This window comes from Variovorax sp. E3 (assembly GCF_016082275.1).
Classification (GTDB): Bacteria; Pseudomonadota; Gammaproteobacteria; order Burkholderiales; family Burkholderiaceae_C; genus Variovorax.
This window is the reverse complement of sequence record NZ_MOWM01000019.1, coordinates 1-57671: the sequence shown is the minus strand read 5'-3', so window position 1 is coordinate 57671 and position 57671 is coordinate 1. Positions and strand designations below refer to the sequence as shown.

The window sequence follows — 57671 nt, the reverse complement described above, 5'->3', positions numbered from 1 at the left end:
CACGACATCTTGAACAGGCGGCAGCAGGGGACGACAGGTTGCTGCATCGATCCCGAAGCACAGCGGTTCCATTGTGTCGCTCGCGCTCATGATCACACCGGTAGCGCGGCTTGCCAAATCAGATGAGCTATCTCCGGCCCACCGATGTCATTGTGTGCACCAGATACACCATCGATCTTGGAGATGAACTGGCTTGCCTCGATGTTGTAGATGACTGCAGGCCGGAGGTTGTACATCTCGCTCACTGACCGCATGCTCAACCACTCGGCCTCGACCCCGCAGATACCGAAGGCACCGACTGCCCCAAACGAGGAGGTCCGTCGAAGGCGTACTGGTTCGCGACGCCGGCTGCCCACGGGTACAACCTGCCGACTGCATAGTCGTACCTTGATCGAGTCGCAACAATCGGACCACTCACCTTGGAATCCGAAAGAATCCGGTTGAAATAGCCAGCGGTGCCATCCCTGAACGGAATGTTGGACGCATAGGACCACACCGACATGGCGCCCTGCACCAGCACGCATGATGCAACAGGGCGCGGCAACGGTGACGCCGCACCCGGGCCACCCAAGGCTGAGCTCGCCACGATGCAGCCAAAGCTGTGTCCCATCAAGTGCACCCGCACTTGCGGCCCCTCCGACATCAAGCGAGCAATGAATCCATGCAGGAATCCTTCGCCCACCACATTCGCCCTTTTTTTCATGGTCCAGAACGTCAGCTGCCGCAGGGGACTCAGTAGCAAGCCTCCATCCGCGAATCCAAAGGAATCGTTCTCCTCTTTCGCGGCCTCGATGGCTTGATCCGGGTCGAACGGCTCCCTGTCGGCAGCACCATCACCAGGCACGCCGTCCGAACCAAGCGCCAATGCATCATTCAACGCGTGGTAAGCGGCGCGCGCCTCCGAGGTCAGATCCACTGACGCAAACTGGGTTCGCAACTCATCGAAGAGCCTCCTCAATGTCTCGCGCACCGCTGGCGTGTCACCCAGCAATGCCGCGTACTTATCAACGTGGGCATCGACGCCAGATGCGCCCAGCTTGGCGAAGCTGTCGCCAGTCAAAGGCGATTCGTCACTCCATGCCAGACTCGGCCAATGGAAACCCACGTGGAGCTCTTTGAATCCGGGTCGAACTTTCTCCATCAGTGATCGATCCTCCGGCAATTCCGAGAATGCGCCGATCCACAGGTCGTACTGCTGGTACGCAGCCGGAGGATCACCCTTCCAGCCGTGTTTCCATATGAAAACATCGGTCACGAGCTCTGCCTTTAGCACACGAATGATCTCGTCACTGGTACTTCGCTGCGTCAACTGCGGATCGGAAATCTCGTTGCCTTCCGCGTCTACGGAGAGCAAGTAGTACGTGGTTTGCATACTGGGAATAGTCCTTTTTGGCATGGCAGATCTCCTTGTTGGCTATCGCTTCCCGCTGTTGTCTTTCTTCCCACAGCTAGTCGGGCGTTCCGTCACTTCTTTGAAGAACTTCTGATGCTCTGCATCGATGAAGTCCTCGCGCTTCGCAAGCGCACAGCCGCGCCGCTTCCACGTCTCAAGACTGAGATCCCATACGACCGAGCCGTCCTTTCCGGAAGAAAGCAACCATCGCCCGTCGGGCGAGATGTCCAGTTGCTCGATCGCGGAGCCATGGAACTCCTGCGCCACCTGCAAAGGCAGGATTCGATCCGGCTCGATGACATAGAGCTTCCCGCTCTCATCGCCCACGGCAACTGCGCCGGCACGACTCACTGCCAACGCGGATGGCACGCTGACGGCGTCCGACTTCCAGGTTGTGAATCTCATCTCACCGATCGGGAAGCTGTAGATCAACCCTGCAAAATTCGCGCCCCAAAGCGCTGTTCCGTCGGGATTGAATGCCACCGCCCGGACGTCGCCGCGCGGAAGGTCCGGAGGGACCCGACCCTTGATCTTCTCAAGTTCAAGACACCCCTTGGAGGTGGACTTGGTCCGCCAAAACGAAATACCTATGCGCTCCTCGACAGTGATGAACTCCATTGACTTCGGTCGGAATGCCAGGTGACGCACGGTGCCGCCGGGAAAGTCCGACGGAAGATCCACCTCGCAGGCCACCGCGTCATTGCTATTCCATTGAATCCTCCACGCCCTCACCCTTCTCTTGATCGGTAACTGGGTCGTTCTCGTCAACGCGACCAGCAACGAAGCGTCGTCATCCACGATCACCGACTCGACTTCCTCAAGGTCAAACGCGACGCCATTGAGCCGCGCAAAGGAGCTCGCACCTTCTCGATGTACAAACACGGCCTTCTTCTGCGCGGCGAATAGCGTGCGGCGCGCCGACGCAAATGCCATCGCAACCGTGGAATTCAATGGAATGCGCGTATGAGCTGCCGCTGCTGCTTCACCATCGAGCTTTCCGGACAGCACCGCATCGGATGTCGCAGCGAAGTACCTTGCGGCGCCATCTGTGGACTGCAATGCCGAGGCTTTCGCATCCCGGATCAGATCACGAGCCAGAGGATGAGCATTCTCCAGCGAGACTCTCAACTGATCACCAAAGTCGGTGGTCACATGGGTGCTTTTCTCGTCCGGCGCAAGTGCCACACTGACCAACTGTCGTGACAATTCGAGAACCGGTACGAAGGACGGATCCGCACGTATATCCCGCGGCAGTGTCCAAAGGCGCAGCTTTCCATCCCAACCCGCGGACAGCAATCTGCCGTCCCGTAGGAAACGCAGTACTCCCACCGTGTCCGAATGCGCCTCGATGCGCCGCAAATGCTTGCCGCTCGAATCCCAGACATGGATCTTCCCCGCAGCATTGCCCGCAGCCACCAAACCCTGGTCAGGGCTCACAGCCACACTGTAGAAGGCTCCCTTCTCATCACCCTGCAGCGGCTGTGCTTGCAGTCTTGTCGCCGTCGGCTTTCTGCCAGGCGAGGCGGGTGGCTTGATGAGCACTACCTGCTCGCTGCCGGATATGTCAATTGACACCAGGCGCTCAGGACCAGTGAGTACACCCAGACCTGAAACGCGCGAAGGCTGCCTGTAGGTCCACAAAGGCCGGACGGGCGCCGCGCCTTCGACTGGGAGCTTCCACGCAGCCACAATGCCGTTTTCATTTCCCGAATAGAGAGTGTCTCCAGAGCGAGCCAGTGTCCGAATGGGACTTCGCATCAACGGGGAAAAACCGGTGTCATCGGCTGGCGGAACAAGAAGCCCCACACGCCTCTTGGTAACCAGATCCCACAGTGCGATGCTTCCTTCTTCTCCTCCCGTGACGAACCACTTGTCGAGCAGCAGGGCCGCCCGGACACCGTTGGGATGCGCCTGTTTTACCTGCTCCTCAGGAACATCCCACAAACTCTCCCCATTGCCGGCGTCCAGCACTTGGAGCATGTGGCGCCCCTCACCAAGCTCCGCGACCAGAAGACGTCCATCTGCAATCCAGGCGTAGATGGATTTTCCGGTTCCCACGGATTCGACCGTTTGAATGTTCCTCGTGCGATTCAGCCAATCACCCAGAATGCCGCGAGCATCAAAGGCGACCCGTCTGTGCTGACCGGCCTCCAGTTCAACGCCCGCTACAGCCGCAAGCATCGCCAAATCGAAAGGCGGATTGGTGCTAAGGATCGAGCGCAGTCCAAATTGCGTCGCGATCATCTCTTTCTCGTACTGAAGACTCAAGCGCGCTGCTCTCCCCTCTAGCCACTGATAGGAGAAAAGGAAGGCCAGCAACACAGCCAGACAACCAAGCAAGCCAACAACGCGCCGTGCGATCTTCTGGGAGCGATGGCCACGATAGGCCTCGAGAAAGCGCGCTTCGCGCTCGGAGCAATCTCCGTCCTTGTCAGGAATGCTTGCCCGGCTTTCCGGTGTCAAGCCCGAGAAGAATGATGGCCTTTCTCCGCTCAGGTGCCATGATCGCGCTAACTGCTGCCACACCGCGTAGTGTTCTGCGCGCCACGCCTCGATGCTCAGTCGAATTGGTGAAGCAAGGCTGTCGTGCGCCAGCTCGAACCATTCTCCGTCCTGCCTAGATTGGCGCCGCACCAGATGCGCCTCTTGCAGCCGTCTCAGCTCCTCCATCTGCGGCGCCTCAGGGTCGGAGGGATCGACTGTGGCCGCAGCGCGCAATCCGCTTGGCGTCAGAAGCTTTCGATCAATCCAGTCGCGCACGATACTTCCTTGCTTGCTGCTGGTGGCGCACCGTGCAAGCTGCTCGTGACAGTATTCTTGGAGCGCAGTGTCGAGCCGAAATTCCTGCAGATCCGCAGGGCTGATGACGGTCACGGGTCCTTTTTCTGAGAGCCGTCGCCACAAGTTCGCGCAAATGACTTGAAGCTGAACGGGTTCAACGGTTGCCCCCGGAACCAGTTCCACCTTCCCATCCGGGGTCCGTACCTTGGACTTGCTGAGTTCGAGAGCGATCAACTCGGGAGCGCCTTTGCCTGACGAGTCGAGCGTGAGCTCTACACCGCAAGTCTCCAGGGGGCCTCTGATTGCGCCGATCGCCTGATCCAGGCTCAGCAGGTTCAGCCGAAAAGTGTTCAACAGCCGTGTCGGCACCAAGTCCCGGAACTGATCCAGCCAAGAGTAGTATTCCTCGCGCATGCTGGCTATGAACCAGACAGGCGTGCCCTCACTTGCGAGCAGGTGACCCAGTTGGCGAAAAAAATCCTCCTGCACTGCCGACGACGCGCCAGTGGTGAACAGTTCTTCGAACTGATCGATCACCAACAGCAGTCGTTTCGGGAGGGCTGACGCAGGCATTGGAACACGCGTGCAATAGGCTGCGAGTGAGTCTCCGGATTGAATCGATCCAAATCCGGCTGCCTCCAATTGGCCAAGCAGGCGCATCGTCAGTGGCATCTCCGTGGATCCGGAAAAGCGCAGCACAGGCGACACATGAAAGCGCTCACGCAATTCGTTCAGCAACCCGTTCTCGGCAGCCAGCAATGATGTCTTTCCCGCCCCCGAGGGTGAGTACAAGACCATGATCCGATCAGCGACGACGCGCCAATGCAACTCCTCCACCTCTGCGTCACGGCCGAACAGGCGATTCTTGGTGCTCAGCGGAGCCGGGCCAACGAACGGCGCTTCCATCAGTTGCGCTTTGTTTGAGTTTTCAATTCCGCCACGAAAGTTGCGACATCACCCCAGTACAGTCGCAGCTTGGCCTTGGACTGGAGGTACTGCTCGATGTACCGACGCGCACTGACTGGATCCAGGATGCTGTTGGGATCAATCTGTACGGAGAAGTGCATGTAATCGTTGCGCAAGTGGCGGCCTTCAAGTTGCAGCAAGCTGCGAAAGAGAACTCGGAAGTCCCAGGCCTCGACCTGGAAGCCGACGAATATCAAACCACTATCACTGAGTTTGCTGCGCACCGCCGGCGGGACTGCGTCCTTGGCAGCCGAGGCCATCGTCAAGTAGTCGAAAAACTGATCCTCGGTCATCACCAGAGAGCGAGGCTCCGAGAGATCTCCGAACAACTTGACCACGACGGGGTACTCGCGCGTGGCTTTGCCGGCACCCCCGCGGGTGTGCTTTCAACATAGGACTGATCGCAGGCCGCCGCTTCCTCGTTCCATCGAAGAAGACGCACTCGCGGATACTTCACCCCCTCCTGCTCCCTGAGTGCATCGACCAAAAGATCGCTGGGATCCGTCGTCACATAGATCGGCAAGCGGTAGCTCGCCAGCACGGCGTGAGGATCGGCTCCAGACGCGTCCGCCGCCCGAAGCGACTTCCCCACCGCAGATACCACTTCGCTCAATCGCTCCTGTAGGTCTGCAGACGATAGGCCGGCCAACTCTGGCGGTACATGCGCAGCAAATCGCTCCATCAGGCGTCGGTACACATGCTTGTAAAACTCCTGCCTTGGAAACGCGGGCTGGCGCGTCACGGCAAGGTATTGAGCGACCTGAGGGAGATCCTCTGTATCTTCTCCACTCATGGGATAGCGGTACATCTCACCCCACTGCAGTGCCAGCTCGCGCCTCGTTCCAAAGTACGCATCGCACATTCCGGGACCAAGAATCGGTGTACAGGAAGTACTCTCCAAGTTTGCGGCGATCGCCTGCCAAGGGTCTATGACGTCATCCTGCTTTCCAAAGCCAGGGGGATACCAAATTCTTGCGCTATCCAGCCGAGTGAAAAGAACTGGTAGCCACCAATCGGCGCGACTCATCACCTTGAGCCGGGCTGTGGCCACAGCCCGGTCGACTTCGCCATGCACTGACAGTTCCTCGAAAAAGGACGCCATGAACAGCTGCGCAGTGGCTATGGAGAGATTTCCTTGCATTGCCAGCACAGCGGGCACGCCCTCGCGCGCGAGCATCGGACCAATCGCGCTCATGGGGTCGCCGAGAGGCCCCCGGACCCAGCACTTTGGCAAGAACAAAGCACGACCAAGCTCGGTGGCCGGTCCAAGCCAGCGATCTGAGCAACGAAGTCCGCCCCCATCACAGCGGTCGCCTTGCCGTCATCATCTTCCAGCCACAGAGCTGCCCCGCTTTCCCCAACCGCACCATGACACACGAGGTACAGAATGTCGGCGCCATCGCGCAGCCCCTGCATGATCTTCTCCAGGGTGGCGCCTCCCTTGCTCGCTAGCGTTTGCGCCTTGAGCCGCTGCAGAGATGTCTTCGCGATACCTTCCTGGGCTTCTGTGTCCACGGGGTCAAAAATGGAACTCAACCCGCTCGGATTGGCAATTGCAATGACAGCCTGGATCTCCTGCCTTGGACGCAGCTTTGGCAAGCGGAACTCGCGCGTGAACAAATACCGAGAGAAGACGCATTTCGCGTTCTTTAAGAGAGGTTCAGCGGGAACGTCCGGATCCCTCATGGTCTCCCATGGAATGCGATGCAGCAAAGCTGCGGAAGGATCCAAGCGCAGTCTCACCCGCAGGTGGAGGCCATTGCTGGCGGAGTATGTTTTCGCAGCGACGAAAGCATCGCGCAGTTCGGAGGGAGTGAAGATCGCCTTTGCCAGGATTGGCCCACTCTTGGCGGGGTCGCCAGCATAGAGGTCATCGTCGTTCGGATCGAAGGCCAACCGCACGAACGGAGTAATGTTGTCACCCGAGGCGACACGATGGCGTGCTGAAGCAACGTATTCCCCAGAAGATTCACGCTGGATGACTATTTCTAGTTCGGAGTAATCTCTCATTCCCCTCCCACGATGGCCGATGTTCAAACTTTTCCAATGCGCCGCTTTCCTTTGGCCTTGAAGGAAAATGATCGAGCATCAGCCTTTCACAGCTTCTGGTGCCTACGGCCCTTCATGGAAAGTGATCAAAAGTGCCGGGATTTCACATCCGACAAACTCGTTCCTTTTCGAGCATGCATGGTCGGTCAGTGGGTCCTCGAAATGCAGCTTCTCCCGCAATTTTGTCCACGTCAAGAATGGCGCTTAGCATGACGTCAACATACTCGCAGGCACGCTGTCCAGCATCACCCAAACGCAGTATTGACCTAGTGGCAAGCTTGAGGTGCTATTCGCGGAATTCAGAGGTGTTGATTGCGCGAGCAGATGTCCATTCGCGAGATCGCCAGGCGTACAGGCCTGTCTCGCAACACCGTAAAAGAAGTACCTGCGAGCGGGCGAAGAAATGCCGCGCTACGCCAAGCGGACGAGCTCAAGCAAGCTCGATCCCTATGCCGAGAAACTCGCGACCTGGCTCGCGATCGAGGCAACCAAATCGCGGAAACAGCGGCGCAATCTTCGCGCCCATCGTCACTGTCCCGTGGCCAATGACCAGCGTCAAAGTCGGCGCGCACACCTGGAGCGAAGCAAGTGCTGCTACTCGTGGCTGGCGGCGGACCCCGTGAGGAGAATGGCCGCCCAAAGATAGGGATGTGCGTGAGCGCCGCCCGCCTGCAGGATGCCCGAGAGCGCATCGCGGCAGGCCGCGCTTACGGGCATGCCGGCACGGTATGCACGGAACAGCCGCGCGCCGACATCTCGCGCGAGGCTGTCCCACAACGGCCACAATGCGCCCACGACGCTTGTGACGCCGCAGCCCAGAAGTCCCGTCGAGAGTCCCTGGAGCTCGCGCGCCTGCCAGTGCTCTTCGGATTCGAGTCGCGCGCCTGAACACGCCAGCATTACGAACAGGCCGCAGCGCGCCAAACGCTGTCGGGTTGCCTCGTCGCGCAGGGCCTGCGCGGTGAAAGCCTGGTCATGCAGCAGCAGCCCCGACTGCATCGGATTCTCGGGATCGAAGCTTCCGTGGCCCAGGTAGAAGACAGCGTCGCTTGCCGGCAGGGCCTCCAACACGCCCTGCAGCGTCGCATCGGCGCCCGCCAAGTGTAGTGGCTGCACGCCCGGCCAGCCGTCAGCGACGCTCGCCTGCATCCATTGTTGGGCACCGGCTAGGTCGAGCGACGGGTCGCTGATGCACAGCAGCGACGACTGCGCGATCGCCTTGCCAGCGCGCTCGGCGCCTGTCGCATAGGCGCTGGCGCTGGGCGCGACGATCGTCTCGATGCCCGCCTGCGGCGTACTGCCGACGAGGTAGTCGATGGCACCACCCCGGCGCACGCGCAAGGCTGCGAATGGAACGTCAACAAGGTAGGCCTCGGGCGAGAAGACGATCCGCGTGATCCCCTTGACCTGCAGCGCCTCCCACAGCGCACCGGGCAGCAGCAGCGAGCCCAGGCGTTCGAGCAGCTCGTCCGCGCGACTCGTGTCGCGCAGCAGGCTGTCGAAGCGAGCCGCGTCCAGCCGGCCGCGCGCATGGGCCTCGATCAGGGTCGCCTCCACGCGATTCATCTCCGACAAGAGTGCGTTGCGCGTCTCGTAGACCTCCTCAAGCCCTGCCCGGGCCACCAGGGGAACGGCGCCCGTCTCGCGCGTGACCGCATAGAGGGCCCAGCAGCCCTGGCAGGGGCCGTAGGTGGGCAGCAGCGCGTATTCGATCAGGGCCGTGCCCGGCGGCAGGCGCTGCGCGAGATCCTTCAGCGCCATGGGCCGAAGCCGCGGTGCCTGCCCCTCCTGCGCTTCGCGCTGCGTGCCGAGCATGTCTAGCAGCAGCCTCGAGCGGCTCGCCTCGTTGTGACGAAAAGCCTCGGCCGCCAGCGCATCGCGCTCGGGACCAGGCTCGCATTGCGCATGGAGCGCGAGCAGGTTGCGCGCGGCGCGTGCGTAGTCGTTCAGCGACGTGGCCTGCACGTGCAGCTTGTGGCCTGGCTCGGACAGGTGGCCACGCAAGCCTTCGAATGCGCCGATGGCAGCGCGGTAGGCCGCGGCGGCGTCCCGGTGCTGCCCCAACGCCTCCAGAGACACGGCCCGCTGTCCTTCGATCTCGGTCGTGCGGGCCAACTCCGAAGTGCCGCGCTGCTGCAGCTGTGCACAGCTGCGAAGGCTCGCTTGCCAGCACTCGTTCGCCTGCTCCACATGCCCCGATTCGTAGGCGCTGCGCGCGATGCTTTCCCACAGTCGCGCCAACACGCCCAGAGAGACCTCGGAGCTGCGCTGCCCGGTCTGCGCCTGACGCTGCAGGCCCAGCTCCAGGGCGCTGCGCGCGGCATGAGGCATGCGATAGCTGGTGAAGACGTTAGCCAGCCTGATCAACGCATCCACTTCCAGCGCGTGATGGCCAAGCTCTTGCGCGATGCGCCGGGCCTCGAGTAGGCTGCGCACGGCCTCGTCTCCGATCAGGACCTCCGAGGTCACGACCTTGCGCCCGTCGTCCATCGTCCGCGAGGACCTGAAGACTACGCGTCGCCGATCGAGATCCGCCGGCAGCCGGTTTCCGCCGAGCGCCATCTGCTCATCCTGCAGGAGCTCCAGCTGCGTGGTCGGATCCAGCGTGGAGGCGCCGAGGCCGAAAGGCGGCACGTGCGAGCCGGGCACGAAGCCCAGCTCCACGGTGGTGTCGGGTGCGCCGGCATCCATAGCCAGGACGCCGGCCACGGCCATCAGGCAGCGCACGGCCAGCGGGCTCTCGGGCGGCGCCTTGGACAACGCGCTTCGGTGCGCGGCTAATGCGTTCGGCACATCGCCCAGCATGGCGCAGGCGTCGCCCAGCGCCAGCAGGTTGCCGGCCGCTCCATCGAGGCGGCCGAGCTGCTCGAACATGTCGGTGGCAGACTGGAACGCGTTGCAGGCCGCGGGCAGGTTGCTCAGGGCCATGTGGGCCGATCCGATGCTCTCCAGCACGTGGGCGAGCAAGGTGGCCCGTTCGTAGTCGAGCTTGGTTTGCAGGCGCTGCCAGGCAGCCTGCAGGTACTGCAGCGCCTGCTGTGCGTCATGCAGGCGCGCGAGCGCGATGCCCGCCCGGGCCAGGCCTTCGGTGAGAGCGGCCTCGTCACCCACCGCCGTGGCAAGATCGACGGCACGCCGCGCCACGACCGCGGCATCGCGGTTCGTGCCCCGGTTGAGGAGGAGGCCGGAAGCCTTGCGCAAAGCGCCCAGGCGCTCATCGTTCGGCAGTTGCATGTCCGCGGCCGCGGCCAGCAGGGCATCGAATTCCGCATTGGTCTCCTCCGCGCCGTCGGGCGCCTTCGCTGCGTCGTCGGTCGGATCCGTGAGTTGCTGTGCCAGCTGGTGCAAGGGTTCGATGGACGCCGCGTCGTCTTTCTCGCGCTGTGCATTCATGCGCTCATGGATGCGGGCCAGCACGCGCCGGCGCCTGGACCCGTGCGGCAAGGGGTTCTTCGCGGCGAGCAGGCCTTCGATCTCGGCATCGATGGCGCGCTGTTCCTCGAGGTCCAGCAGCGAAGAGAAGAGCTCGAGCAATGGCGCCTCTTCCGTAGGGGAGTTAGCGGGCGGAACTGGCGCCGGCGTGTCGTCGTCGGCGCGGCGCGCCTGCCGGCTCAGGGTCGCATGGAGCTGCGTCAGGGCCTGGGCGCGGCGGGAGTCGTCGCCCGGTGCGAGCGCATGCACCGCCTGCTGCACGAGCTCGACGAACTCGGGCGACTGCTCGTAACCCTCCAGCACGAGGCCGCCTGCGGCCGCGGCGTCTTCCAGCAGGTGCTCGAGCCGCACCTTGGGTGGCAGTCCCTCGCGCAACCGGAATGCCTCCAGCGCCAGGCGCTCGAGCGCGGCTTCCTCTTCGGTGCGCCCGAGCAGCTCTGGAAGCTGGTGATGGTGCTCGGCGGTCTGCAAGCGATCGCGTATCAGCGCGGCCACTTCCGCGTCGACGTCGTGCAGGGCCTGTTGCAGCAGGCGCTGCAGTTCCTGCTCCGCTGCATCGTGGCGCCACGTCCCGCCGGTGATGAAGACGGCGCGTGCCTTCACGCGGTCCACGTACAGGAATGGCCGGGTGATCCAGCCTGCGAGGTGGCAGTGGGGGCAGACGATGCGATTGATGGTGCCGTCTTGCGCGCGCGCAACGAGGCCGGGCTCGTCGTCATCGCGCACCAGGGCATGGATGTACAAAGGCGCTTCGCTGAGCGGCAGCGTGCAGCGTCCGCAGGGGACGTTGCGCAGGATCGTGACGATCGAAGGGTCCGGCTCGCTCATGGCCTGTCACGCCTCATCGTCCATAGCGCATGACCGATGGCGCGCGCGTGGTCCGCCGTGATCCAGGCGGTGCGCTCGTCCAGCAAACCCAGCTGCCGCGCCAGGTCGATCAGCCGCCCCAACAGGGCATCGACCAGCGGCGCCTGCCCGCTGCCCAAGGCGTCGTGGACCAGCGCAGAGGCGAGATCGCCCCGGCCGTCGCGCGCCGCGCGCGCCGCGCGCAGCACGGTGAGGTCCGGGCCGCAGATGTCCCGTTGGATGAGCTTGGCGAGGATCGCGTGGAACAGCACGCGCGCTTCTTCGCCGCGCTCGAACAGCGCCGCGCAGGCAACGAGCGCGGAGATCGGCTCGAACCAGGCGCCGTGGGCCAGCTCCAGGACGTTTGGGTCGGCCAGCGGATCACGGCCGGAGGCGCGCGCGCGCTGAAAGGCTTCCGCCTGCACGAGCGAGCGTTGTATCTCTAGACGGTGATCTGGATCCTGCCGGATCGCATACTGCAGGATGACGACCGCGCCCGAGGGCATGCGGTCCAGCAGCACGAGCGTCACGTGCTGCGCGAAGACGCAAGTGGCCAGAGAGAAGCCGGCTTGCTGCGGCGCCGGTGGGTCATCGAGCTCGATCCAATGCCCGCCCTCGTCCGTGGACTGGCTGCTCGACCAGATCGGCACGCCCGGATGGCCGCGCCAAGTTGCTCGGGCCACGGCGTCGCCATCGGTGTCGCGCATGGCGCGCACGAGCACGGCCTGGCTCCCTGGGCCGGCTCCGGCCTGCGACCTGCCCTCGTCCACCAGTTGCACTTCGACGCCCACGGGCCCGGACCACCGACGGCCGATGTCGAGGCGGGAGAGTCCGTACTCGTAGTGCAGCACACCCTGCACGGTGGCCAATGCGGCGACCGTGGCGACCGTGGTTCCGGCGAGCGGGCCCAGGAGTTCGGAAGGCATCGCGAAGCCGCCGACGGGCGGCGGCTTGCCGGCCGCGAGGAGCGTTGGCGCCAGTGCGGGCGTGTCGGACGGCGGCAGCGTCAGCTCGGCGGTCACGGCCTCCCCCGCTTCGACGAGCACGGTCGTCTCGGCCCACGATCCGCCGGCGGTGTCGGCGCGCACGCGATACAGGCCCGGGCCCAGGGGCAGCGCATCCACCATCACGGGGTCGGCGACGAGCTCGCCGCTGTCGTGTCGCACGGCAATCCGAATGGGCGGCAGGATGCTGTTGAGAGGCAAGCCGTCGAGGCGGACGCTAAGCCGGCCCTGGGGCGCCGCAGCCGCCCCGCCGAAGGGACAGTTAAGCATCTCGGTCCACCGGGCCTCGAATCCATCCGACGGAGCCGGCGACAGCACGAGCACCTCGTCGACTCGCTCGGCATAGGCCAGCACAGCCTTCGTCTTTGGCCGCGACGACCATCCCTCGGCGCTCGCCGAGAGCATCCAGCCGGACTGCGGCACCGTGAACTCGATGCGGCCCGCGGCCAGCAGCTCGTCGCTCAGGTCCGGATCGCTGCTGTCGTTGCGCCGCAGGTGAACGCGCGTGCGCCACGGCGGCTGCGCAGGGTCCACCAAGTGCACGGCGATGGTCGCCAGGGGGAAGTGCTGGGCGCTGTACCCCGTCAGCACCGGGTCCTCGCTGGCCGGATGCTCGCCTTCCTCGTAGATCAGTTGCTCATGGCGCTGCGCGGCCCGGTGCTGCGCCACCTGCGCGAACACGTACTCGCCCAGCGATCGCCAGCGCACTGTGTAGCCGCCCTCACCGTCCTGCGCGGCGGAATCCCAGCGCTTGGCGGCGCCCGCGCCGTGGAGTCCATCGACTAGGTGGCGCGCGAACAAGCCCCGGCCATCGAGCTCTGCCGCCTTGCGTCCCGGACCTGTCGCGCGCAGCACGTAGTTGCGGCGCTGGCCCGGAGCGGGCCGGCGGCGCTGCGACAAGGCGCCGAACTGCGCCGTCTCCGACACGGCGTTGCGGCAGCCGTCGATGAAGATGAGCCGCTGCTCGGCAGGGATGGCATTGAGCGTGGCCAGCAGTGACGACAGCTCCAGCGCTTCGCGCCAGTCCTGGTCCGCGAAGCCGGCCATGCAGATCGCTTCCTCGCCATAGAACGAATTGCTGGAGGCCGCGCCGTGGCCGGAGAAGAAGAAGTACAGCCGCTTCACCTGCGGCAGCGGCGGCGCGAAGAACGCGTCCAGCGCCTTGTTCAGTTCGGCCAGGGACGTGCCGATGACGCGGCAGGGGGCGAGCGCCGCTGGCAGCGGCGGCGACTCGTCGCCGGGAAGCAGGCCCAGCCGCAGATTCTTCGTCTCGACCTCACCCGACGAGACGAGCCATTGCGCGAACGCCTGTGCATCGGCCACCGGCCCGTTCAGGCTGGAGAGGTCGGTGGCGTAGCGATCGATGCCGATGACGATCGCGTGGTTGGGCGTCATGGGCTCTCGAAGGCCGCGCTCAGAACTTCAGCGGCAGGCCCGCGATCGCCTTTCGGCCTTCCTTGCCCAGCCTTTCGCGCACGGCTTCGCGGAGGGTGGCGTAGTGCGTGCGGTTGAAGGCGGCTTTCACCGCGTCGCCCCACAAGGAGACGCCTTTCCTGTGCCACTTGAAGAAGAGGAACTTCTCCTGGCGCTCGCCCATCTCGATCTGGAACGCGCCCGTCACGATGGACAATGTGCCCACCTCGTCCTTCTGTACATCGCTCATCTGGAAGTTGCCGACGCGGCCTTGCGCACCGAAGTGCTCGAAAAGGGTGATGAAGCCATCGTCCTTGGCCATGCCCTGCATGGCCTTGATGGCCGCGAGCAGTACGACTGACTGCGGGCCAGTGACGGCGGCGGCCAGGATTTCCAGCGCCGCCTTGGCCACCTCGATCTCGGATTGATCGACCTTCTGCGCGTTGAGATTGAAGCCGGTCATCACCCAGCCAGTCATCTCAAGCACGCGCACGTATTCCTTGTACCAATCCTGCACGGCCGTATATCGGTCGGCCGCGGCACTCGCGGCGCGTTGCGCGAGCTGCAGGGAGTACAGCACATCCTCCTGCTCTTGCTCGCCGATGTCGGCTGAGAATCCGACGATGCTGCCGGCGTTGATGGCGGCTGAGGGCGCCCCTGCAACACTTTTGGTGCGCTCGATCTCCATGTCGGGCATGTCCAGCGCAGCAACTGCGAGGTGACGGATGGCTTCGATTGACTGGTGGACATACGGACGCAGGCTTAAAGATCGCCAACAAGCTTGCGCGGCGTCGGCGTGGCTAAAAGCTCACACAGGGTGAGGGCTAGTGGCGCACGCTACGCTCGTTACACGCGGAAATCAAGGCGCCGGCCAAGGAAGGAGGCTGGAACCACTTGAACAAGTGGGTCACTTCTGGATGGAAATCAACACACTGTGCAGACGCACGAGCGTATCGTTGGCGTCACCCTTAACATTCCGATTTTTGAGGGTTTCGGACGGACGTACAAGGTCGCCGGCGCTGACGCCCTGATTGAGCAGCGTTCGGCAGAATTGCAAGACATGAGTCATCGCGTTTCCATGGAAGTGGTGCAGGCATACTCAGATGCGCAGGCCGCGATCAAGAATCTCGATGCTTCAGAAGCACTGCTGGCGACCGCGCAGTCGTCTTTAGTTGGTTCTCAGCGAAAATACGAAAAGGGCGCGGCCGACGTGCTTGAGATTTTGAACACGCAGAAAGCTCTGGCGGATGCTCAACAGGAGCGAATCCGATGCATTACTGAGTGGCGATCGGCGAGCCTGCGAGCCATAGCCGCAGCTGGCCGGTTTGGAACATCCGGCCTCAAACACTGAGTGTCTGCGCCGAAGTGGAATGGAGTCAGGGGTATGACCGGTTTCCTCGAATACGTGATTTAGCTGAATATTTCTTTAGCCTTGCACGCTGTCGTGGAGCATCGCCCCGTGCCGCAATTTTTGCGATCGTGTCATGGCTGCAACCATAGTCAGCAGCAATTGAGTCGAAACTGCGGCCTTCGCTAAGAAGCGTAGAACATCGTCGCGATCGACGTTTGTACGCCGATGAAGATCATTCTCCGCTTCCACCCAAGCTCGCTCGCGCAAAAATCCCAGAGCTACCTGAGGCGCCACGAGCGACCCATTGCGTACGATTGGGTGTGACGGGTCTCGGCTCAAGCCGATCAGCTCGGGGAAGATTTCAGGAAACGGACGCCCTGACGCGCACCAAACTATCATGAAGCCCCGCAGGGTCAACAACTCTTTGGCGCCGTTTCTTCTTTTCAGACGCGCAGCCTCTTCGGCCACGTCCCGCCCGGGGGGGCGCTTGTAGGCTTCGATGGCCAGTCGTGCAATGGTCTCAAACGTCGCTGCCACTGCACTTTCGAGCGAATCTCCTAGGATCGGGCGCAAACGACGCAACTGAACAACAAGCGTAGAGACTGCTGCGGTTAGCTCAACGGGCACGCCGTAGACCTTTGCTTCCGGTAAAACCGTCATTCGGTCCTCAAGCTTCACTTCCAAACTCGACTTCAAGGCGCGCTTTGCCTCAGCGCCCCCCGCTAGAGCGGCGAAGCGCGCAACGTACCCTGGGTGAATCGCTGAACCCGCTCTTGCATCCGCGGTGATGAATGTCTTGACCGCATGTCTAGCACAGCGCTTTTTTTGTCGCGCGATGTCTATAGCAATATTCGCAGACCGGCGAGGCAGCTTCGAAGTCAAGCGCTCGGATCCACGCTCCCAGAACGCGCAGCGCATGTCTACATTGTGTCAGCTCGCGATCTGCCCGGGCGACTGCAGTCCTGAACTGTCGTGACACATCTGAGAACCTAGAGATGTGAAGGGCATGGCTTAAGCGTTCGTATCCCTGCGCCATGAGACCGCCATGCCGCGCATCGGCTTCTACTGGCACTGTTAGGGCGATCGGCGCATGGTCTATGTCTAAGAGGGGCCTGCCAATCCAAAAGCATGCTTCTTTGAGTCGATCAGGAACGAGGTTCTTCAGCTTCTCAATCGAACGGTTCGCTTTTCGTAGATCACGTTGAGCCGCTGCGCGAACAATTTGTTCGACTTGCTCAAACCTCAAGCGCGCCACTTGCGTTGCCTTGCCGACATGAAGCGATGGCGGATCGTAGGCCTCAACCCCTGGCCAAAGTCCACAACTGTCCATCGCATCAAGATGGGCGGAATTCTGGGTTCGCGATGCAGCTTCCGCGCGACTCTCAGCGAGATGAAGGTGCCATGCCGCTAGTTGTAAGTTCGGCGCCTCAGCTCGGAATTCGATGATCGCACGCAGTGCCTCATACGGGTCCACAGCGTTAAATCCCTCAAATGTCCCGCTGGTCAAAGCCATGCGATGGAGGTCGTCCTTTGGCTCAATCCATTTATAGGTCACGCGAGGATCCTGCAGCACCGCCGATGCATTCATGCAATTGCCAATACGTCACTCGTAGATCCATTTATGGCCCCGATCAATGAACGCACTTGCTCGGGCATCGGCCTCGGCGCCCGAGTGGAATGAGCCCCTGGTGAATCAAACGGGCGCGAGCGTGCTCCTCATCATCGGAAAACACGTCAAGCCAACCCTCGACTTCGAGTCTTGCCGACGTCGCAATGGAAGATGTGCTCATCAAATTTCAGCGTCGAACGCCGGACCACAGGCCCCAAACGTGGGGATGGCATCCTCTTTGAAGGAGGATGGTTGATGGAAGTGTAAGACTAATGAAAGTGCCTGTTGAGCGGTAGTAGGGCGGGTGATGGACCATGAGCTGCAGTTATGCGGGTATTTTGGCCCCAACTTCTGTTGACCTGTGCGAGATGTCGCACAGGCACGCACACTTCGATTCAGTCCACTTGATGCCAGCTCGGAAAAAACTTACCACCCCACAGTCTGAACAGATCGTATTCGTGCATGGCTCTCCTGCTTGGATCAAAGCCACGTACGAAGGTGACGCAGCGCGGTCCGTGCTTGGAAGAAGTCGCCCCACTCAACGCAATGTGTCGGTCGACAAGGAAACACTCGCGCAACAAGCGGTCGAGGGTCGATTGGAAAACACCTCGCTGCATCTCTTGGAGTGGCTTAGAAATATTGGCACAGTCAAACGGTTCAAGTCCCAGCCATTCACTTTAAAGAAAGAACTCCACGGAATTGATGCGACTCCTGACTTCATGTTTGAAGACTACAGAACTCTTCAATATGTAATGGAAGTCAAACCGCTCTCCCGGCTGACGCCCGCTGAGCAGAATCAGCAAGATCAAGTCGCACGCGTATCCGAGTTGGCTCAGATGAAATTTCTCATATGGACCGATCAATGGCCGCTTACGCGTACAGCATTTCTGAACCTTTGGCATATGCGACGTGCGCAAAAGCTCGGGTATTCCGCGAGCGACATTGCTGAGGTCGCGCAAGCAGTGGACTCAGGCCATAAGACGGTAAAGGACCTGTACGAAGGCGGATTAACTTTCGACGTCATCCACGCCGCTGCATACCGCGGGCGAGTGTTCCTCAACATCTTTCATCCAATCAATGAGCAGAGCTATGTCCACCGAGATACACCCCCTCGCATCATCGACGAACTACTTCAAGGCTGGTGTCGAGCTGATTTGGCTTGGGAACGTCTATCGAGTGCATGAAGTTCGTGACGATGGCGTCGTGCTAACTCGCGAGGATCGCGAAGAGTTGCGTATTGCGCGACAAGATGATTTGAATCTCGCTCTGCTCATTGGCAAGTTGGAGCTTCGAGTAGGACAGGGAGTTGGCCTATCCGATCAGGTCGTGCCGTTTTCAGAAACGGTGTTTAGTCTCAGCGACAAGGCGAAGAGGAGGCTGCTGAGTCTAGTCGACTGGATGCGCGAGCTAGATCAGAATGGTCTTGAGTATCTCAACCCCAAAAGCGAAATGCACCAATTGGCGGTCAAAAATGTCCGGGCCTTATCGGGTGAGAAGCTAGATGAGATGTCGATCTGGACGCTGTACCGCGCGCAGAAAAAAAGTCTTGGCGGCACGGGGCGATCTCCAAGTACTCGCCCCACAGTATCGGTTTCGCGGTCGAGCAACTCAACACGTGGTCTCCGCAGCAACGGGCGAGATCTTGAAAGTGTCCAGGCCACGCTTGGATCCGACGGTGGCAGAGCTGCTCATTGACTCAATTGCGGAGCAGGAAGCTGATGAGACTTCGAGGCTTGTCACCAGCGATATTGCCGGAAGTCTGTGCCAGAAGATCGCATCTGTGAATGTTGAGCGGTCTGCCAGAGATCAACTTGCGATGCCTGCGGACATCACAATCGCGCGCTGGATAAAGAAGACAGTGCCCGCTAGCGAACTGACTCAACGCCGAGTCGGCAAGGACCTCGCTAGGAAGCTTTTTCGAGCCAACGGAGCACGCGTATCTGCGAGACGAATTTTGCAGTTCGTTCAGTTTGATGACGTAGACGTAAGAGTTTTTGCTATTGATCCAGACACCGGCCTTCCCTGGGGAACACCGATGTTCACTTTTGGCGTTGATGAATATTCGCGGGCCGTCATGGGCGCCAATCCAGGGCCAGAGACGCGAACAACCGAAACAGCCGTGTCAACAATCCTTGGCGCAATGCGGAAGAAAAATATGGGGGAGCTGATGTTAAGCAAATGTCAGCGACAGTGGGTTCAGTGCGGACAGTTCGGCCTCGCGATTTTGGACAACGCCGTATACAACACCACCGAGCCGTTCAAATTGGCAATGTTGGACCTCGGTGTCGACTACGCGTATTCCAAGCCACACGAGCCCACGAACAAGTCAGTTGTGGAAGGATTTAATCGAACTTTCAAACATATATTCGCCGCCAGTAAGCCGGGCGCATGCGTGAAGAAAAACAACCGGGACGGACTCGATCCGGCGATGCGAGCAGCAAAGCTGACTCTAGAAGAGCTTGTGCAAGACGCGATGCGGTGGGTTGTGGATGAATATATGCATACGCGAGGTGAGGATGGCCGATCCGCGAGTGAACGTTGGGAAGAGCAGGTTGCTAGCGTAGATTTGAGAGCGCCTCGCATGGATTGCGCGGAGTTTGCTGAATTTATTTTGCCGGGGACGCTCGCGTTTCGCGCATCCGGCGGCCTCGAAAGAAAGCATTTGCGCTACCAAAATGATCGTCTAGAGGATTTACGACGATCGCTTGGGCATAGCCATCGAGTGAACTATCGAGTAAATCCCGAGAATCTGGAGCAGATTTTTGTCGCGGATCCGCTTGCAGAGGAATGGTTTCTTGTCCCCTGTGTAGAAGATCCGAATTATGTTCGCGGCCTCACGGAGCGGCAGCATCAGCTCACTAAGACGTTTGCGCGCGAAGCCAAAGGTCAGTCCCGCCTTGCGATGCAGCAGCTGTCTGCAGCGCGCGACGATATGAGGGATAGCGTCTCGAAACTCGAAACGTCGCGGTTGATCGCTTCACGCCGCCAAGCATTTCTTATCAAGTACGCGTTCCGTGGTCACCCTGCTGCTCGGGACGCCCGATCAGCGGCAGATCGAGTTCAGATAAAGGGAGAGCACCGCCCAGCACACAGCCTTGGCATGCCGGCATGCGAAGTCGCCGATGTACAAGAGATCGTGCAATCCAAGCCGAGCAGACTGAATTTACTTACAAAGGCCATGGATTCAGCAAGGCTGGATGACTCGCCGACGGTTAAAGGTGAATGTGCAAGAAAAAAGTTTTGAGTTAGACCACCGTGCAGATGTAAGTCGCGAGCGTTGGCGTGGTGTTGCGCTTGATCAGCGAATTCGCGCCTTTCAAGACACTTTCATCAAGCACTCAGATCTTGCTGATGCGGAGGCCATGATTGATGCCAAAACTTTCGAGATCGAGCACGCCTATCCGTTTGATGATAACGACTTCGAATATAAGGATACGATCACCTACGGTTCTGCAATTCTCATGATCGGCGAATCTGGGGCAGGCAAAACTACCTTTGCGCACCAATTAATGACGAAATATCCTCGCATTTTTACGCCTAATGTGACGTACTTATCGACGGTGTATATGCGAGTCCCCTCATCCCCGACGGAAAGAGCGATGGGCGTTGCACTCCTTAATGCGATGGGTCATCCCGATACAAAGGGAAATGCCGATGATTTATTAAGGCGCATAACAATACTTATGCGGAAATGCCGAGTTCGCCGGCTTCTCCTCGATGATTTTCAAGACATCCCAGCCACGCGGCGCAAAGGTATCCAGACGATCGGCGATTGGGTGAGAAAGCTAATTGATGCGACTCCCTGTCTTGTGATCGCCATGGGAACGCCTGACGCGCTCGTTGTAAGAGACTCGAACGATCAACTGCAACGCCGTATGCAAGCGACTGTCGAATTACTCCCGTTTGTAGTGACAACCACCGACCCGAAAGTTCGCGGTATTGCATTGAAGCGCTGGTCGAAAATCATGGAGTCCATTGACGAGAAGCTCCCACTCGCCGAAACATCTAATCTTTCTGATAGTGGACTCTCGGTGCGCCTATTATTGGGTTCGAATGCAAGGTTCGGTCACCTTAGCGCGCTTTTAAAGCACGGCATCAAGGTTGCGTTCGAGAGTGGTTCTGAGCAGATTACGGGCGCCCACCTGAGGATTGCATTCAAAAGAACATTTGGGTCTTCCGCTGATAACGGGAATCCGTTTGAAGAAAGCTATGACGGAGAACCATTGACGCAGCCAGGACAGGCGTTTGCCCAAGTAAAGGTTAAGTAGATGCAAGTCGTTTCGACAGAGCAGCTTTTGTTAAGACCGGCTCATCACCCTTGCGAGTCGTGGCCAGGGTATTTGGCACGCTTCGCGGCAGAGAATGAATTGGGAGGTCTAAGGGCGCTCGCTAAAGTCCTTGGTGCATCGCACAGAGCTCTATTGTGCGGAAGATTGCTGGCTAGTGACGGAGCACCTGCTTTTGAGATACCGGATGCCGATCCAAGAAATCTTCGACCGACCAGTGCTGGCCGTTCACAGATCGCCAGGGTGTGCCCAATTTGCTTTACGGAGAAACGGCCGATCTGCATGGCGGCATGGGATCGTCCACTAACTCTGCGATGCTCCTATCATGATTGCATGCTTCTAGACCGCTGCTCCGCATGTGATTCTCAACTGCGCCACGATCGAAGATCATTCGCCGAGTGCGATTGCGGGATGACTTTCGCTAGCATGCCGCGACAGTCTGTTCCGAGATGGGTCAAGGCAATGGAGGCGACATACGCTGAGGCGGTATGTGCTCAAGCGTCTATCAATGACTGCTCTACGGAGCTGGAACGAACTGCTGCTCGCGCACTTCGATTTTTGGCGCCCTTTTGCACGGAGGAAAATGGAAGAGGTGAGCGGGCTGTTTACGACGTGACTGCGATGGTCGTATCTAAGGATTTCCCGGCGATCGAGCGGGCTTTCGCTGAAAGTAGCGTCGGGCTACCAAAGAAATTTCAAGAATGGTTAGCTCAATCAGATCATGTGAAGGCGGGCGCGTTCGTGAGCGGGCGCCAGCTCCGAAAGTTCGTGGCACTGCAAGCCCCCTTGGGCCGACTGCGAGCGGGAAGGCCGACTTCGAACGAAGTTCAGTGGGCAGTTCCTGAGCGATATCAAGGCACGCACGTTCGACTATCGACGCTTGCGCCGATGCTCCGATTACATGGCTCGATCCTTAGTACGCATGGCCCCCAGCTCTTGAAAGACTACGTTACCACTACTTATTGCGAGAGGAAGGGCAAGGACGTGCATCTTGTAGCAACCTCTAAGCTAAAGGAAATTCAAATAGAGTGTACCGGCGCCCTTTCCCATCAAGGGGTAGCTGAGCGACTTGATGTTGCAGAGGAGGTAGTTCGTCGTCTCGTCGGGCGTCAGATGTTGGCAAAGCCGGAGAAGCCGTATCTGAGGAGATTCGTCACGATCAAGTCCTTAAAAAAACTCGAGAGTCAACTTTCCAAAAATGCAATTCTGGATAAAGATCTTCCGGTGGAAGTGCGTTTTTGCTTAAGCGAGTTGGTTAATCAAGTATCAGCTCCCCGGCGCAGGCGAGGAGCAGCAGAGTTCTTGCGTGACATTATGAAGAGCAGATTGCGCGTGTTCGCGGCTAGTGCCGATGCTCAATCATTCCGGGACTACTATGTCGACAGAGGTGATTTCGTTCGCTGGTGCAACGGCGAGCGACTCGCCGACTAAGAGGTCCGTGTGGCAACCATGCTCCTCTTGCGTGACATCCCTCTTGCGGGTGAGTCTCTTTCAAGTTTTAGGCAGCGTGTGTGGGCCCTCAACGCCTATCGCTTATTTCCGGTTTTTTCACCGGAATTGCGGCGCAGCGATCCGGACTTGCAGCGGTCGAGCGATGCTCTTGCGAAAGTTGCTACCAGGGTTGGTACTCCCCAAGCAGAGATTGAAGGCCTCACGCTTTGGGCACACCCGTTGCTGCACGGCTTCTCTGAACATAAGCAGCTGCACCCGCGCTGGATCATTCCACTGAGGTATGGACGCCATCCTTTGGGTACGGGATCAATGGCATGTCCCGAGTGCCTCCGCCAGGATGGCGATGTTTACTTTCGTGCGGTCTGGCGGCTGTCGGTCATGTTGACGTGTCCCCTGCATGGCGCTCGTTTGGTTGAGAGATGTCCCCAATGCGGATTTCCTTCTTGGCCTTATGCAGCTGCGAGCCAGGCGACGCTGTTTACTTCACAGCTCGATATGGATGAGTGTCCGCGATGTCGGTTGCGTCTTCGCGACGTCGTGAGCGACGAAGAGCATTGTCAAAGCTTGATCTCCTGTTCTAAGGACGTTTGGGCGATGGCATCAGTTTCAGGCGTTGAAGCTGAGCGGTCTGACTTCTTGCGCGACCGTCTCTGCGGACTCCGAGGCATTATCAATTTGGCCTTAAGCGCGCGGTCCAAGATGAAGCTCAGGCGAGTAGGAGCTTTCGAAGCGACCTTCGTCGCGCTTGATAAGGCGGGCGCGCATGGCTCAGCATTTGATCGGTTGGATGCCTCGACGCGGCGGTGTGTCGTCGCGGCCGCTTGGCCCCTCCTTGAAGAATGGCCAGAACGCTTTCTAGCGTTTGCGGACGACGCAGGCGTTTCGACAGTCGACTTTTCCGAGCATTGGTGCGAGCTGCCACCGTGGATGCGGTCCGTAGTGGCAACCAAACTCGGACAGCCGGGGCGCTTCGTGACGGATGCTGATGTATTGCGAACGATAGAGCTGCTTCAATCGCAGGGCGGCAAAGTCAACAGGGAAAGTGTCGGTCGCCTTGTCGGCTCACGGCACTCAAGACCTGTTCGTGCACGGCTTTCCAAAAGAAGTGCGGCGACCACGGAGGAATTGCAATCTCTGATTCATGGCTTGGAACGCTTCCTCGACTCGGCGCCTGGTCGACGTGTCACATCGAAGCAGGTTCGTGGCCGAGACGTCAGCGCGGTCTTGATAAGCTTGCTGAGTCAAAGACCACTGAGCGATCTGTCCCGGTGGGTCAAGTCCGACGTCGAACAAGCGGCGAGGACTGCGACGCGGAACGGTTCGAATGACGTTGCGTTTTGCGCGGTGCTCATTAATGCATTAGCACTTGCGACCGCGTTTTATGAGGCTCGGGGCAAGGTTGGTCACGGCGGGCCGTTTTTCCTTCCGTTCCGTGGAGCAGCCCTAGAGAGGGGCGCTCAAAAGGCCCTGAGGGCAGCCATGGTGGGAATCGATTCCCAACTCCTGAGACGTATTGAAGTGTTTTGGATAGAGGCCAAGAAGACTTGCCCTTGCGAGCGAATGTGAGCCCTGCGTGAGTTGTGGAAATCGCTTCCAGACGTTGCAAACATCGGCTCTCACGTTGCGGTGTTCAATGCACGTCGACCCGACATGTCATGTCGCCGGCATCCTGTCGGAAGCCGGCTCCGTGGCTCCCAAGGGCTGCGCCGGTCCAAGGAATGTGATGGAGTGGTATCTGCGCCAAACCCGGCCGATGCGGAGCGCAAATCCACGCGGTCGAGCGCCATCAACGCCAGGTTTGCTGATTTCATCCTGCTGGTCCGCAATATGGCGGCAACAGCTAGCCAAACTCTGGACGACGCCAGCACATCTAGTTACCAAACCCTCCCTCCGAGATCCCCTTCTGCAGGGCGCGGCGATAGGGCAGGCCAATGCATCAGCGGTATCAATCGAGTGTTGTTGACGTCTACGCCAACCATGCACTCAAACTCGCGCAGGACCTGTGGCCGGCTATCCAACTGCTACTTTGACTTCAACGGGCTCGTGATACCCACACGCTCCAGGCGCTCGCTCAACTCTGCGTCGAACGTGCCTATGTCCAAGTTCAATGCCGCCAACCAGCGCCGCAATTCGAAGTAGTCGACTTGCCGTCTACCGTTCTCCACCCTAGACACCTCGCTCTGGAGGAGTCCGGTTCGTTTGGCAAGCTCAACCTGAGTCATCCCGATGTTGGTGCGAAGCTCAAGAAGGATCGCAATGAGTAGCTGATTTTCACGGGCGTATTGCGATCTCTTCGTCATCAGGGCCACTTCGTTTAAGTGCCCTGAACCATCCGTGCTTGACACGAATATGGGAAAAGCTCATATTACTTGGCTTGAGACATCGCACTGTTCTCGTGAACTACGACGGCTCAAGTGGGGTTAGCTGAGGACGGAGAGGACTTTATGACGTAGTGGCCGAAACTCCTTGGTGGATGGGGGCGGCGGCCTCGAGCCCGGTCCTCCTGCAGGCGCTTGCCTTTTACGGAGCCGAGCGCCGTGATGACCGTTGCATTCGGTGACGAGCCTGCCGAATACTCACGATCGCGCTCCTGATCGGCGAGCCTTGAAAAACAGGCTTCGATAGTGAGCGCGTCAAGTCAAAGTCTTGAAAGGCCATCGAGATCATGTCGAAAGTAGAGGGCGAGAGACCCCGAATTCTGTTCGTCGGTGACCCACATGGGGCGTTCGACATCGCCATTGACGCGGTACGTCAACATGCGCCAGAGGCAATTGTGCTGCTCGGAGACGTGCAGCCACGCACGCCTTTGCAACTGGAACTGGCCCCGATTCTTGATCGCACCGACGTCTGGTTCATTCACGGAAATCACGACACTGATTCAGATCAAGACTTCGACAATCTCTTTCTCTCGGAGCTTGCACATCGCAATCTTCATGGCCGAGTCGAAACGATCGCGGGCTATCGGGTTGCTGGGCTAGGTGGCGTTTTCCGGCAGAAAATCTGGGATCCGGCAACGCCGCCTGATCTGGCGCCATTCAGGTCGCGACAAGACTTGCTCAGGCACGCGCAAAGAGGCCGTGCCGCTGCACAGGATGGCTGGAGAGGTGGCTACGCGCGCAAGCACCATTCGAGCATCTTCCCAGACGAAATCGATTCGCTATCTTTGCAGAGCGCGGACATCCTAGTCACGCACGAAGCGCCGGCTGCCCATCCTCGCGGATTCCAAGTGCTGGATGATTTGGCCATTGCGCTTGGCGCCAGACTCCTGGTCCACGGCCACCATCACAAGACCGTCGACTACATACGTGATGGCTTGATGGATGCGTCGGCGCCGTTTGCTGCATACGGTGTGGACATGGGATCGTTTCTGACTTGGCCGCGAATCGCCGACAAAGAGCAAGAGACGCGCTGATGAGACCGCCCCAATGCTTCAGCGATACCTGCTCCTATGCCCTCGACGGTGCTTGGGTCGACGGGGCTCCTTGACTGAGCACATCAACTCAAATGGCGCCGTTCCTTTGGAAAGCAACGGTGAAGGTAGAGGGCGCCTAACCACTCGAACGATAACCAAGCATTGGCACGTGAACAACAATCGCCAACTAGGTCTCCGCGCCACGAATGAGACGAAGGTAGTCCGTCAATATGGGGAATCGACGAGCTTCATGCTCTGCGCCTTCTCGCGCGAAAACCAACCCATTCGGTCAGGGGTACGCCGACCCGATTGGACGCTCTCTATGTCTTTGCGTTGCCATTCACGCTTGAATGCCCAGAGCTCTGCCTCGTCGACCACGCCAATCTCGACGCCGCTGTGCGCGGACCGCTTGGACCCACGTGAGGCAGATGTGTTCTGGGATGACATGGCAAACCTGTCTGTGCATCGTGACACTGCAAATGACACTTTGCAAGCAGGAGGCCGAAGAGTCAGGTCCAAGTCGCCACGGGTTCCGAGCGAGTCGCTTCGGTACGAACGTGTCATGAGGCGGGCCAGTCGGAAAAGGATGACGGTCGCTGTATGGTGCCCTGAGTGGTCTGCTGCGTCATGAGGTCAAGCAATGACTCCGGAGCAAGCGATTTGGAGATCTGGCTCGACAGCGACCTGGGTGCGCTGCAACAGGTGGGCATGCTTGCTCATGATCGCGGCCGCATCCGGTTCCATTACACCGGCTCGTGGCTCGCCGATGCGCATGCCTTTTCCCTCGGCCCTGACCTGCCGCTGAGCGAGCACCTGCTCTTTGCGCCGAGCGAGTCCGGAAACTTCGCCGTGTTCAGAGACATCTGCCCCGACCGTTGGGGGCAGACGCTCATGGCACAGTGGGAGCGGCTTCAATCGCGTGACGAGCGCCGCGGTTCGCGTGAGCTGCTGGCGTGGAACGTCATGTGTGAGGTGCAGGACCTGACGCGCCAAGGTGCGCTGCGGCTTCGCCCGGCGGGTGCAGCGCAGTTCATTGATGCCGGCGCCGTGCCAGCTCCGCCCGCCGCCGAACTGCACAACCTCGCGGCTGCCGCGCAGGAGCTCGATTTGCATCAACTCCTCAAGACTGAGGCATCTCGGCGTGCCCTGACGACCTTGCGCATTCCGGGAGCATCCTTGGGGGGCGCACGGCCGAAGGTCAGTTTCCTGGATGGGGACGACGGATCGCTGTGGATTGCCAAGTTCTCCATGCTGAGTGACAAGCGCGATGTCGGCGCCTGGGAGTTTCTTGTGCACTACCTTGCGAGGCGTGCAGGGATTGAGGTACCGGAGGCCAAATTGCTGTCGCTAGGTAGCGGCTTTCGCACGTTCTGCATCAAGCGCTTTGACCGCACGGGCGGGACACGTCGCTTTACGCCTCCGCGATGACGCTCCTGGGCAAGAAAAGGGGCGACAGCGCGAGCTATCTGGAGATCGCACAGTTCCTCGAGTCACAGGGTATCCAACACATCGGCGAGGACCTCGCGCAGTTGTTTCGTCGGGTTGTTTTCAACGTCGCGGTGGGAAACCGTGACGACCATCTGCGAAACCACGGTTTCCTTCGCGAAAGGAATGCTTGGCGGCTCGCCCCTGCCTTCGATGTGAATCCGGACGTGACAAGGCGACTCATGTCCTGAACCTCGATCACTCGGACAACCGGCCGAACTTGGACACGGTGGTTGGGACCGCAGCGTTCTACGGCTTGACCGCGCCCGCCGCCGCAGCCATTGCGGCTCAAGTGCTCGATGTGGTGCGAGGATGGGAACACGAAGCTGCAATGCTCGGCATTGGGAGGCCAGAAGTTCGGATTACCGCTCCTGCGTTCCGAGCGATCGACGGGAGGGTGTCATGAAGCCGATCGTGCCGTCCGAGGTCCCCACCGGAACCGAACCGTCGGTGATTGCCGCATCCGACAGCCTGCAAGCACCGTACGTATTGAGCGACTACCCCGTGCTTGCAGCTCTCGTGCGTAAACACTCCGAAGCAAGGCGACTTGATGGGCGGGCCATCGTTTCGATCTACAAGACGCACTTGGACAGGATCGATGAACGATTGCTCGTGGATCACGAAAGACAGCTCATGCACGAGCTGGGCGTCGAGATCGAGGTCAGAACCTCGACAGAGCTGCAGGGACGCTTCCCGTACATGTTCCGGTTGGAGGGCGCCGACAATCGGCGTGCCTACCGGATCTTTCACGGTTGGCTTCCGCCCCTTGTAGATACATGCCGCCGAATCGATGCCTTGCTCGGCGCAGACAGGCGCGGCTTCTATTGGACCCGAATGAGCGAGAAGTACGGCGCACCCAGCCTCACTTACATGCTGCAGGGCAGGTCTCGCGTCGCCCTAGATGACGACCTGCCGTCAAGTGTGACGCGTACGGTGTGCGAATCGAAAGAGAACCATGACGCGGTTGCTCTTCAGATCAATGAGGTCATCCGCCAGGTCGAGGCAAAGCTCCGGTCTACCTGCATCGTCTGCGGGGCAACGTCCGAAATCAACAACGACCAAGGTCCTTGGGCATCGCTATGCGCCGAGCACCGTGCCGACACCTTCAAGGAGGGTCACAAGGACTGGAAGGGAGCGACCATTTGGACCTCTGCCAGAGCAGGAGAGTGGAATGAATAGACCTGCTCCGATGGCTTCCTACCGTCCGGCCGCGCGATGTCGCCGAGCGCTGCTGAACGTGAGACACCCAGCGCCATGAGGTTGCTCATCTTGTCGGACCTTCATCTTGAGTTCGGAGCCTTCGCAGTGCCTGAAGTCAAGTTCGATGCGGTCGTCCTTGCGGGGGACATCGCCGTCCCGGCGGTGAAGACGGTTCACTGGGCACGCCGCGGCACCAACTTCGGAGTGAGCTTGCCTGTCATCTATGTGCCAGGCAATCACGAGTTCTACGGAGATGTGGTGTCCAGCGGGCTGGTCAACCTTCGGCAGGCTTCAGAAGGCACCAACGTCCGCGCTTTGGATTGCAGCGAGGCTGTGGTTTGCGGAGTGCGCTTCCTGGGCTGCACGCTGTGGACGGACTTCGGCGTGCGCATAGAAGCCGAAGACGGGCTTCGTTCGGATCCATGGCGGGCAGCATCTGAGTCTGGAAGAGTTATTTCCGATTACCGGGCCATTAGGGTTCGTGAAGGCCAAGAGGTGTCTGGGATGCGAAAACGTGGGCGGTCGTTGAAGCGACTCATGACGCCGGAAGACACGCTGTCCTTGCACGAGGTCCACCGCGCGTGGCTCGCAACAAAGCTCAAAGAGCCGTTCGCTGGCCAAACGGTTGTGGTGACTCACCATGCGCCGCATCGCAATTCGCTGGCCCCTATGTACGCGACAGATTGGGTGTCGGGGGCTTATGTGAGCGAGCTTCCCGAAGAGTTCTTCAAAGTGCCCGTGCTCTGGGTGCATGGCCATACACACACGAGCTTCGACTATACGGTTGGGAACTGTCGTGTGATTTGCAACCCTCGTGGCTACATGCTCGGCTCAAGAAGGGCAGTTCCCGAGAACGATGACTTCAACCACGGGCTTGTCGTAGAGCTTCCAACCAAATCGGCGGACCACCGATGAAGCTGCGGATTCTTTCTAACCTTCCTGCTGAGCTCGAGATGTCCAGACCCTTGGAAGGCCTGAACGCTCGAACGCCTTTGGAGCTTCAACATGAGTGACTCTGAAGAGAAGTCGACGTTCCACCTCGAACACGAGAGGCAAGGCTGTGCAGCAATCTTGGAGGAGAACAACTGGCTGTCGGCCGATGAACTCGGGCGCAGGATTGCCGTGCCTGCTGCGAATCCGCAGGCTGTAACCAACCAGTGGCTGTATGAGCACTGCATCTTCAGCATTTCTGTTGAAGAGGGCCGTTGTTCCCTCCGTACGGCTTCGACGAGCATTGGCAGCCGCTTCGGCCACCCGCTCGGTTGATGCGCCGATGAAACTGCTGGTCCTTTCAGATCTGCATCTCGAGTTCGAGCAGTTCGAGCTTGATGGCAAGGTCGAGTTCGACGTTGTCATCCTCGCCGGCGATATTCATTCACCCGGTCGCCATGCGATTGCGTGGGCTGCCGAATGCTTTCCCGGAAAGCCGGTTGTCCTAGTCGCGGGCAATCACGAGTACTTCGGCTCCGTGATGCATGAGGAACTCGCGGAGATTCGTCGCCAAGCCAAAGTCGTGGGCGTCGGCTTCCTGGACTGCGACGAAATCGTGATCGACGGTGTCCGATTCCTGGGGTGCACCTTGTGGACGGATTTCGCGCTCCGCATCGACGATCCAGGCTTTCCCGGGCGACCGATGCGCATGTTGTCGGATCGCCACCGGGCGATGGCCGAGAGCGCTCGCTTCCTCCCAGACTATGCCGAGATCTGCGTCACCGATCCGAAGGCGTGTACCTGGATGTCCAGCCTGCACGGAGCGCGGCGCCTGACTCCGATGGACACGCTTCTGCTCCACAGACGCCAACGCGCTTGGCTGCGCAGGAAGCTAGGTGAGCCATTCAGCGGCCCGACGGTGGTCGTCACTCACCATGCGCCTCATCGACTCTCTCTCGCACCGAAGCATGCTCAGGAGTGGTCTTCTGGCGGATACGTCAACGAGATGCTGCCGACGCTCTTCGAGGTTCCCGCCCTCTGGATCCACGGCCATACACACCAGAGCTTCGACTATTACGTGGACCGATGCCGTGTTGTCAGCAATCCCCGTGGCTACGTGAACTGGCACGGGGACGCTGAGAACGGCGCATTCAACCCAGGCCTTGTGATTGACGTGCCGCAAGAAGGAGACGGCTATGCACGATGACATTCCTCCGCATCCGTGCTTTGGCTGGCAGGTCATCGAACTGGCGGGGGGAACTCGCCACTTGATCTGCTGCGAGAACGTGTCCGCCGAAATCGTGAGATGGAACTACCCCGAGGCTGCATGCCTGACGGCGGACGGCAAGGTGTATCTGCTCGAGGGCCAGCCTGGCGCAGGGGCCGAAGACCGGTTCGTGCTGCCCAACTGGCTGAAGTGGCGCGCCATCACGCAGTGGAGAGATGTGTCGACCGATGTACTGGCGGCCATCGATGTGGTGCGCCGGCCGCGGCCATACCTGCATGAGGAATACGGCCGGAACCCGAACTATCCAAGGTTTTGATGGGCCCTGTGGTACATCGATCGACTTATGTAGGGGGCCACAGGCAAATCGAGCCGCTGCTCCTATTCGCGGTGCCGGCCCTTAAGGGCATTCTTGGGGCGGTAACTCAGCTGAACAATGGTAGCCCTGACGCGTTTAACGGAATAGATGTACAGCTCGACCGCTCGAATCCTGTCTTCGTATAAATACTTGAACTACCTCCTAGTAGTTCAAGTATTCGTCCGCACCCCCTACTGGGTTTACTAGCTCAATTTTCGGCGGTAACCAACACACAACTCCCTACTCGGTGCGTTGGATGTAAGTGACCTCATCTGTGGAACCTTCAAGGCGGCCAACGATTGACTTCTTTGTGATGAAGCATCTAACGCAACCGACCCGAGAGCGCCCGGCACTGGAAGCAAGGCAGCACAGTGATGTGCCGGCTGGCGGCGCTGCGGTGCCTTCGCAACGAGGTCGGGGCAAGTGCCGCCAGTGGGCCGCCCAAGCTGCCTCGGTTCGGCGCGGAATTGGCAAGGGCACAGGCGTGGTCTACAAGCGGACGCCGCTGGAAGACTTTGCTGAAGCTATCACGCGGCTGGCTGATGATGACGGGCACCCCCCGGCCGCAGCGGGCTGTAAGTCTGTCGGAGCGAACTATGCCGCAAGCAAGTCCTGCTCAGTCTTCCCCGATTCAAGAGCGGTCTTGAACCACGCCGGCCGCGGGCCGCGTCCACCCCAGGTGTTGCCATGCTCGTCTTTGAACTTGGCAACTGCAGGCTGCTTCACTTTCGATGACTGCGGCGCGGCTCCATTGGCCTTGCGCTTGCGGTTGCCTGGGGCGTGCGTCCCAGAATCTGTCGGGAAAGTAAAGTCCTTGGCAGTGAATCCGTATACAGAAATTGCTTCTTGAATTCGAGCAAGTACTCCATCAGCTTCTTTCTTGCGGAGCCGATCGGCCTGCGCCTGGAGGTCTTTGATCTGCTGCTGAATCTGTGTGTAAGTCTTTGCCATGAAATATTGACTCCATTGATGACTGAAATTAATAAGCATACCTTTAGTTGACTTTGATTGATGCAAGAGTCTGGCTTGCACAGCGCGAGTGGCCACGGGCGCTACGCCATCCAGCTTGAGGATCAAACGTTGCCTATGCGATGTCGTCATCTGGACGGCAAGACACTTGTTGCCGAAATCGAAATGATCGGCAAGATTAAGGCAGCGGTGGACGCAGGCCGATCGGCCGATGCACTGATCGTCGCGCACACTGACGCGGTCGTGGTCGAGGGGCTGTCCGCGGCACTTGATCGGGGAGGTGCCCCTTCCGAAGCTGGTGCAGACATCCTGTTCGTCGAGGCACTGTGGGGTGCAGACGATATGAGTGCGACGTTTGCGACGCTCGGTGGAAGGCTAATGTTGGAAAACACGGTTGAGGGCGAAAAGACTCTGGTGTTGCCCGCCGCACAGCTTCAGAAGATCGGATACAGCGTTGTAATCTATCCGGGGCGCGTTGACGCGCGGGCCCCGCGGACGACCAGGAACGAGGATTTGCTCGCGCGACTATGACTATGATCGGCGCGCGCTTCCCCTGAGGTGTTGCCCGGCCCCGCCGGCCACCATTCCGGAAGCAATGGAACTCATGATGTTGAAGGTGCAGTCCTGGGCCGTTGACGGCAAGTCCCTCCGCACTCGTGCGCGCCAAGGCGGGCGAGTTGCATTGAAAGGCTTCGAATACCAAGCATCGCATGCTGTGCACTTTGTCGCTCGACTCCTTCTCTGCGAGGAAGGGCTTGTCCAAGTGCGTTACGAGGGTGCCCAGGACATCGACGCGATGTACGGCGACGGACGACAGGTTTTCATTCAGTTCAAGGACACGCCAGAGAAGGAATACGACTTTGAAGGTGTCAGGGAGATCCTGCATGGCTTCATGTGCGATGCGATCGACGCCTGCGGCGAACCGCCTGATGTTAGCCGTCTAAAGACGCTGCAACTCAAGTTCCTTCTGATCTCGAGCGGCGTAGTAACGGGTAAGGAGATGCTTCGCCTGATCCGCGGGTCGTATAGCAAAACCCTTGCTAAGAAGCTAGTCAAAGACTTCAAGTACCTCGCGAATCCGGTGGTCAAGCAGGAGGAAACGGTGGAGTTCGCCGAGTATGTCTTCCGGAACACGAGCGTGCTGTTGAGCCCTCAACTGAAGGGCCAACAACATGAGCAGGAGATGCTCGCATTCGCCAAGCTTGCAATATTCGGCGTCCCTCCGGCCCACATTCGGGATTCCCTGAACAACCTCAAGGGGCTGCTGACGCCTCCGCGCAACTTATTCGCACGCGATGCGGCGCTTGCGCTCAAGGGGCTCCCAGACTTTCATCCGGCCAGTGGCCGCTCGCCGGTCAGCCTTCTTCCCAGCGAGGAGACCTTTCACGATGTCGCAGCAGTAGAGCGCGAGTTCCGAGATAGTGGGCGCGTGTCATGGGCGGCGATCCACTACGGTCTAGACGCGCTTCGTGATCGCTGCCAAGAGATTCATAGTGCGCTCATCGCCATGGGTAGGCGCGCGGCGGTGGTCCTTGTGACTGGCAGTTCAGCTTCCGGAAAATCCACCGTGGTCAGACGCGTTGCGTGGGACATCCATCGGACTGGCAAAGCGCTCGTCTTCGAGGTCATCGACCCTCAGAATCTCAACCTAGAAGCGTGGAGCGAGGTCGTCCGCCTCGGAGAGATTGCTTGCAAACCGACGATCATCGTATGCGATGAATTGGATGCTGAGTCTGGAATTCTCGAGCAGATGCGGCGTCAGCCCTCCGCCAAAGTGACTGTACTGGCCAGCGCCAAGGACGAGCACATTATTCCAAAGCCCTTTCCGGTCCACATCTCCCCGTACAGGCTGGACTCGGTGTCAGAGCCGGAGTTCAACCGGCTCATGCATGAGATTCAGCAGCCTGTCAGAAACGAAAATACTGCCAAGTTCTCCACCTTCATGCGGGCTGGAGACATATTTGCCCTCTCTCTCTTGCTCCGCGGATCCAGCCTAGACAAGATCGCCGACCGCACGCTGGCGCGAGTCGATGAGTTAGTTCCTGAGCTACGCTCGGCGTTCCTGTGCCTGTGCGCCTGCGGCATTCGCGATCAAGGCGTTCCGAGACGGCTTCTGAAGCGCATGTTTGCGAAACCTGAGCAGTGGGCGCGCGCCCTGGCGGAAGGCCTGATATTCGGCGAGGTCGGCGACCGGTTTCGGTCGGGACACGCAAGGCTCGCTATTGCGATCCTGCGCCGGACGAGTGCCAACGTGGTTGACCTAAAGATGCAGCTCCTGCAGCAAGTGGACATTGCTGACGCGCGAGAGCGGCGCTTCGGGTTGGGCCTTCTTAAGAACGGCCTCCACGAGCAGACGACTGAGTTGACTTCTTTTTGGGTGCAGATTGCCTCTTTCGCGGAGTCCCTTGCGAGCGTAGGCGATTACCTCGATCTCGCACGGGGATTGGAAGTGCTCGATGCCTTGATTGAAGCCGGAGTAACCCAGCTAGGCGGCGCGCACGCAAAGCTGATCGCTGAGATGGGGCCAGACCGTGTGCGCACTGGGCACGACGCTGTGCGCTTCATGAATCAAACCGACGACTACCTAGCGGCGTTCCCGGTTGTGGCACGTGTCTTTGCGCAGACTAGCATCAGCTTCGGACGAAACACTTTCATGCGATGGGTGATAGACAAGGGCCGAGGCCACGTAGCGCAGCAACGGGAGGCCGTCGCGGTCAACTTGCGCTGGGCGCGTACCGCTGGCTTCCCTCTATCCGAGACAACCAAGTTGGTCACATGCATCGCACACGGCAATCCGGGCTTGCCGGTAGATGCGCAAGCCGAATTCGCAGAGGTCCTGAAGATCATCGTTGACGCGATGCCATTGCCTCCTTCAGACACAGCGACTTGGGAGCTCCTCTTCGCGGTCTGCGAAGCGATCGGCGATCGGATACGGGAGGAGGCCTTGGTCAGTCGATTGTTGGACCGCTTGGAACAGCATTTCGATGTGATACAGCTTGCCGCCCATCCAGAACTGATGCGACGCCTTGCTACCACCGCTCGCCTAGCCGGCGGCGACGCGGGCACGAAGCGGGTGCTCCGGCTCCTCGTATCCTCGATACCTGGCGTAGCCTCTACTCATATGCTCAAGGTCTACCTAGCGCTGCTGCGGCTCGTGCCAGACGTCGATAAGGTCGCGGTTCTGGCCTGGCAGGATCGCCTCAGTAACGCCAATCCAGCGCAAGCCGCCGCGACGGCCCACGAATTCGTGAGGGCTCTTCCGGCTCACCTGCAGCCGGTATCTTGATCGCCGGCTGACCGAGCGCATGTGGCGTTAGTCTCGGTGTAGATGGTCGCTACGGGTGAAGCTGTGTGCGGTCTTAGGCCCAGCCGTTTCGGATGTCCGCTTCACAGCGGCTTCCAGAGCCGTCAGTTACATCAGTCGTTCAAGTGCGTCTACAAGTGCAGTCCCCGCGCGGGCATGACGTTCAGACCGCTTCATGATGACGGCGAATCTGCCAACCACATCAGCGACGCCTCTCTGTGACGTGGCGGTCATCTCGAGATTTTGCAAAATATCTATGAACTTTTGCAAATTACTTGACATGAATTTCATGCTACCTCTCTCAAAGCGCGATAGTTGGCCGACGTCGATGGAGGTCCCACGTTGTATGTCGTGAAGCGTTTTTTCTGAGTCGCTTGCGCTTTTCGCGAAGTTCAGCGCCAAGAGCGACAGGATCGGGGATTGACTTGCTATGCGTCCACATTTTGCATAAAATTATGCACATAATTTTGCAATTCGCAAGTATGGCCGTCTATGTTGATGATGAACAGGTGCCTTGGCGAGGGAAGCTTTGGTGCCACCTGGTTGCCGATACCCTCGGGGAGTTGCACGGGTTTGCTCGACGCCTTGGGCTACGCGAGGCTTGGTTCCAGTCGCAGTCGACCTACCCGCACTACGATGTGACCGTCAGCATCCGAGCTCGAGCACTCAGCATGGGCGCAATGCCCGGCGATCGCAGAACCATGATCACATGTGCGAAAGTTTTGCGGCAACAACTAAGCGTGCAGCGACCAGCCATGTCACAGTGCTTACTTTTCGCGGAAGAGGGGCCGGACCTATGACTAGCAAAGCCAGCGCGACGATCGCCAGAGTTCACCTGACACTCTCGCAATATGAACAGAGAGCACACGCCGCAAATCAGTTCAGAGGGCAAGCAGAGGCATTGAACCAGCTGAGGTTTGGCCTGTTCGGGGAGATCGGCGGATTGCTGGCAGCGGTCAAGAAGTCACACAGAGATGTGGGCGCTGCCGAACAAGCCATTGTGCGAGAGGAGCTCGGCGACTGCGTTTGGTATCTCACTGCGGTTGCCGCCGAGTATCGGCATTCGTTCGAAGAGGTCGGATCAGCAGCGCTGCTCGAGCTACAGCGTCGTTTCGCAGTCAACAAGCCTGCGCTTTCCGGCGCCTTGACGTTTGTACCCTTTGACGGGCTCCTCGCGCTGTGCCATGAGCAGTTGACGAGCCTGGATCGATACCACCAGCTTTCCGACCTCGCAAGCCATGCTGGTCAGCTGATGAATGGCAGAGGGGGGCCGGACCTCGCGAGTACCTCCGCATTGGATCTGCTGGGCGCACTTATGGCCGACATGGTCACCGTAGCAGGAATGTTCGAGCTGACGTTCATCGAGGTTGTGCAGTTGAATCTTGAGAAGTTCGAGTCGCGTTGGCCTCAGAGCGAAGCTCTATATGTCGAGCCATTCGATGGTGTCAGACCGCTCATTGAACAGTTTCCAAGAGTGTTCGAAATGCACTTTGTCGAACGTGAATATGATGACGGTAAGCCGTACGTCATTCAACGCCTCAACGACGTGAACATCGGCGATCGCTTGACGGACAACCGGACCCAGCCCGATGGGTACCGGTACCACGATGTTTTCCATCTAGCGTATATCGCGCATCTTGGATGGTCGCCGGTCATCCGCTCTTTGCTGAAGTTGAAACGCAAAGGGGACAAGAATCTTGATGAAAACGAAGACGGCGCGCGCGCATGATCATCGAAGAAGGTATTGCGACCTGGATCTTCAATCATGCGCATCGCCGCGATTACTACGAGAACACAGCCATCGGAAAGCTTGAGTATGGCTTGCTAAAGCAGGTGCGCGACATGGTTGACGGCTATGAAGTAGCGACATGTCCATTGTGGCAATGGGAGCGAGCCATTTTGGACGGCTTCAAGGTGTTCCGGGCGTTGCGGGATGCGGGCAGCGGAATCGTCAAAGTGGACATGCTCAACCACACGATCGACTTTGCGCCATTGGTGGTCCCGCCTGACCCCACCCCACCGCCACGTATCAGACGGCCGTTGAACATCGGTTCATCGTTACCCCTTCTCGAAGATAAATTATGACTCCTCGCTCATTCGTCGCCGCGCTCGCGGAGGTTCAACTTCAAGGCGTTTTCAACCCTTATCGAGACCAGTGTGAAGTCCATGATCTTGCGGATGCTCCAGCCACGCGCCGTAGAAATCTTCGAGACTATCTGGGCGCTGTCGAGGAGCTCGGAGCCGATACGATCTGGATGGGACGCGACCTAGGCTACCGTGGAGGACGTCGCACAGGACTGGCCTTAACAGATGAGGCGCGCCTCTCACTGTTCAAGCGGCACTACCCTGGTTCTTCCCCGAAAAAAGCGACCAAAGGACCTGCTATAGCAGAGCGCACCGCAGCAGAAATCTGGGCTATTTTGTCGCGCGTCAAACGGCCGCCGTTGCTGTGGAATGTGTTCCCATTTCATCCGCACGAGCCAAACGATCCGATGACAAACCGACGATTTGCAGCCCGTGAATTGAGTATGGTCACGGATCTCAATGCGGCGCTTATCAAGTGGTTGGGTATCAAGCGCGTCGTATGCATAGGACAAGACGCTATGACTTACGCCGCAACTTTTGGTGTCGAAGTCGAATGCGTACGGCATCCCAGTTACGGCGGTGTCACTGAATTCCGCGCAGGCATGCAGCGCATCTACGGCGTCGCTCTGCTGCCTGCTGAGTCCCCTCAGTCGGCCTTGTTCTAGGTTCTATGAGAGCGCCTCGATTTAGGTGAACAAGATTGCGTTCGAAACGCTGACTCCTCCCCATTCCTGAATGTCCAACTCTGCATGGGTTGACAAACAGCTCAGTGTGCCGACCGAGAGGCCTGCCTGCGCGGAGACAAAAGACAGCAGTTGCCCGAGCCCGATGAGATTACCCAACGCCCTTGCGCAATAATGGTGTGATCTATACACGGCAGTTAAGTCGACGGCATGGCCACCGTCAATCGGCACCCGTTTAAAGCTCAGGTGCGAAAGGCAGGGAAGACCCATCCATTTGCGACCATCGAGTGAGGGGTTGTACGTTGGGACGTCGCCGCCGACGTCTTCCGACTCGCCAAGATCTTCCTGTGGGTCAGCGATACCCAATTCGTAGGTGGATGAAAAGGAAACCTTGTCGCCATTTTCTTTTTGGGGTTGCCCTGCGTCGCTGAGCCTGTGCACGAGCAACTCTAGCGGGTTGATGCGCTCCCCTGGGTTCTTGCCAGGGCGATCAATCATGCGGGCGGCATATGTGCCCCAGGAGCCCGACTTCTTACCTCGCTTCAGCATCGCCATGTACTTTTCATAGTACCCGGGCGCCCGAATCGACGATAGACATCGATAGGAAAAATCGTACCGGCGACCGTCCGAAGTGTAAGGTTCTTCGCGTCCAAGGCTTGATCGACCTTTGCCATGATTTCCCGGTCTTCTTGCGTCAAAGCAAGTGGACTTTTGATCTCAAGCAGCAGATTCCTGGCTTGTCGCTCGGGTTGGCCGTCCAAGTGTCGGGCGGCTGCGAGCCACGTCGGAACAACGCGGTCATAGGTATCGAAAAGATTAGCCATGATCAGATCAAAAAACCTTCAAGTAAAAGCAGGTTGAGATGGGTGACCGAGATCCACGCATGTCCGTTGACGCCCCAAGCGGTGCCCCACGAGTTGCGAAGCAGCAGGTACTGATCTGCCGTGTCTGGCTGAACGCCCACACCGACAATGATGAGGGCATGGTACTGATCCGGAATCACGAAAGGGTCGAAATCAATGACCCCGTTCGAGGGCGTAAAGACAGATCGAGCGATCTGAATGACGATGCCTACCGGTTGACCGGATAGCGCGCTCGAGACGATCTCACTGCTCTGCATGTCGGGATGGCGGCTGATCCTTGATGTATGTAGAGAGAACTCGCCGCTCGGCATGACGAGCGGCGCTTCTGGGTCGTCATGCTTGTACGGATAGGCTTCTTCAAGAGGTTGACCTGGTGAGGAAACCGCACTGAGCACCTCGTCCATCTGAAATCCGCGCGCCGGTGTCCAGTCTGCAGCAGCGATGGCGGCGTGATGGCAGAGAAATTCGGCGCTCAAATGGCTCACGTCATTCGCGGCGGCGTTGAGGTCAGAACCAGCAAATACAAGGCAGGTTGGTCGCCTTCCCTGGTCCCTTGCCTCGCCCAACTTTGAGGAAAAATCGATGATCGCCTCGATCATCGATCGCTTCTGCTTTCCGCGAGGCGTCTTTCCCGCTCAGGCTGCGGGAAGCCAGCCTTTAATACTTTGAATTCGGCGGCCAAGCTGAACGCATCAGTGGTGCTCGACGCTGGCTGCCATGGCGTGGACTCCCGCACGGCAAGCGAATGTCGCTTGGAGACCAGCTTGCTGTGCGCCTCTTCGATGTCTTCTGCAGTTGACCCGACTGACGCTGCTTCTGCCATCAGTTCGTAGCGCATTGGACTCCCGTTACCTCCGATGACGACGGGCCTGTTTGGTGTCTTCCCCGCTTGTCGTGCGTCTCGAACAAAGGGCTGCAAGGTAAAGCCTTCGCTCTGTACCTCATCAATGGACCAGAGATGTCCAGAACCTGCGTGGTTTGGGAGTTCAAAAATGAACTGATCACCCATGGCGGGCTCAAGGATTCGATCTCGGTCAGATGAGTTGAGAAGCCAAACGTCCTTTTTGGACTCGTTCGGAGACCTTCCGTCCAGCGTTTCACGTTTTAGCGAGATCGGCTGTGTGTTCACGATTTGGTTCGCATCGGCGATCGCAAGATGGCCGAGTCGCACCAACGACCAGACCATCGCCTTGTAACTGATGCCCAACCGGAGGGATAGTTGATAGACGATCGCTGGACGCCGAAGCTGGCTTCGAGACCAATTTTTTTGTCGCATCGTGGCTGCAACCAGCCAGGCGGGCGCGAGAAGAGCATATGCAAACTGGTTCGCCTCTTGCTCCACCATCGCCGCATTCCGGCCAACATCCACAGAGACATCGGACGTGCTCTCGTGTCCTAGCGCGAAGTGTCCCAGTTCGTGCGCGCACGTCATGTGCACAAGCCCTCTCGGCCTGTCCCAATTTACGATGATCCCTGGGGCACCATCTTCGCGGAGGAATCCCCCAAGAAGCAGGTCGAACTTTCGATACAGGACCACCACGTCCGAAGCACTGGCGATCAGCTCGGCATCAACCCGTGTGTAGCCTTCCGAAACTCGCTTTTTCGCCTCAAACTTATCCAGGATCTCTGAAGCGCGTCGCACAGCTGAGAGGAGGGCTTCGCGCTCGTTCATTTCGGGTCTTGCCGTTTGGATTTCGGCGCGTTTCGCAGGAATGTTGCGAAGCGAGCAAGTTCGTCCATGTCCTTCTCCGACAACCCTTGCGTAGCTCGCGCCAGAAATGCGACCCGTTTCTCGTCGGTCTTCAACTCACCCGTCAGAAGAAAGCTGACCGACTGACCGTAGAGAGCGCTGAGCTTGTCCAGTTCGATCGCCTCCACCTTGCGAATGCCGGCTTCGATGTTCCCAACCGCGGGCCGAGAGATTCCAAGTACAGACGCCACCTCTTCTTGGGACAAGCCAACATAGTCACGAGCCTCCTTAAGCCTACGGGCGAGCTGTGCACGCTGGTCCTCAAGGTCGGCGCCGTCCGAAATACTCATGGCGTTTGCTTCGAGGCTACGTAATCCAGGACTGCGGCGGTCAGTTTGGTGATGAACTCGTCCTTGGTTTGGTAGCCCCCTGCTTGAATGACCGTGTTGGGAATTTTCAGGCCGGTGATTGTGTCGAGTGTGACGAGGACGTCCACGGCGGTCATTGACTCAACAGGGCCAACAAGATCATCAAGGGTGGAGGCTTCCCCGCTATCGCACGGGATCGCGCGCTCATCCCAGAACGCGTCCAAAGCTTCTTTGATCCGTTCGGCAAGGTCCGCCATGGTGATGCTCCAAAATTAAACAATAAATGTACGAAAATCGTACATTCATCTGCTCTTGGTGGCAAGGCCTTTGGCCTGTGAAGGCGTTGAACGTTGACTTTGCCCATGCTCTGCCTACGATTAAGCGTTTAGTGCTCGGCTGCAGCTGCGTGGTGGACACTGCTGGACTGCGTCACGGTTGCTTCGCAGGGCGCGCTGATCGCGGTTGCTCCCTACTATTCGCTCGCGCTCGGTTGCTGCTGCAGACGGTGCAGGATCTCCGTGCAGTAACTGTCGTCTTGAGCATAGATAATCAGCTGGTCCATTGGGATGCATTTAGACGCTGAACTCGTTAATACGATGCTGGATGCGGCTATTGAGACGGTGGTCGATTTCAACGACCGGCCCGTCATCCACTCTGAACGCGGCGCGCACTATCGCTGGCTTTGTTGGCTATCGAGCATCGCAGATGCGAAACTCATTCGCTCGATGTCCCTCAAGGGGTGCTCGCCTGACAACGCCGCATCCGAAGGCTTTTCGGACAGCTAAAAACGGAATTGTTCTCCCTCGGGACTGGGGTCGCCACGATCGAGCAGTTCATCAAAAAAGGTGATTCCCATATCCGCTGGTACAACGAAAAGCGGCTCAAGATCTACCTTGGCTATCCGAGGCTATCAAGTACCCAGCGAGTCTTGGCTTTGGGACGTAAAACCAGTCCTAGTTCTTCTCCGCCCTTCCCGCAGGTGAGGATTTCATGGAAAGCAACAACTTTTTGTCTTCACGTCGGCGTGTTTACTTTCCGAAACGTAATAGAGACCCGGCGCCCTCGCAGCAAGCCTTGCTCCTTGGGCCGGCGCGGTATCTCGTGGCTCCAAATACTACGGGCCGCTCCATCTAAGACGGCAGCACTCCCACGCGGCAATAAGACTTTATATTTCTCATCATTGCCTGCCTCAGTCCGCCGGCTAAACACCATTTCCCAACTTTCGTTGAGACTGATAGTGATCACGGGTCCGCGAAAGCACGACGGACAATCGATGTGCTTATTGATACCTTGGGCGCCAACGTATTCATTAACAATGACTTGGTCGGGGAGCTCATTTAGCAAGCCTTTTTGGAAGAGTCGCTCACCAAGGTCCGCAGCCCACACAGGAAGCGGTCCAAGAAACGCTTCCCCATCAACCTTTTTTGACTTGTAATCGTATCGCCAGCCGTAGTGCTGGACACGCCTAGCCATCCCGGTGTCCCACTCCGAATCGTCAATCAGCGAAAGCAAGTTCCTCTCTTCAGAAGAGGAAACGAAATCCGCGACTATTTGAAGGCCTTCTGGAATCTCGGCTCTGATAAATTCATCTGCGACTTTCTTCTTCGTCGACCGGACTTTTGCATCCTTCGTCGTTGCGGGCCTAGGTGCATCAGCATGCTCCTGTGGAATAGTGCTCGGCGGGGGCGCTACAGGTGGCTTGGGAAGTAGATGAACGAGCGAGGCGGTGGCCAGCCAGGTTTGAAAAGCTGAAACGTCAAGTTGAGTGACGATTCTCGCGCCTGCAGGGACCGCAATCTCAATGCGTCCTCTTACAGCGAGTACACGGCGCTCAGGTGAAACACTTGCTTGTCCATCGCCAAGAATGTCGAAGTCGCCGTCTTCGAAGACCAGAGTCGGGCGAAGTTTTTCAGGGCAGAATTTCTGGGCTATCAGTTCGGCTTCTCGTCGATTCGCCGGAATCGAAAAATCGACTTGATACCAACGTCCACGGTTGCTAAACCTTTGCTCGCTCAGTACAACACTGTCGGATCGCAGGACAATCAAATCGTCCTCGATGCCCCAAGACAGAGGTGCACGAGGCAGCGAACCCCACGGTACTGCCTCCTTCGAGTCAGATGATGGCCAAGTGCTTAGAGCGGTCAGTCGCCGGGCATGCGGGCTGCCGCGCAGATGTAGCGGAAGCATTCGAAATCCGCACATATAGCCCGTGAGAACTGCTCCCGTCCACCACGCTCCTGGAGGAACCGAACGCCAGTCTTCTTTCCATCCAACATACCGGTCCGGCGAGGGGCGCAGCAGAACTAATTGCAGTGTCAGGCCGAGCAAATCGTCTTTCAATCCAATTTCTTGTATCGTCCCGCGATCTTGCAGGAGGGCAGTACTTGAGGCAGATAGTCGGTTCAGCCTCTCTTCGCTTTCGCCTGCGTCTCGCGCTCGCTTGCAGATCTTCTCGAGTATCAGTCTAGGCTTCCACCCTGCCACCAACTCAGCCGCTCTCACTTCTTCAAGGATGGCCTGCCACAAAGGGGATGACGTGACGCCCGCATTGGCGCTTTGATCCGACCAAGGGGATGCTGCGAGCCAAGGTGCCTGGACGCGCTTCGCGGCCAAAGCCGGCGAAGACTGTGACAGCCATTCACATAGGAGATCCAGCCACGGTCCAATCGTTGGTACGGCCCAAAGTGCCATTGCTGCAGCGCCACGGCGTGCATTCCAATCAACGGGGGGAGAGCTGCAACTCTCGCGAACTGGCGCAGGGGGCGGTTCTATATGCTCTATCAGGGCAAGTTCAAGGGGCTGCGTTGGCAGCTCCATGTCTGCGAAGTTCCGAACCATAGCCAGAAGGTGCGCCCGTTGCTCGTTAGTCTGCACGCTAAATCGCCGAACAGCGAAGAGCGGCAGTGGACCGTCCCAAGCTACAACCTTGCCTGGTGTTGTAACGTCCTGCGCGCTTCCCTTAATCCAAGATTGTCCATCCCAGATCCATGTAGCGCGCGAAGGTAGCTTGCTAGGGTCGAACCACACAACCACGGCTGTTCGGTCTGCAGGCAACGATGTTTGACATGCTTGGTCAACCCCCAGTAGGAGTCCGTCCGCACTCGCCGAAAACAACCACTCCTCGCTTAGAAAGCGCATCCAAGCTCGGTGATCCAGTTCGATCACGAGCAACGGCAATCCTAGTCGATCGCTCGCCTCAGGAGGGGAGGCGCGAAGCAAGTCTAGCTGGCCGCCGGCGGGAGAATTCATCTGTCAAGTATCGGAGGAGCGGGTAGTGATGCCAATTGTGCCTCGGTCAGCGTCTCGGGGCCGTTCACCAACACCAGGCTGTCGCGTGCTCGGGCGCTCAACATGTACATCCGTCGATAGTCCACCTCCTGGGCGGGCGGCAGCGATCGCCACAGATCCTGCAGGTACAGCGTGTCGAACTCCAAACCGATCGCGGATTCGCCACAGATGACCGTAACGCCGTTGTCGCGCATGCGAATGGCATGTTCGACCCCGGTATCGGCGTCGCTCGTATAGCTGTCGACGCGGGTCGCACCAAGGCGCTGCCTTAGGAGCGCAGCAAGATGCGTGACTTCTGTCTTGCGAAAGACGATGACCCCGAGGGCTTCTGCTCTATTGGCATACCTCGACGCCACCGTGTTTGCAAGATCATCCCAAGTTGCCGCCTCTATCAGCCATGGGCGGTCGAACCCACCTCCTCGTCTCGCGGCCGCCCTTGGAATAACTCTGTTTCGATGGAAGTGTTCGGCGAACTCCACGATTTCCGCTGTGCTGCGGTGATTTATTAACAGCGGTAAAACGGCCGTGAAGCCGGCCGCGTGATACTCCGCGACTTTCGAACCACGGCCCAAGGTCGCTTGATCCTCATCAGCGAAAAGAGAAACAGCCTTAGCACCAAAACGTACTGCCCATTGAATGAACTCAATGGGCAAATTTTGTCCTTCATCTATCACGAGATGATCGAGATGAGGCCGCACACCAGCCTTTTCATATCTTTCGAGTACCGCCGCCCAGATGAATTCAAAGGGCCTTGACTGAGGCACGTATGCGTTAAATCGCTGGTAGTAATCGCCTGCGACCAGCGAATGCATCGTTTCGGTCCGGATTAGCGCTTGGTTTTCTTTGGCAAGTTGCCCGGCGACCGACGTGAGTAGACGGTTGCGTGTGACCATCACTACACTGCGGCGATGTTCGGGCGAGATCAGAAGTCGAGCACGCAGAATCGCCATCGATGTTTTCCCTGCACCGGGCGGACCCACAACCAAAATCGAAGCGTCTACCGAGTACTCAACGACTGCAAACTGTTCTTCCGTGATCTCACTCAAGGTAGGCAATTTCATTTAAAAAACTCGCTTATCGGCAAATTTGCCACTGCTGGCCTGGAAAAAAGAGCGTAGTGAATGTCGCGTGGTTTATCCGCCTCTGCAAAACGCTCCTCTTCCTCGATAAGCATCGGAAAACCGGCATCCTCTAATCGCTTTTTGAACGCGGGAAATTGCGCGCGCGGCCCGTCTTTAGCCGAGTTTGTGTACAAAATGACAGCTGGCCCCCAGCCAATTCGCTCGCGAGCAGCAGAAATTTCGTTCACAAGGGCCTCGACATCCAGCGACGAGCTCGCGAGAAGATAGGAAAGCACAAAAACAGTGACCTCCCCTGCGCGCCGCGCGCCGAAATCGATCTCATCCACCGACCCGTGAAAGCTGACTTGCGTCTTCAAGTTCATCTCGCCCAACGCTCTCACTTCTTGAGCAAGCTCCGACCCGAATTCACACATTGAAGCTGCGCGATCAACACCGAAATACCGGAAAGCCGCTCCGTTTCCCACGACGTTTGCCAAAGCGAGTCCGGCGGTGAAAGGTCCACATCCGATATCAACGATCGTAGCGCCATGCACCATGTCCAAGTTCGGAGCGAACTTCGTGAAGGCGTGGATCAATTCATCGACGTGGCCTTTTTGATTAATGTACGCGTACAGCATCGCACGATCTCTCGGAGAGAAAGTCCCAAGGTGTTCGTTGAATTCTGCTTGCCCGCCTTTGATAACGTGCTGATAGACCCAATCAAAACTCTTCCCCAAAAGAGAGCCGCCTTTGCTTCGGGGGTCGTTTAGGATGGGATTTACAACGAGGCGACGCCTCAAATCGTCTAACCAGGGCTTTCTACGGGGCACGTTGTCTCCTCGAATAATGCTGCAAATATACAGCTGCGTGACCCAAATGCAGCAGGTCCTTGGAAACATTTTTTCACAAGATCGCGATTGGATAAAACTTTCAACCATGTCGGCGAACTCGTGTCAACCCTAGTTTTGGGTATTCGAAGCTTCAAAATTAGACGCAAGCGATGCGGCGCTCTGTACGGCCAGAACTCTTCCTGCGGATCTGGACCAAGGAAGACGAAATTTCATGCCTCTCGCGAGCGATTACTTCGAAAATGCAAATACGCTTCGGCCCAACAAGGTCGGATCGCCCAAGCGCGCGCAATGATCCTATCCTTTAAAATTTAGGGGGGCGATAGCTATGACTGCAGATGAATATCTCGATGTAGCGCGAGATAATTTGGGCCCATACTCTGAAATCGTATTCGACATTCTCGTGAATGATCTACGAGTTCCAAAAGGACTTTTGGAACAACAACTTCGGATTCGAATATACGTCGACTCGTTTTTATCGACTAAAACGTAATTTGCGCAAAGGGATACGCAATTTGCCAGAACGGCAGCGGCGCGTCGAGGGTCGATAGCAAGGCTGAGGCATGTTACTTCGCTCCGTCCCCTCCAGCAATTTTCACCAATCTATCGGCTTTAGCAGCTGAGGCAAAGGAAATCGGTATTTCCGGGAAAAGCCTGGCTAGAATTCTTTTATGCCACGAAATTACACACGCGACGGCAATGTTTAAATTTCAAGATGGCTTGACAGCGCAGGTGCGTGCATATTGCGCATTTGATGGAGACAATCAGATTTACCGGTCCTTTCACGAGACTTTGGCATTAAAGGTTTGCGAAAATCTTACTAGAGCAAGAGGCGCTGAAATTTACCAAGAGGATCTTGAAGCTTATTTCAAGAATGTCGAGAGCAGGGCAATGTCTTCTTCTTTTGATCTTGGGTATCGGCAATATTTCATGAAGTACAAGACTATTTCTAGCGCTTCATTTTGGGATGAGTTAAAGCTTGCCTTCCCAATCGCCGAAGAGTTGGCGCACCCGCAATAGCCCAAAGCTCAGCCACCTTGTCCTAGACGGCGGACGCGACGGCCTGACTTTGCATAAACGCCCGGAGTCTCGTGCAAGCGGAGTCGGTTCGCTATGCTGTCGAAGTCGGGAACGAGTGCGTCGGTGCGGCGCTCTTCAGACTGAGGTTTGGCTGCCACTAGGTTGATAAGTTTCGCAGCCTTGCCGTGGTCTGAAGCGGCTTCTTTGTTAGAAAGGAATCAGCAGAATTGCCCGCCGCGGCTACTTAGAACGGAACAGCGGGCGCACCTAACTGCCATTGCCTCTTTGATGCGACCAAGAACTTCGCCCGCCTTGCTCTTGCCAAATTGCACTGATTTCTTGAAGCGCCTCGATCTGCTGTAGGCGTAGCAAATGCATCAGGTCACCTTGACAGCCGAAGACGAGGCGGGCATGTTGGCATGCAGCGGATACGGTGGCGAATTACTGGGCGGAGGCTCGTCAACTCGACAATGCAACACCGAGCTGCTGGAGCACCGGCATGATCGGATTGACGTAGGCAACGCCGGTCTCGCTGACCGCAAACAGCAGCCCCACCGCGGCGCCGCGCTCATTGACCACCAGGGATCCGCTGTCGCCGTGCGCCGCGAATGCGCCTGAAATGCCGGTGACCTCTATCTGTCCTTTGAAAGCAGCAGGACCATTTTGGTAGTCCACAAAAAAGTCGCTGACTTCGATGGCCGTTACCCTGCCGCTCGTCAGACCTGTGGAACGCCCAATCTTTCGCATCAGTGAGTTCCTTGAGGCCAGCGCGGGCGGAAGGCTGGGGTTATAGACGAAGCCTGCGCCATCAGGCGGCGCCAGCCTAACGCCAGCAGTCATGCGTGCCACCGCGCAATCCACGACATTGGCCTCGCCGGAGAAATCGAGCTTCACGCAGCGGGCAAAGCGTGCCACGGTGCTGGTTTCGGGCCTGCCGCCATCGTCGGCGCCTGGGTCGATCACCGGATCGTCAAGCACCGCGTCGTTCTCAAGGGCGATGACGTGGTTGTTGGAGAGCAACATGCGCTCCCCAGTCGATAGGTCGGTGACTGGGCAACCGATGGTGCCTGTGCCGGTCAGGTAATGCGAAACCGAGGAATCGCCGCTGCGGATCCACATTGGCGCGACGCCGATGGGGAAAATTCGGCCCACATAGCGCAGGTCCATGTCAGCAGCCCGATGGCGCGCGAACACCTTATTGAGCGTCTCCACGCGATAGCCGTGACGACAGATTCGCACAGCGACGCGATAGTCCCCGGCGCCCGCGCCCTGCGCGATGCCCACGCTCAGCAGCGGGATCGCGGGTTTGTTCTTCGCCCAAGCCTGACCCGGTGGACGGTTGGCCAGTTGTTGAACATGCTCGAACAGCGTGTCCTGAATGTCGCGCTGGATGACTTGCTTAGCTTTGCGCGCCGCGTTGAGCTTCATTTGGGAATCTCGAAGTTCCTGCGCTTGAGCTTCTCACCGGAACTCTCGAAGTCGGCCCGGATCCAGCCGCTGTCGCGATAGAAGACACGGTCGTAGCTGAGGCTGCGTCGGCGGCCGTGACGGTGGCACGAATCGCCAAGCCGCCCGCATAGTCCACTCGATCGTTCAGAAGCAGCCGCTTCGTCGTCAGCGTGTAGCCGCCGGACTTCAGTAGAACCAGCGTTAGACGCCCGGTTGCAGCCATCGCTTCCTTGATGGCGCGGAATTGCGCGCTCACAATCAAAGGGGAGAGACCGGACGTCGCGTCCACTTGATAAACCGTATCGACATATGCTTCGGCCTGCGTGACCAGACCTGCGGCCTTGGTCTTGAACGCGTCGAAGTTGGGGGGCGGCTTTCGGTTGGAAAGCGCCTTCAATTTAAAGGTGTCTTTCGCCCTGGTGGCAGCGGCGATCTCCTCGTCCAGCTTGACTGAGGCATCGAGCATTGCCGTCAATGCATTGTCCAACCCGTTTGCCTTAATGCTGATCTGGTTCACCTCATTGATGATCTGACCGATCTTGGCGTCCAGGGCCGTGGAATCGTTGTCCACGTAGTTCACCGCGGGCGCCGCTGTCTCGCCGGGGTCATTTGCGCACATGGAAAGCGCGGCCGACATCTCCGTCTGTGTGAGCAAATTGTCCACGCTCTGGAGTGTGCGTTCAGACTTGAAAAGCGCGGCGAGCCCCGCGGCTCCCTTTACAAGTCCGGTGGCCACGTCGATGCCGCTGGCGACCGCAGTCAAGGATGCTGCGCTGATCCTCGCCCCCCCCGCCGTACCGTTGATCTCATTGGTCATCTGCCTCACCTGAAAGTCGGCCGTACTCAGCTTATTGCGGAGTTGCTCGCGCGCCCGACCGATCGCCAGATCCTTTGCTGCAGCTTCAATGGCATCCTTGCTTGTGATGTACACCTTCGTGATGCCCTTGTTCGAAAGGTCGTCGCAGAGGGCTTGTGCAGCGAGTTCGAGGCCTTCGAGCGAGACCATGTACATCGCGAAGGTCATCTCTTTGGCGCCCGTAAAACTCCCTGATGGCGGCGTGACGCCAGCGGCTGTTGCGGGCGTCGCAGCATCGACTTTGGCTTTCTCCAGTTCGTTCTTGACCGTGAGAAGGTCCTTCTCTTTCGCAGCAAACATCTTGGCCTTGTCGAGTTCCAAGGCACGCTGCTTCTCCTGTTCGGTGAGTTTGTCCGCCGGAACGTCGTCGGCCCAGCCGGGCTGTGCAGCCAGCATCAACATTGCAGTTGCGAAGCCGCCGAGGATTTTTCCTCCCACGATCCGCTTCGTCGTCATGGCGATCTTTCGATAGCTAAGGCTACAAGACCAGGATCTTTGGCCACTTCTTCGAGACTTTCAAAGGTTCCCATTTGACATCCCTCCAAGGAGTTCGAGAACTCTATCGCCTGAAGGGAGATGCGCATCCCCTGTTTTAGGTATGCGCACTCCACCGCACTTGGCGTCAAACGCCAAAGAGGTGAACGCTCTCGTTAAGACGCCGGCACTCGTGCCAAGAGGATCTGGCGGAACACCCGCTCGGCCTGGTCGTAGGTTATTGCCGGCTCCTCCTTACGCATGGCGGCAACTACTGCAGCCATGTTGGGACCAACCCGTTCGAGAACATGGAGCGCCGCAGCGATGGCGCTGGTCAGCCTACCCTCGTTGAACTCGACACCCAAGAGGCGCTTGACTCGACGTTGAATCGAACGCAGGGTGAGTTCGTCGGAGACCCGGCGAGCACGCACTGACTCCAAGGCCTTGTCGTCCAGACTCACTGCATGACCTAGCGAACGGAACGCCTCATCAATGCTGCCCAGTTGCAGCTCTGTCTCGGCCTTCAACACCCAGTGCTCAGCCCTTGCACCCGTCAGTGATACCAGCGCGTTCAGCGCTTCAAGAGCCTTTGCGGGCTGTGCCGTGGCGTGGAACGCTTTTACCAAGTTGTCGTGACTGGCAAAATGGATGGGGTCACGCAGAATGGCCGCCTCGAAGTACGGTAGCGCAGGCGCCCAGCCGTAAAGCTTCACAACGCAAATGCCCGACAGATTTTCCTTATAGGCGGATGGGTCAGAGGTATCCTGCGCTAGCACTTCCACGGCCTCTTCGTATCTGCGTAGTACGTACAGGCTTTGAGCAAGGTCCAGATGCACTTGTGCCAATGAAGTGCATTCCATCGCTTGCCTGAAGTAGTTCACAGCCATCTCATGCTCACCGAATCGAGCATGAGCTGCGCCTTGATTGGCCAGCTTGGCATACATCGCTAAGCTATCCATACGGTCTTCGACAGATACCAGATCCTCAAGTCCGTGAGACGAGCCCAAGGCTCTCAGCGCGGTCATCAGTTCTTCTATCGTCTGGAACCTGTCCTCAGGACCCTTGGCGCAACACTTGGCGATGATGGGCAACAAAGGGGAATTGAACTCCGGGAGAGCTCCCTGTTGATGCACATACCGGTACCAGGGGAAAACGCCCATGCCCCGTCTGTCGCCCATCGGAAACGCCATGTGCCCGATAGCCATCTCGTAGAACGTGAGACCGAGACTGTAGATGTCGCTGCGGCAGTCACACGCACGTGCACTATCGAACTGCTCTGGTGCCATGTATGGTGGCGTACCAAATGTTGCGCCGTCTTGCGTGAGCATGGGCCCGATGCGCATGCCATCGCAATTTGAGTGGTCCGCTCGGATGTTGGGAACGATGCCAAGCGCCGCCAAGCCAAAGTCGGAAATTCTTGCATTTCCCGCGCCGTCGATGAGCACATTCGCAGGCTTGATGTCCCTGTGCGCAGTCACTCCATGCCCGTACGCATGCGCGAGCCCTGCGCAGCAATGGACTGCCCATTTCAGCTGCGTGGCAAATGGAATGGTGCCAAGGGCTATGTGGTGTTGCAGAGTGACGAGTTCTTCCCCGTTCGGTGCCACGTAGTCCATGACAAGACCTATCTGGTCGCCTTCCTTCTCAATGAAGCGCGCGGCGACCACGTGCGGGTGCCCCTCAAGCCCGAGGAGCAGCTTCGACTCATGTTCGAATCGCCTGAGGTTATTCGGCGGTGCGACTGTGTGCAACAGCTTCAGTGCATAAAAGCCGGCGAAGTGCTCGGGATGGGCGTAGACAAGAAGGACTTCTCCGCAACCGCCGACCCCTAAGCGCTCGACGACTTCGTACTTGCCATAGAGAATGTCCCCAATTCGATGACCAGAATTTTCCCCCGAAGGCACTCCGTAACCGAAGTCGCGGAGCCCTGACAGCTGTCGCCGGAACAGCTTGAAAACTGCGACGACTCCGGCTTCGTCCCGGTTCTCCATGGTGCCGAGAAGCATGTGAGCCCGGTGCTTGGCGGTCTTGGGATTGGTCTCCACCAACCAACGAACGAAGGCCGGGTTTTTCGCAGCTTGTGCCCAGGCCGGCTCCTGCACATCCAGGGCATCAATGACTCGTCGAGTGCCGGCCTTCTTGTGAGGACGCTGCAGCATGAAGTCAAGGCAACGCTGGATGGCTGACTCAATGTATTCGGTGTCTTTCATGTGCTTCTTCCGAGTTATCCATATCAAAATGGGCGCGGGTCAACCGTCTTAGGCGAGGGCTGAACGTTACTCAGCTCATGGCGCACTTTTACGGTAGTCGTCTAGCTCGCCATAGCCACCTCTGGCGGAGTCACCTCGTTGGTGGTACCTCCCGCCTTTGGCGTCGGGCGGTACTCCAGTAGCAGCCTCATCTCGGGAAAAAATAGGCCAAAGAGTTTTTTATTGCGACTACTCGAGAAATAGCGGTGGCCCATCCGACGATTCGATCAAGTTGCAGAATTAAGGCGGCTGTAGGCAGTCCACGGCGCAGCTGCCTTTCAGCCAAGTTGGAAGCAAGAACAGACGATGATGAGCAAGAAGCTGCGCCAGCACGACGGCGACGAGGCACCGGCTGATGATCAAACTAGGCTATCAGGTCTGCGGAACGAGCGACTCGAATACAGCCGAGGAAAACGGAAGCATTCTCTCGAACAGTTCGTCGACGTCGCCCACCTGACCCCCTTTGTGCTGATTTTTTGGCATCTGGCTGAGAGCTTGAGAGCCACAAGAAATTTGTAAACCTCCTTGCTCGCCCCGGTCTTAATCTCGGCCAACGACCCTGCCGTTCTGCAGGTCGTCGAAGCGGCCAGATACTCCGCTAAGCTCGGATCATCACATCACGTAGCCGGCAGATCGCTTGGTGTCTTGCGAAGCCGAACTCGAGCACGCCGTGAGCGAGCGCTTGCTCATCGGTTATCACCAGCCAGCCGCGGCCTTCGCGCTGATCGATCTGCACCATGAGGTGACGATGATGACCGTCTAGGCCCGGTTTGGGGCGAGGGATGCCTTGCCCGAGGGCTCCACTGAACCGGTGCTTGAAGGAAGCGTAAAAAAGCGGGGAATGGGGCAACCGATCCCGTCGATGCTCGAAATGATCGAGCGCAACTTCAGCCGCCTCATCGCTCTCGCGACCTCAGCAGCGTGCAGTGAGACAGGGCCGCCAATGCGTCTGCCCCAGCGTGAACGAGGCGGGAGGAAACCGAGTTCGCGAACTGGCGGTGTCCAATATCGGCCCCGGGTTGAGGGGCTAGCGTAGCGCGTGGCAGCTTGCGCCTTATCGTAATGCTCAATTGGGCTTCGCCCGCGATTGGCCGCAGCGATGCCGTATACTACGAGCGTGCCATCCGAGGCATGGCTCATGCGCAACGCGCGGCAGCCGAATCAGGACGACTCCTGTCGGAAACCTAGTTAGCCACGACCGTGGCATGGTTTTCTACGCCTTTTGGAGTCGCAAGATGATTTTTTCCCCCTATCCAACAGAGCTCGATGCTCAACGTGCAGACATTGCACTAATCTCCGCGGCGCTACCCGCAGAAGTTTTCTCGCACCTGCCGTTCCAGCTGCCGATTGCCAAGCCTGCCGTAGACCCTCGGGACGCGGAGAGCCTGGCCATTTGGTGCTATTTCGGCATGATCATGATGCCGTTCAAGCCGGAAGACTTCAAAGAGCTGTCGAACGTCAAGCATTTCAAGCACCGTCTTGGGTTGTCGATCGATTCGCTGCAATCGCGCAAACGATCGGAGGCGGACGAGTGTGAACTGGAGCTCTGTCTATCAATCTTGCATGAACTTGATCGGGGCGCAGGCCACCAAAAGCGCATCGAGTTCTATGCGAAGTATCTGGGTTACAGCAGTTTCAACGACTACCTCGAAACACTCGAAAAGGTCAACCGGCTTTGCAAAGAGAAAGGGGTTTTTAGCTTTGTCACGCTCGCCCACCCTGGCTCTTATTTCAAGCACCGCGTTGCCGGCGAGCCGGCCGCCGCCCTTTTTGGCGACAAGATCAGCGCTTATGAAGAAGCCCTGAAGGGACTGGCTCCGTTCTGGCTGGATGCCACACTCTTGGTGCTGGAGAACAAGTTCTTGTGCCTGCGCATTGAACCGATCGCTGGACTTCTGGTGGTGTTTGAACAGAAGCCAACTGGAATTGTCATGGCGACCACGGTCGGCGCCACGCTACAGAATTCCGGAACCAGATGGGGGTCGTATCGTGCCGCGATGCCGAGCATGGAGTCCTATCACGCGATGCTTTCGGAGCGCGCTCGTCAATTGTTTGGCGATGTTGCAGTGGAGTTCCTGGAGGGTTGGCAATGATGGTCGGAAAGCCAAGCCTGCGACAGGTCATTGCAGCACTCAAGGAAGCTGAATCAATCTGCGTGCCCGAAGGTGATAACGAGGGCGATTCACTCAATCGTCTCGCCCCGTTTCTTTGCGACCTGGACTACGAAAAGTTCGAGAGAGCTCACCTGCTGGCGTACGACTACGCGCGCGGCCCTGACGGCGGGGCGGATCGCCGTTCACTTATGGCGCTACGTCGGCACGGTTTTCCGGCGAATCTCGGCCCCGATCAGTATGACGCGCTTCGTCTCGCGGGGAGCGTGCAAATCGGCGAGAGATCACTCGACATTGGTGACCCGCGGAGCGAGAGGACTCGGATCAGTGAGCAAGACGCGGCAAAACGGGACGGGCTTCCTCGTTCATCGCTGGCGGTTCTGACTGTCGTGGCGGATGTCGCACTAAGGGATTGCGGCACACGACTCCAACAACTGCTTTCGCGGTATGCCGTGCCTTATGGCAGATAACGGCGAGTGGCCGGATGCTGCAGCCGTTCATGGCGACTGGCCGTCACCAAGCCGCCATGACGCAAGTTTTCCCATGCTTGGTTAGGCGCAACTGCGATCGTGGTTGCGCCTAACTGAGTGCGTGTCCACCCGGCCGTGGCGGAGAGCCGCCACCCACCAGCGCCACCGCGCTGGACGTGTGATGCGGCGAGCAGGTCGGCCGCGACATCCACCGCGACGTTGCAAAGGGCCCGCCCAGGCTGGCCACGGCGGCGCTTTCCAATGCCTCGTCGATGCTCATCGCCGGCAGCAGCCCGGCGAAGCGTTGCGCGAGCATGGACTTGCCCGAGCCCGGCTCGCCCATCATCAGCAGGCTGTGGCCGCCGGCCGCCGCGATTTCGAGCGCGCGCTTGGCGCTCGCATGGCCCTTCACGTCGGCCAGGTCGGCATAGCGCGGGCCGCTCGCGGCGGGCGCCGCCTGAATCCGCGCCCAGCCGTCGGCCGGCGGATCGGGCCATTGCGATGCGGCCTCGCTGTCGACGACGAACTGCCGCACCACGTCCAGCAGATGCCTGGCGCCATAGACCTCGCCGTCGGGCACCAGCGCGGCCTCTTGCGCACTGTCCAGGGGCAGCACCAGCCGCGTGGCCACGCCGCGCGTGTGCAGGGCCAGCGCCATGGCCAGGGCGCCGCGCACGGGCCGCAACTCGCCCGACAGCGAGAGTTCGCCCGCGAACTCGTGCCCGGCCAGCCTGGCGCCGTCGATCTGCCCGCTGGCCGCGAGGATGCCCAGTGCAATGGGCAGATCGAAGCGCCCCGAGTCCTTCGGCAGGTCGGCCGGCGCGAGGTTCACGATGATTTTCTTGTTGTTCGGAAACTCCAGCCCCGCGTTCTGGATGGCCGAGCGCACGCGTTCGCGCGACTCCTTGACCTCGGTTTCCGCCAGGCCGACCAGCGTGAAGCTGGGCAAGCCGTTGGCCAGATGCACCTCGATCGTGACGCTGGCCGCTTCCAGCCCCACCAAGGCACGGCCTTGCACCAAAGACAGACTCATTCCTCTCCCTCTCCCCAAGATGGTGCGGTCGCCTGGGGCGTGCCCGCCGTGGTGCGCTCCAGACGGGAGCTGCAACCAGCCGAAACAAGCGTTGTAACGATTTCGCTCTCAACGCGAGCCGTGCGCACCGCCTGGGGCAGAGGTATTTGTGCAGTTTGGCACGCTCCCTGCTTTGAGCCTCCCAGGTCCAACAACACACTTGCGAGGAGTTTCCCGATGACGCACCGTACCGCCGCCCAGGCGCTGATCGTTCTGGCTACTGCATTGACCGCGTCGGGCGCCGCCCTGGCGCAGGCCACGACGGATGCCGCGGCAGCACCGGCGGCAGCACCCGCCCCGAACCTCACCGGCAACGTGTCCCTCACCACGAACTACAAGTTCCGTGGGCAAGACCAGGACATGCTCGGCAAGAACGACTACGCCAAGACCAAGGGCTTCAAGCCCGCGATCCAGGGCGGCCTGGACTACGCCTTCGGCGACAGCGGCTTCTACGTGGGCAACTGGAACTCCAGCGTCAACTGGCTCAAGGGCAACAGCATCGAGATGGACGTGTACGGCGGCTACAAGTTCAAGGCCGGCCCGCTGGACATGGACGTGGGTGCGCTCACCTACATCTACCCGGGCAACTCGTCGGGCAACACCACGGAGTTGTACCTGGGCGCCACCTACGCCAACGAAACCTTCGGTTCGTTCACCGCCAAGTACTCGCACACCGTGTCCAAGGACTACTTCGGCTACGCCGGCAACAAGGCCGGCTCGGGTTTGAAGGGCACCAACACCGGTTACCTGAACCTGGCCTACAGCAAGGAAATCGTGCCCAAGGTCACGCTGAAGGCGGCGGTTGGCTACACCAACATGTCCAGCGACATCCGCAGCCTGGGCTACAAGAGCTACGTCGACTACAACGTGGGCGCGAGCTACGACTTCGGCAACGGCCTGTCGCTGACCGGCTCGGTGCAGGGCGCGAACAAGAAGAGCTCGTACCTCGCGGTGGCCAACCCCGGCATCGACGTCGGCTTCGGTCCCTTCGGCCAGACGACCTACTCGCCGAACAAGGCGCGCTTCATCCTGACGCTGACGAAGACGCTGTAAATAAAACAACGAGGCGCGGCCCAAGCTGCCGCACCATTTCATTTCCATCCAAAGGAGAAAACTCATGAAGCTGGTCACAGCCATCATCAAACCGTTCAAGCTCGACGAGGTGCGCGAAGCACTGTCGGCCATCGGCGTGCAGGGGATCACGGTCACCGAGGTCAAGGGCTTCGGCCGCCAGAAGGGCCACACCGAGCTGTACCGCGGCGCGGAGTACGTGGTCGACTTCCTGCCCAAGGTCAAGATCGAAGCGGCCGTCTCCGACGACCTCGTCGACCGCGTGATCGAAGCCGTCGAGGGCGCGGCCCGCACCGGCAAGATCGGCGACGGCAAGATCTTTGTCTACAACCTCGAACAGGTCGTGCGCATCCGCACCGGCGAAACAGGCCGCGAAGCCCTCTGACCGAGTCCAGGCCCGAAAGAACAACGACTATGAAAAAACTGCTTGTCTCTCTTGCGCTCGGCTTGAGCGTGCTCGCCGCCGGTACGTCCGGCTTCGCACAGACCCCGGCCGCGCCCGCCGCCGCTGAAGCCCCGGCCGCCACGGCACCCGCCGCCGCCACGCC

The 57671-nt window shown here is 58.8% G+C and carries 50 protein-coding genes and 4 pseudogenes (1 of these 54 running past the window's edge); 28 read left to right on the top strand and 26 right to left on the bottom strand.

Going from position 1 to position 57671, the window contains the following annotated elements:
- The 7 genes in view from BMG07_RS09885 to BMG07_RS41855 are tightly spaced (at most 42 nt apart) and all read right to left on the bottom strand, a layout consistent with a single transcriptional unit that may run on beyond the window.
- Window positions 1–90 carry the beginning of a C25 family cysteine peptidase gene (locus BMG07_RS09885; RefSeq protein ID WP_198084416.1) on the bottom strand. 1353 nt of this gene lie to the left of the window's left edge, so the window shows 90 of its 1443 coding nt (coding positions 1–90); its start codon is at window positions 88–90; its stop codon lies off the left edge, out of view.
- Window positions 91–92: 2 nt separating this feature from the next.
- Window positions 93–245 carry a hypothetical protein gene (locus BMG07_RS09880; protein ID WP_198084415.1) on the bottom strand — a complete coding sequence of 51 codons (153 nt, stop codon included), beginning with the start codon at window positions 243–245 and terminating at the stop codon, window positions 93–95.
- A gap of 11 nt (window positions 246–256) precedes the next feature.
- The gene (locus BMG07_RS09875) at window positions 257–1372 is read right to left on the bottom strand and encodes a hypothetical protein (protein WP_198084414.1); all 1116 of its coding nucleotides are present in this window, start codon (window positions 1370–1372) and stop codon (window positions 257–259) included.
- Between the two features lie 42 nt (window positions 1373–1414).
- Window positions 1415–5080, bottom strand: coding sequence for a hypothetical protein (locus BMG07_RS09870; protein ID WP_198084413.1), 3666 nt, complete (start codon window positions 5078–5080; stop codon window positions 1415–1417).
- A complete protein-coding gene (locus BMG07_RS41865) occupies window positions 5080–5478 on the bottom strand; it encodes an SIR2 family protein (RefSeq protein ID WP_374221253.1) in 399 nt (132 codons plus the stop codon). Before BMG07_RS41865 ends, BMG07_RS09870 begins: the two co-directional genes overlap by 1 nt.
- Window positions 5433–6335 (bottom strand): CHAT domain-containing protein, encoded by a 903-nt coding sequence (locus tag BMG07_RS41860; RefSeq protein WP_269758817.1) that lies wholly within the window; start codon window positions 6333–6335, stop codon window positions 5433–5435. Before BMG07_RS41860 ends, BMG07_RS41865 begins: the two co-directional genes overlap by 46 nt.
- Window positions 6332–7150: a CHAT domain-containing protein gene (locus tag BMG07_RS41855; RefSeq protein WP_269758816.1), complete on the bottom strand. Its 819-nt coding sequence runs from the start codon at window positions 7148–7150 to the stop codon at window positions 6332–6334. Before BMG07_RS41855 ends, BMG07_RS41860 begins: the two co-directional genes overlap by 4 nt.
- 363 nt (window positions 7151–7513) lie before the next feature.
- Between BMG07_RS41855 and BMG07_RS09860 the strand changes: the two are divergent.
- Window positions 7514–7709: pseudogene (locus tag BMG07_RS09860) on the top strand (helix-turn-helix domain-containing protein); the annotation flags it as partial.
- Between the two features lie 74 nt (window positions 7710–7783).
- On the opposite strand, the gene BMG07_RS09855 reads toward BMG07_RS09860, so the two are convergent.
- Genes BMG07_RS09855 through BMG07_RS09845 form a run of 3 tightly spaced genes read right to left on the bottom strand, consistent with a single transcriptional unit; the run spans window position 7784 to window position 14572 of the window.
- Window positions 7784–11449, bottom strand: a complete 3666-nt coding sequence (locus BMG07_RS09855; RefSeq protein ID WP_198084412.1) for a CHAT domain-containing protein — start codon at window positions 11447–11449, stop codon at window positions 7784–7786.
- Window positions 11446–13866: a caspase family protein gene (locus tag BMG07_RS09850; protein ID WP_198084411.1), complete on the bottom strand. Its 2421-nt coding sequence runs from the start codon at window positions 13864–13866 to the stop codon at window positions 11446–11448. Before BMG07_RS09850 ends, BMG07_RS09855 begins: the two co-directional genes overlap by 4 nt.
- 19 nt (window positions 13867–13885) lie before the next feature.
- Window positions 13886–14572, bottom strand: a complete 687-nt coding sequence (locus BMG07_RS09845) for a hypothetical protein (protein ID WP_198084410.1) — start codon at window positions 14570–14572, stop codon at window positions 13886–13888.
- A 246-nt stretch (window positions 14573–14818) separates the two neighbouring features.
- Between BMG07_RS09845 and BMG07_RS09840 the strand changes: the two genes are divergently transcribed.
- Entirely contained in the window at window positions 14819–15235 is a 417-nt protein-coding gene (locus BMG07_RS09840; protein WP_307866921.1) for a TolC family protein, read from the top strand.
- 75 nt (window positions 15236–15310) lie between these two features.
- On the opposite strand, the gene BMG07_RS09835 is transcribed toward BMG07_RS09840, so the two are convergent.
- On the bottom strand, window positions 15311–15931 hold the full coding sequence (locus BMG07_RS09835) for a hypothetical protein (RefSeq protein WP_198084409.1): 621 nt from the start codon (window positions 15929–15931) through the stop codon (window positions 15311–15313).
- A 112-nt stretch (window positions 15932–16043) separates the two neighbouring features.
- Window positions 16044–16823, bottom strand: coding sequence for a hypothetical protein (locus BMG07_RS09830; protein ID WP_198084408.1), 780 nt, complete (start codon window positions 16821–16823; stop codon window positions 16044–16046).
- A gap of 479 nt (window positions 16824–17302) precedes the next feature.
- On the opposite strand from BMG07_RS09830, the gene BMG07_RS09825 reads away from it, so the two are divergent.
- From BMG07_RS09825 to BMG07_RS09800, 6 genes are all read left to right on the top strand, one after another.
- Window positions 17303–18028, top strand: a complete 726-nt coding sequence (locus tag BMG07_RS09825; protein WP_198084407.1) for a hypothetical protein — start codon at window positions 17303–17305, stop codon at window positions 18026–18028.
- Complete coding sequence (locus tag BMG07_RS09820; protein ID WP_198084406.1) at window positions 18021–18539, top strand: hypothetical protein; 519 nt, start codon at window positions 18021–18023, stop codon at window positions 18537–18539. The genes BMG07_RS09825 and BMG07_RS09820 overlap by 8 nt, the downstream gene beginning before the upstream one ends.
- Window positions 18520–20088 (top strand): hypothetical protein, encoded by a 1569-nt coding sequence (locus BMG07_RS09815; protein ID WP_198084405.1) that lies wholly within the window; start codon window positions 18520–18522, stop codon window positions 20086–20088. Before BMG07_RS09820 ends, BMG07_RS09815 begins: the two co-directional genes overlap by 20 nt.
- Entirely contained in the window at window positions 20063–21112 is a 1050-nt protein-coding gene (locus tag BMG07_RS09810; RefSeq protein WP_198084404.1) for a TniB family NTP-binding protein, read from the top strand. Before BMG07_RS09815 ends, BMG07_RS09810 begins: the two co-directional genes overlap by 26 nt.
- A gap of 630 nt (window positions 21113–21742) precedes the next feature.
- The gene (locus BMG07_RS09805; RefSeq protein WP_198084403.1) at window positions 21743–22561 is read left to right on the top strand and encodes a hypothetical protein; all 819 of its coding nucleotides are present in this window, start codon (window positions 21743–21745) and stop codon (window positions 22559–22561) included.
- 18 nt (window positions 22562–22579) lie between these two features.
- Window positions 22580–24148, top strand: a complete 1569-nt coding sequence (locus BMG07_RS09800) for a TniQ family protein (RefSeq protein WP_269758818.1) — start codon at window positions 22580–22582, stop codon at window positions 24146–24148.
- 455 nt (window positions 24149–24603) lie between these two features.
- On the opposite strand, the gene BMG07_RS09795 is transcribed toward BMG07_RS09800, so the two are convergent.
- The gene (locus tag BMG07_RS09795; protein ID WP_198084401.1) at window positions 24604–24882 is read right to left on the bottom strand and encodes a helix-turn-helix domain-containing protein; all 279 of its coding nucleotides are present in this window, start codon (window positions 24880–24882) and stop codon (window positions 24604–24606) included.
- Between the two features lie 365 nt (window positions 24883–25247).
- Between BMG07_RS09795 and BMG07_RS09790 the strand changes: the two genes are divergently transcribed.
- From BMG07_RS09790 to BMG07_RS09755, 8 genes are all read left to right on the top strand, one after another.
- A complete protein-coding gene (locus BMG07_RS09790) occupies window positions 25248–25994 on the top strand; it encodes a metallophosphoesterase (RefSeq protein WP_269758815.1) in 747 nt (248 codons plus the stop codon).
- Between the two features lie 660 nt (window positions 25995–26654).
- Window positions 26655–27422, top strand: coding sequence for a type II toxin-antitoxin system HipA family toxin (locus BMG07_RS09785; RefSeq protein WP_198084400.1), 768 nt, complete (start codon window positions 26655–26657; stop codon window positions 27420–27422).
- Window positions 27419–27670: a HipA domain-containing protein gene (locus BMG07_RS09780; protein WP_198084399.1), complete on the top strand. Its 252-nt coding sequence runs from the start codon at window positions 27419–27421 to the stop codon at window positions 27668–27670. The genes BMG07_RS09785 and BMG07_RS09780 overlap by 4 nt, the downstream gene beginning before the upstream one ends.
- 211 nt (window positions 27671–27881) lie before the next feature.
- Window positions 27882–28658, top strand: a complete 777-nt coding sequence (locus BMG07_RS09775; RefSeq protein ID WP_198084398.1) for a hypothetical protein — start codon at window positions 27882–27884, stop codon at window positions 28656–28658.
- Between the two features lie 75 nt (window positions 28659–28733).
- A complete protein-coding gene (locus BMG07_RS09770) occupies window positions 28734–29594 on the top strand; it encodes a metallophosphoesterase (RefSeq protein WP_198084397.1) in 861 nt (286 codons plus the stop codon).
- 90 nt (window positions 29595–29684) lie between these two features.
- Window positions 29685–29945, top strand: coding sequence for a hypothetical protein (locus BMG07_RS09765; RefSeq protein ID WP_198084396.1), 261 nt, complete (start codon window positions 29685–29687; stop codon window positions 29943–29945).
- Window positions 29946–29952: 7 nt separating this feature from the next.
- Window positions 29953–30816, top strand: coding sequence for a metallophosphoesterase (locus BMG07_RS09760; RefSeq protein WP_198084395.1), 864 nt, complete (start codon window positions 29953–29955; stop codon window positions 30814–30816).
- Window positions 30806–31153 (top strand): hypothetical protein, encoded by a 348-nt coding sequence (locus BMG07_RS09755; protein WP_198084394.1) that lies wholly within the window; start codon window positions 30806–30808, stop codon window positions 31151–31153. Before BMG07_RS09760 ends, BMG07_RS09755 begins: the two co-directional genes overlap by 11 nt.
- Window positions 31154–31786: 633 nt before the next feature.
- Here the strand turns inward: BMG07_RS09755 and BMG07_RS09750 are convergent.
- Window positions 31787–32143: an H-NS family nucleoid-associated regulatory protein gene (locus BMG07_RS09750; protein ID WP_198084393.1), complete on the bottom strand. Its 357-nt coding sequence runs from the start codon at window positions 32141–32143 to the stop codon at window positions 31787–31789.
- A gap of 75 nt (window positions 32144–32218) precedes the next feature.
- Here BMG07_RS09750 and BMG07_RS09745 point away from each other — a divergent pair, with 75 nt between their 5' ends.
- From BMG07_RS09745 to BMG07_RS09720, 5 genes and pseudogenes are all read left to right on the top strand, one after another.
- Entirely contained in the window at window positions 32219–32692 is a 474-nt protein-coding gene (locus tag BMG07_RS09745; RefSeq protein WP_269758813.1) for an isocitrate lyase/phosphoenolpyruvate mutase family protein, read from the top strand.
- A 64-nt stretch (window positions 32693–32756) separates the two neighbouring features.
- Window positions 32757–35447, top strand: a complete 2691-nt coding sequence (locus BMG07_RS09740) for an ABC transporter ATP-binding protein (protein ID WP_198084391.1) — start codon at window positions 32757–32759, stop codon at window positions 35445–35447.
- 473 nt (window positions 35448–35920) lie between these two features.
- Entirely contained in the window at window positions 35921–36265 is a 345-nt protein-coding gene (locus BMG07_RS09735) for a DUF4031 domain-containing protein (RefSeq protein ID WP_307866925.1), read from the top strand.
- Window positions 36175–37550 (top strand): annotated as a pseudogene (locus BMG07_RS44045) (nucleoside triphosphate pyrophosphohydrolase family protein). Before BMG07_RS09735 ends, BMG07_RS44045 begins: the two are co-directional and overlap by 91 nt.
- The gene (locus tag BMG07_RS09720; RefSeq protein WP_198084387.1) at window positions 37547–38215 is read left to right on the top strand and encodes a uracil-DNA glycosylase; all 669 of its coding nucleotides are present in this window, start codon (window positions 37547–37549) and stop codon (window positions 38213–38215) included. Before BMG07_RS44045 ends, BMG07_RS09720 begins: the two are co-directional and overlap by 4 nt.
- A 21-nt stretch (window positions 38216–38236) precedes the next feature.
- Here BMG07_RS09720 and BMG07_RS09715 read toward each other — a convergent pair whose 3' ends face one another.
- The 5 genes from BMG07_RS09715 to BMG07_RS09695 all read right to left on the bottom strand — a co-directional run bounded on the left by BMG07_RS09715 (window position 38237) and on the right by BMG07_RS09695 (window position 41411).
- Window positions 38237–38788, bottom strand: coding sequence for a hypothetical protein (locus BMG07_RS09715; RefSeq protein WP_198084386.1), 552 nt, complete (start codon window positions 38786–38788; stop codon window positions 38237–38239).
- 271 nt (window positions 38789–39059) lie between these two features.
- Window positions 39060–39695 (bottom strand): C1 family peptidase, encoded by a 636-nt coding sequence (locus BMG07_RS09710; RefSeq protein WP_198084385.1) that lies wholly within the window; start codon window positions 39693–39695, stop codon window positions 39060–39062.
- Window positions 39692–40768, bottom strand: a complete 1077-nt coding sequence (locus tag BMG07_RS09705) for an ImmA/IrrE family metallo-endopeptidase (protein ID WP_198084384.1) — start codon at window positions 40766–40768, stop codon at window positions 39692–39694. Before BMG07_RS09705 ends, BMG07_RS09710 begins: the two co-directional genes overlap by 4 nt.
- On the bottom strand, window positions 40765–41136 hold the full coding sequence (locus BMG07_RS09700) for a helix-turn-helix domain-containing protein (protein ID WP_198084383.1): 372 nt from the start codon (window positions 41134–41136) through the stop codon (window positions 40765–40767). Before BMG07_RS09700 ends, BMG07_RS09705 begins: the two co-directional genes overlap by 4 nt.
- Window positions 41133–41411: a hypothetical protein gene (locus tag BMG07_RS09695; RefSeq protein WP_198084382.1), complete on the bottom strand. Its 279-nt coding sequence runs from the start codon at window positions 41409–41411 to the stop codon at window positions 41133–41135. The genes BMG07_RS09700 and BMG07_RS09695 overlap by 4 nt, the downstream gene beginning before the upstream one ends.
- A 288-nt stretch (window positions 41412–41699) precedes the next feature.
- On the opposite strand from BMG07_RS09695, the pseudogene BMG07_RS09690 reads away from it, so the two are divergent.
- A pseudogene (locus BMG07_RS09690) lies at window positions 41700–42099 on the top strand (IS3 family transposase); the annotation flags it as partial.
- Between the two features lie 69 nt (window positions 42100–42168).
- Here the strand turns inward: BMG07_RS09690 and BMG07_RS09685 are convergent.
- The 3 genes from BMG07_RS09685 to BMG07_RS09675 all read right to left on the bottom strand — a co-directional run bounded on the left by BMG07_RS09685 (window position 42169) and on the right by BMG07_RS09675 (window position 46141).
- Window positions 42169–43200, bottom strand: a complete 1032-nt coding sequence (locus BMG07_RS09685) for an alpha-ketoglutarate-dependent dioxygenase AlkB (RefSeq protein ID WP_198084381.1) — start codon at window positions 43198–43200, stop codon at window positions 42169–42171.
- 1199 nt (window positions 43201–44399) lie between these two features.
- A complete protein-coding gene (locus BMG07_RS09680) occupies window positions 44400–45503 on the bottom strand; it encodes an AAA family ATPase (RefSeq protein WP_269758812.1) in 1104 nt (367 codons plus the stop codon).
- On the bottom strand, window positions 45500–46141 hold the full coding sequence (locus BMG07_RS09675; protein ID WP_198084379.1) for a hypothetical protein: 642 nt from the start codon (window positions 46139–46141) through the stop codon (window positions 45500–45502). The genes BMG07_RS09680 and BMG07_RS09675 overlap by 4 nt, the downstream gene beginning before the upstream one ends.
- 909 nt (window positions 46142–47050) lie before the next feature.
- On the opposite strand from BMG07_RS09675, the gene BMG07_RS09670 reads away from it, so the two are divergent.
- Complete coding sequence (locus BMG07_RS09670; RefSeq protein WP_198084378.1) at window positions 47051–47371, top strand: hypothetical protein; 321 nt, start codon at window positions 47051–47053, stop codon at window positions 47369–47371.
- A gap of 459 nt (window positions 47372–47830) precedes the next feature.
- Here the strand turns inward: BMG07_RS09670 and BMG07_RS09665 are convergent, their stop codons facing one another.
- From BMG07_RS09665 to BMG07_RS09655, 3 genes are all read right to left on the bottom strand, one after another.
- Window positions 47831–48799, bottom strand: coding sequence for a hypothetical protein (locus tag BMG07_RS09665; RefSeq protein ID WP_198084377.1), 969 nt, complete (start codon window positions 48797–48799; stop codon window positions 47831–47833).
- The gene (locus BMG07_RS09660) at window positions 48771–50132 is read right to left on the bottom strand and encodes a hypothetical protein (RefSeq protein WP_198084376.1); all 1362 of its coding nucleotides are present in this window, start codon (window positions 50130–50132) and stop codon (window positions 48771–48773) included. The genes BMG07_RS09665 and BMG07_RS09660 overlap by 29 nt, the downstream gene beginning before the upstream one ends.
- Window positions 50133–50326: 194 nt before the next feature.
- Entirely contained in the window at window positions 50327–52360 is a 2034-nt protein-coding gene (locus BMG07_RS09655) for a protein kinase (protein WP_198084375.1), read from the bottom strand.
- A 348-nt stretch (window positions 52361–52708) separates the two neighbouring features.
- On the opposite strand from BMG07_RS09655, the gene BMG07_RS09650 reads away from it, so the two are divergent.
- The 3 genes from BMG07_RS09650 to BMG07_RS09640 all read left to right on the top strand — a co-directional run bounded on the left by BMG07_RS09650 (window position 52709) and on the right by BMG07_RS09640 (window position 54980).
- Window positions 52709–52918: a hypothetical protein gene (locus BMG07_RS09650; protein ID WP_198084374.1), complete on the top strand. Its 210-nt coding sequence runs from the start codon at window positions 52709–52711 to the stop codon at window positions 52916–52918.
- A gap of 686 nt (window positions 52919–53604) precedes the next feature.
- On the top strand, window positions 53605–54492 hold the full coding sequence (locus BMG07_RS09645; RefSeq protein WP_198084373.1) for a hypothetical protein: 888 nt from the start codon (window positions 53605–53607) through the stop codon (window positions 54490–54492).
- Window positions 54489–54980 carry a hypothetical protein gene (locus BMG07_RS09640; protein WP_198084372.1) on the top strand — a complete coding sequence of 164 codons (492 nt, stop codon included), beginning with the start codon at window positions 54489–54491 and terminating at the stop codon, window positions 54978–54980. Before BMG07_RS09645 ends, BMG07_RS09640 begins: the two co-directional genes overlap by 4 nt.
- 127 nt (window positions 54981–55107) lie before the next feature.
- Here the strand turns inward: BMG07_RS09640 and BMG07_RS09635 are convergent.
- Window positions 55108–56013 (bottom strand): annotated as a pseudogene (locus BMG07_RS09635) (YifB family Mg chelatase-like AAA ATPase); the annotation flags it as partial.
- Window positions 56014–56229: 216 nt separating this feature from the next.
- Here BMG07_RS09635 and BMG07_RS09630 point away from each other — a divergent pair.
- Entirely contained in the window at window positions 56230–57105 is an 876-nt protein-coding gene (locus tag BMG07_RS09630; protein ID WP_198084371.1) for a TorF family putative porin, read from the top strand.
- Window positions 57106–57169: 64 nt separating this feature from the next.
- Window positions 57170–57508, top strand: coding sequence for a P-II family nitrogen regulator (gene glnK / locus BMG07_RS09625; RefSeq protein ID WP_007833403.1), 339 nt, complete (start codon window positions 57170–57172; stop codon window positions 57506–57508).
- Window positions 57509–57671: the final 163 nt, after the last annotated feature.

What these genes read in the sequence shown, in the direction of transcription:
- BMG07_RS09875 (WP_198084414.1), bottom strand. Translation starts at nt 1,372, where the DNA reads ATGCAAACCACGTACTACTTGCTCTCCGTAGACGCGGAAGGCAACGAG.
- BMG07_RS09870 (WP_198084413.1), bottom strand. Translation starts at nt 5,080, where the DNA reads ATGGAAGCGCCGTTCGTTGGCCCGGCTCCGCTGAGCACCAAGAATCGC.
- BMG07_RS41860 (WP_269758817.1), bottom strand. Translation starts at nt 6,335, where the DNA reads ATGAGCGCGATTGGTCCGATGCTCGCGCGCGAGGGCGTGCCCGCTGTG.
- BMG07_RS41855 (WP_269758816.1), bottom strand. Translation starts at nt 7,150, where the DNA reads ATGAGAGATTACTCCGAACTAGAAATAGTCATCCAGCGTGAATCTTCT.
- BMG07_RS09855 (WP_198084412.1), bottom strand. Translation starts at nt 11,449, where the DNA reads ATGAGCGAGCCGGACCCTTCGATCGTCACGATCCTGCGCAACGTCCCC.
- BMG07_RS09850 (WP_198084411.1), bottom strand. Translation starts at nt 13,866, where the DNA reads ATGACGCCCAACCACGCGATCGTCATCGGCATCGATCGCTACGCCACC.
- BMG07_RS09845 (WP_198084410.1), bottom strand. Translation starts at nt 14,572, where the DNA reads ATGGAGATCGAGCGCACCAAAAGTGTTGCAGGGGCGCCCTCAGCCGCC.
- BMG07_RS09830 (WP_198084408.1), bottom strand. Translation starts at nt 16,823, where the DNA reads ATGAATGCATCGGCGGTGCTGCAGGATCCTCGCGTGACCTATAAATGG.
- BMG07_RS09800 (WP_269758818.1), top strand. Translation starts at nt 22,580, where the DNA reads ATGCTCCTCTTGCGTGACATCCCTCTTGCGGGTGAGTCTCTTTCAAGT.
- BMG07_RS09795 (WP_198084401.1), bottom strand. Translation starts at nt 24,882, where the DNA reads ATGACGAAGAGATCGCAATACGCCCGTGAAAATCAGCTACTCATTGCG.
- BMG07_RS09790 (WP_269758815.1), top strand. Translation starts at nt 25,248, where the DNA reads ATGTCGAAAGTAGAGGGCGAGAGACCCCGAATTCTGTTCGTCGGTGAC.
- BMG07_RS09780 (WP_198084399.1), top strand. Translation starts at nt 27,419, where the DNA reads ATGACGCTCCTGGGCAAGAAAAGGGGCGACAGCGCGAGCTATCTGGAG.
- BMG07_RS09775 (WP_198084398.1), top strand. Translation starts at nt 27,882, where the DNA reads ATGAAGCCGATCGTGCCGTCCGAGGTCCCCACCGGAACCGAACCGTCG.
- BMG07_RS09770 (WP_198084397.1), top strand. Translation starts at nt 28,734, where the DNA reads ATGAGGTTGCTCATCTTGTCGGACCTTCATCTTGAGTTCGGAGCCTTC.
- BMG07_RS09765 (WP_198084396.1), top strand. Translation starts at nt 29,685, where the DNA reads ATGAGTGACTCTGAAGAGAAGTCGACGTTCCACCTCGAACACGAGAGG.
- BMG07_RS09760 (WP_198084395.1), top strand. Translation starts at nt 29,953, where the DNA reads ATGAAACTGCTGGTCCTTTCAGATCTGCATCTCGAGTTCGAGCAGTTC.
- BMG07_RS09755 (WP_198084394.1), top strand. Translation starts at nt 30,806, where the DNA reads ATGCACGATGACATTCCTCCGCATCCGTGCTTTGGCTGGCAGGTCATC.
- BMG07_RS09750 (WP_198084393.1), bottom strand. Translation starts at nt 32,143, where the DNA reads ATGGCAAAGACTTACACACAGATTCAGCAGCAGATCAAAGACCTCCAG.
- BMG07_RS09740 (WP_198084391.1), top strand. Translation starts at nt 32,757, where the DNA reads ATGGAACTCATGATGTTGAAGGTGCAGTCCTGGGCCGTTGACGGCAAG.
- BMG07_RS09735 (WP_307866925.1), top strand. Translation starts at nt 35,921, where the DNA reads ATGCACATAATTTTGCAATTCGCAAGTATGGCCGTCTATGTTGATGAT.
- BMG07_RS09720 (WP_198084387.1), top strand. Translation starts at nt 37,547, where the DNA reads ATGACTCCTCGCTCATTCGTCGCCGCGCTCGCGGAGGTTCAACTTCAA.
- BMG07_RS09715 (WP_198084386.1), bottom strand. Translation starts at nt 38,788, where the DNA reads ATGGCGATGCTGAAGCGAGGTAAGAAGTCGGGCTCCTGGGGCACATAT.
- BMG07_RS09710 (WP_198084385.1), bottom strand. Translation starts at nt 39,695, where the DNA reads ATGATCGAGGCGATCATCGATTTTTCCTCAAAGTTGGGCGAGGCAAGG.
- BMG07_RS09705 (WP_198084384.1), bottom strand. Translation starts at nt 40,768, where the DNA reads ATGAACGAGCGCGAAGCCCTCCTCTCAGCTGTGCGACGCGCTTCAGAG.
- BMG07_RS09700 (WP_198084383.1), bottom strand. Translation starts at nt 41,136, where the DNA reads ATGAGTATTTCGGACGGCGCCGACCTTGAGGACCAGCGTGCACAGCTC.
- BMG07_RS09695 (WP_198084382.1), bottom strand. Translation starts at nt 41,411, where the DNA reads ATGGCGGACCTTGCCGAACGGATCAAAGAAGCTTTGGACGCGTTCTGG.
- BMG07_RS09680 (WP_269758812.1), bottom strand. Translation starts at nt 45,503, where the DNA reads ATGAAATTGCCTACCTTGAGTGAGATCACGGAAGAACAGTTTGCAGTC.
- BMG07_RS09675 (WP_198084379.1), bottom strand. Translation starts at nt 46,141, where the DNA reads ATGCTGTACGCGTACATTAATCAAAAAGGCCACGTCGATGAATTGATC.
- BMG07_RS09670 (WP_198084378.1), top strand. Translation starts at nt 47,051, where the DNA reads ATGTTTAAATTTCAAGATGGCTTGACAGCGCAGGTGCGTGCATATTGC.
- BMG07_RS09665 (WP_198084377.1), bottom strand. Translation starts at nt 48,799, where the DNA reads ATGAAGCTCAACGCGGCGCGCAAAGCTAAGCAAGTCATCCAGCGCGAC.
- BMG07_RS09660 (WP_198084376.1), bottom strand. Translation starts at nt 50,132, where the DNA reads ATGACGACGAAGCGGATCGTGGGAGGAAAAATCCTCGGCGGCTTCGCA.
- BMG07_RS09655 (WP_198084375.1), bottom strand. Translation starts at nt 52,360, where the DNA reads ATGAAAGACACCGAATACATTGAGTCAGCCATCCAGCGTTGCCTTGAC.
- BMG07_RS09650 (WP_198084374.1), top strand. Translation starts at nt 52,709, where the DNA reads ATGAGCAAGAAGCTGCGCCAGCACGACGGCGACGAGGCACCGGCTGAT.
- BMG07_RS09645 (WP_198084373.1), top strand. Translation starts at nt 53,605, where the DNA reads ATGGTTTTCTACGCCTTTTGGAGTCGCAAGATGATTTTTTCCCCCTAT.
- BMG07_RS09640 (WP_198084372.1), top strand. Translation starts at nt 54,489, where the DNA reads ATGATGGTCGGAAAGCCAAGCCTGCGACAGGTCATTGCAGCACTCAAG.
- BMG07_RS09630 (WP_198084371.1), top strand. Translation starts at nt 56,230, where the DNA reads ATGACGCACCGTACCGCCGCCCAGGCGCTGATCGTTCTGGCTACTGCA.
- glnK (WP_007833403.1), top strand. Translation starts at nt 57,170, where the DNA reads ATGAAGCTGGTCACAGCCATCATCAAACCGTTCAAGCTCGACGAGGTG.